This window comes from Micromonospora foliorum, from assembly GCF_022229015.1.
Lineage (GTDB): Bacteria > Actinomycetota > Actinomycetes > Mycobacteriales > Micromonosporaceae > Micromonospora > Micromonospora foliorum.
In genome coordinates this window covers 1-41,218 of the sequence record NZ_JAKKFF010000144.1, presented here as the reverse complement: position 1 = coordinate 41,218, position 41,218 = coordinate 1, and the positions used below count along the sequence as shown (strand labels likewise).

At 70.9% G+C, this 41,218-nt stretch carries 33 protein-coding genes and 1 pseudogene; 17 read left to right on the top strand and 17 right to left on the bottom strand.

Annotated features, from left to right (window positions below):
• Positions 1-157: 157 nt before the first annotated feature.
• Together PSH25_RS12825 and PSH25_RS12820 are read right to left on the bottom strand one after the other, a co-directional pair.
• The gene (locus tag PSH25_RS12825; RefSeq protein ID WP_238659312.1) at positions 158-454 is read right to left on the bottom strand and encodes a DUF1540 domain-containing protein; all 297 of its coding nucleotides are present in this window, start codon (positions 452-454) and stop codon (positions 158-160) included.
• Positions 455-626: 172 nt separating this feature from the next.
• Entirely contained in the window at positions 627-1,244 is a 618-nt protein-coding gene (locus PSH25_RS12820; protein ID WP_238659311.1) for a DUF4126 domain-containing protein, read from the bottom strand.
• A gap of 71 nt (positions 1,245-1,315) precedes the next feature.
• On the opposite strand from PSH25_RS12820, the gene nucS reads away from it, so the two are divergent.
• Positions 1,316-1,975: an endonuclease NucS gene (nucS, locus tag PSH25_RS12815; RefSeq protein WP_238659310.1), complete on the top strand. Its 660-nt coding sequence runs from the start codon at positions 1,316-1,318 to the stop codon at positions 1,973-1,975.
• Between the two features lie 8 nt (positions 1,976-1,983).
• On the opposite strand, the gene PSH25_RS12810 is transcribed toward nucS, so the two are convergent.
• The gene (locus PSH25_RS12810; RefSeq protein ID WP_238659309.1) at positions 1,984-2,640 is read right to left on the bottom strand and encodes an SAM-dependent methyltransferase; all 657 of its coding nucleotides are present in this window, start codon (positions 2,638-2,640) and stop codon (positions 1,984-1,986) included.
• A gap of 80 nt (positions 2,641-2,720) precedes the next feature.
• A complete protein-coding gene (locus PSH25_RS12805) occupies positions 2,721-4,217 on the bottom strand; it encodes an aldehyde dehydrogenase family protein (RefSeq protein WP_238659308.1) in 1,497 nt (498 codons plus the stop codon).
• Positions 4,218-4,474: 257 nt separating this feature from the next.
• Between PSH25_RS12805 and PSH25_RS12800 the strand changes: the two genes are divergently transcribed.
• The 7 genes from PSH25_RS12800 (at position 4,475) to PSH25_RS12770 (ending at position 11,044) form a co-directional block, all read left to right on the top strand.
• Entirely contained in the window at positions 4,475-4,891 is a 417-nt protein-coding gene (locus tag PSH25_RS12800; RefSeq protein ID WP_274527391.1) for an FHA domain-containing protein, read from the top strand.
• An 80-nt stretch (positions 4,892-4,971) separates the two neighbouring features.
• The gene (locus PSH25_RS12795; RefSeq protein WP_238659306.1) at positions 4,972-6,042 is read left to right on the top strand and encodes an alpha/beta hydrolase; all 1,071 of its coding nucleotides are present in this window, start codon (positions 4,972-4,974) and stop codon (positions 6,040-6,042) included.
• 126 nt (positions 6,043-6,168) lie between these two features.
• Positions 6,169-7,959 carry a 3-hydroxyacyl-CoA dehydrogenase family protein gene (locus tag PSH25_RS12790; protein WP_238659305.1) on the top strand — a complete coding sequence of 597 codons (1,791 nt, stop codon included), beginning with the start codon at positions 6,169-6,171 and terminating at the stop codon, positions 7,957-7,959.
• Between the two features lie 41 nt (positions 7,960-8,000).
• The gene (locus PSH25_RS12785) at positions 8,001-8,495 is read left to right on the top strand and encodes a SigE family RNA polymerase sigma factor (protein WP_238659304.1); all 495 of its coding nucleotides are present in this window, start codon (positions 8,001-8,003) and stop codon (positions 8,493-8,495) included.
• Complete coding sequence (locus PSH25_RS12780) at positions 8,492-9,646, top strand: hypothetical protein (RefSeq protein ID WP_238659303.1); 1,155 nt, start codon at positions 8,492-8,494, stop codon at positions 9,644-9,646. Before PSH25_RS12785 ends, PSH25_RS12780 begins: the two co-directional genes overlap by 4 nt.
• A 17-nt stretch (positions 9,647-9,663) precedes the next feature.
• The gene (locus PSH25_RS12775; RefSeq protein WP_502361347.1) at positions 9,664-9,987 is read left to right on the top strand and encodes an Rv1322 family protein; all 324 of its coding nucleotides are present in this window, start codon (positions 9,664-9,666) and stop codon (positions 9,985-9,987) included.
• A gap of 208 nt (positions 9,988-10,195) precedes the next feature.
• The gene (locus tag PSH25_RS12770; protein WP_238659301.1) at positions 10,196-11,044 is read left to right on the top strand and encodes an alpha/beta hydrolase; all 849 of its coding nucleotides are present in this window, start codon (positions 10,196-10,198) and stop codon (positions 11,042-11,044) included.
• A 3-nt stretch (positions 11,045-11,047) separates the two neighbouring features.
• On the opposite strand, the gene PSH25_RS12765 is transcribed toward PSH25_RS12770, so the two are convergent.
• The 3 genes from PSH25_RS12765 to PSH25_RS12755 all read right to left on the bottom strand — a co-directional run bounded on the left by PSH25_RS12765 (position 11,048) and on the right by PSH25_RS12755 (position 12,762).
• Positions 11,048-12,127, bottom strand: coding sequence for an AI-2E family transporter (locus tag PSH25_RS12765; RefSeq protein WP_372492784.1), 1,080 nt, complete (start codon positions 12,125-12,127; stop codon positions 11,048-11,050).
• A gap of 165 nt (positions 12,128-12,292) precedes the next feature.
• A complete protein-coding gene (locus PSH25_RS12760; protein ID WP_238659300.1) occupies positions 12,293-12,481 on the bottom strand; it encodes a DUF397 domain-containing protein in 189 nt (62 codons plus the stop codon).
• Entirely contained in the window at positions 12,472-12,762 is a 291-nt protein-coding gene (locus tag PSH25_RS12755) for a Scr1 family TA system antitoxin-like transcriptional regulator (RefSeq protein ID WP_372492783.1), read from the bottom strand. The genes PSH25_RS12760 and PSH25_RS12755 overlap by 10 nt, the downstream gene beginning before the upstream one ends.
• Positions 12,763-12,804: 42 nt before the next feature.
• Between PSH25_RS12755 and PSH25_RS12750 the strand changes: the two genes are divergently transcribed.
• Positions 12,805-13,779: a DUF559 domain-containing protein gene (locus PSH25_RS12750; RefSeq protein ID WP_238659299.1), complete on the top strand. Its 975-nt coding sequence runs from the start codon at positions 12,805-12,807 to the stop codon at positions 13,777-13,779.
• A gap of 72 nt (positions 13,780-13,851) precedes the next feature.
• Here PSH25_RS12750 and PSH25_RS12745 read toward each other — a convergent pair whose 3' ends face one another.
• The 4 genes from PSH25_RS12745 to mce form a co-directional block, all read right to left on the bottom strand.
• Positions 13,852-15,909, bottom strand: coding sequence for a coiled-coil domain-containing protein (locus PSH25_RS12745; protein ID WP_238659298.1), 2,058 nt, complete (start codon positions 15,907-15,909; stop codon positions 13,852-13,854).
• Positions 15,910-16,086: 177 nt separating this feature from the next.
• Complete coding sequence (locus tag PSH25_RS12740) at positions 16,087-17,349, bottom strand: DivIVA domain-containing protein (RefSeq protein ID WP_238659297.1); 1,263 nt, start codon at positions 17,347-17,349, stop codon at positions 16,087-16,089.
• A gap of 331 nt (positions 17,350-17,680) precedes the next feature.
• Positions 17,681-19,036, bottom strand: a complete 1,356-nt coding sequence (gene ccrA / locus PSH25_RS12735) for a crotonyl-CoA carboxylase/reductase (RefSeq protein WP_238659313.1) — start codon at positions 19,034-19,036, stop codon at positions 17,681-17,683.
• Between the two features lie 352 nt (positions 19,037-19,388).
• Positions 19,389-19,865 (bottom strand): methylmalonyl-CoA epimerase, encoded by a 477-nt coding sequence (mce, locus tag PSH25_RS12730; protein WP_238659296.1) that lies wholly within the window; start codon positions 19,863-19,865, stop codon positions 19,389-19,391.
• A 61-nt stretch (positions 19,866-19,926) separates the two neighbouring features.
• On the opposite strand from mce, the gene PSH25_RS12725 reads away from it, so the two are divergent.
• The 7 genes and pseudogenes from PSH25_RS12725 to PSH25_RS12695 all read left to right on the top strand — a co-directional run.
• Positions 19,927-21,126, top strand: a complete 1,200-nt coding sequence (locus PSH25_RS12725) for an acetyl-CoA C-acetyltransferase (protein WP_238659295.1) — start codon at positions 19,927-19,929, stop codon at positions 21,124-21,126.
• Positions 21,123-22,124: a methylmalonyl Co-A mutase-associated GTPase MeaB gene (gene meaB / locus PSH25_RS12720; protein ID WP_238659294.1), complete on the top strand. Its 1,002-nt coding sequence runs from the start codon at positions 21,123-21,125 to the stop codon at positions 22,122-22,124. Before PSH25_RS12725 ends, meaB begins: the two co-directional genes overlap by 4 nt.
• Positions 22,125-22,343: 219 nt before the next feature.
• Positions 22,344-22,763: an Asp23/Gls24 family envelope stress response protein gene (locus PSH25_RS12715; protein ID WP_238659293.1), complete on the top strand. Its 420-nt coding sequence runs from the start codon at positions 22,344-22,346 to the stop codon at positions 22,761-22,763.
• A gap of 157 nt (positions 22,764-22,920) precedes the next feature.
• Complete coding sequence (locus tag PSH25_RS12710) at positions 22,921-23,334, top strand: Asp23/Gls24 family envelope stress response protein (protein WP_238659292.1); 414 nt, start codon at positions 22,921-22,923, stop codon at positions 23,332-23,334.
• Between the two features lie 232 nt (positions 23,335-23,566).
• Complete coding sequence (gene icmA, locus PSH25_RS12705) at positions 23,567-25,255, top strand: coenzyme B12-dependent isobutyryl-CoA mutase large subunit (protein ID WP_238659291.1); 1,689 nt, start codon at positions 23,567-23,569, stop codon at positions 25,253-25,255.
• Positions 25,256-25,435: 180 nt separating this feature from the next.
• Positions 25,436-26,359 (top strand): tetratricopeptide repeat protein, encoded by a 924-nt coding sequence (locus PSH25_RS12700; RefSeq protein WP_238659290.1) that lies wholly within the window; start codon positions 25,436-25,438, stop codon positions 26,357-26,359.
• 66 nt (positions 26,360-26,425) lie between these two features.
• A pseudogene (locus PSH25_RS12695) lies at positions 26,426-27,394 on the top strand (arginase family protein); the annotation flags it as partial.
• A gap of 677 nt (positions 27,395-28,071) precedes the next feature.
• On the opposite strand, the gene PSH25_RS12690 reads toward PSH25_RS12695, so the two are convergent.
• The 4 genes from PSH25_RS12690 to PSH25_RS12675 form a co-directional block, all read right to left on the bottom strand.
• On the bottom strand, positions 28,072-28,959 hold the full coding sequence (locus tag PSH25_RS12690) for an adenosine deaminase family protein (RefSeq protein ID WP_238659289.1): 888 nt from the start codon (positions 28,957-28,959) through the stop codon (positions 28,072-28,074).
• 3 nt (positions 28,960-28,962) lie between these two features.
• On the bottom strand, positions 28,963-30,261 hold the full coding sequence (locus PSH25_RS12685) for a methyltransferase domain-containing protein (RefSeq protein ID WP_238659288.1): 1,299 nt from the start codon (positions 30,259-30,261) through the stop codon (positions 28,963-28,965).
• Positions 30,258-31,574 (bottom strand): prenyltransferase/squalene oxidase repeat-containing protein, encoded by a 1,317-nt coding sequence (locus PSH25_RS12680; protein ID WP_238659287.1) that lies wholly within the window; start codon positions 31,572-31,574, stop codon positions 30,258-30,260. The genes PSH25_RS12685 and PSH25_RS12680 overlap by 4 nt, the downstream gene beginning before the upstream one ends.
• 416 nt (positions 31,575-31,990) lie before the next feature.
• The gene (locus PSH25_RS12675; protein ID WP_238659286.1) at positions 31,991-33,955 is read right to left on the bottom strand and encodes a penicillin-binding transpeptidase domain-containing protein; all 1,965 of its coding nucleotides are present in this window, start codon (positions 33,953-33,955) and stop codon (positions 31,991-31,993) included.
• Positions 33,956-34,244: 289 nt separating this feature from the next.
• Here PSH25_RS12675 and PSH25_RS12670 point away from each other — a divergent pair, with 289 nt between their 5' ends.
• Positions 34,245-39,326: an NAD-glutamate dehydrogenase gene (locus PSH25_RS12670; protein ID WP_238659285.1), complete on the top strand. Its 5,082-nt coding sequence runs from the start codon at positions 34,245-34,247 to the stop codon at positions 39,324-39,326.
• 73 nt (positions 39,327-39,399) lie between these two features.
• On the opposite strand, the gene PSH25_RS12665 is transcribed toward PSH25_RS12670, so the two are convergent.
• Both PSH25_RS12665 and PSH25_RS12660 read right to left on the bottom strand, forming a co-directional pair.
• Complete coding sequence (locus PSH25_RS12665) at positions 39,400-40,089, bottom strand: class F sortase (RefSeq protein ID WP_238659284.1); 690 nt, start codon at positions 40,087-40,089, stop codon at positions 39,400-39,402.
• Between the two features lies 1 nt (position 40,090).
• Positions 40,091-41,218 (bottom strand): putative sodium/potassium/calcium exchanger (locus PSH25_RS12660; RefSeq protein ID WP_238659283.1); only part of this gene is annotated, 1,128 nt, incomplete at its 5' end.

Here is a 41,218-nt window from a genome sequence, read left to right as displayed (position 1 = left end):
CCGGCATCATCGACGACCTGGTGACGGTCATCCGTCACGCCAACGACCTGCCCTGATCGAACGCTGTCCCGGCAGGTCGGCCGCCGTCGTGGGTCAGCGGCCGGCAGGTCGTCGGCCGTCGTGGGTCAGCGGCCGGCAGGTCGTCGGCCGGCGTGGGTCAGCGGCCGGCGTAGGTCATGCAGTCGGCCATGTCGTTGTCCGGGCCGACCCGGATGGACGCGGCGTGGCACTCCAACTGCTCGTTGTGCCGGCAGTCGGCGCGCTGGCAGGCGCCCACCTGAGCGATCAGGCTCTCCGCGCCGCCCCGCACGGGCGACTCGACGAAGGTGTGGCAGTGGGCGTGATCCATGCTGCCGATGGTGATCGCGAAGGCGTGGCAGTCACCCGACCGGTTGTACGCGCACGCGGCGACCACACATTCCTGGACTCGGGGCATCTCCAACGCTGCGGTCATGCCGACCTCCTCTAGGCTCTTGCCCCGATCCTAGGCTTTTGTCGGCCCGGGGAACCCCGGTATGGCCGGCCGCCGATCGGCCGCCCAGCGTGATCGACTCGGGTTTCCGGAACGCGGGGTGTCCCGCTGCGGGGGGATGGCCCGGTTTCCAGGAACCCGAGTCGATCAGGCGTCAGACGCGGAAGCCGGCGGCGCGGGCGGCCTCTCGTTCGCGGCGTCGTTCGGCACGACGGCGGACGAACCAGAAGGTGAAGAAGACCAGGCCGACCAGGAAGACGAGCACCAGCACCGGCAGGATGATCGCCACCAGGGAGACCACCACGCTGGTGGCGTCCTCGGCGGTGCTGGCGACCGGTGCGCCGAACCCGGCGGTGGTCGCGTTGATCACCGGGCGGGCCGCGGACTTGAGCAGGTGCACGCCCAACGCCAGCAGTACGCCGGTGACCACCGGCACCCACTGGTGGGACGAGAAGAAGCTCCCCGGGTCGCTGACCGTCACCGTCTCCGACGAGGAGCCGGCGCCGAAGGCCAGGCCGCCGGCGGTGGGCCGGACCACGGTCTGCACCACGTCGTTGATGTGGTCGACCACGGGCACCTTGTCCGCCACCATCTCCACGGCGAGCAGGACGGCCATGATGGCGATGACCCAGCCGTTGCCGAGCCAGGTCCAGCCGCTGGGCAGGTCGATCAGATCGGTGTAACGGCCGAGCAGACCGAGGATGAGCAGGGGTATGTAGGCGTTCAGCCCCGCCGAGGCGGCGAGACCGGTGCCGGTGAGGACTTCGAACACGAGTTCAGCATCGCATCGACGCGCCAGTGCCGCTCGCTGGCGACCGGGGGGTGCTCGGCTACCCTCGTCGGGTGCGGTTGGTCATTGCGAAGTGCTCGGTGGACTACGTCGGACGGCTCTCGGCTCACCTGCCGCCGGCCACCCGGTTGCTGATGGTGAAGGCGGACGGGTCGGTGTCCATTCATGCCGACGACCGGGCGTACAAGCCGTTGAACTGGATGAGCCCGCCGTGTCGGCTGGAGGAGGCCCCCGGTGTGTGGCGGGTCGTCAACAAGGCTGGCGAGGAGCTGCGGATCACCCTGGAGGAGATCTTCCAGGACACCTCGTACGAGTTGGGTGTGGATCCGGGCCTGCGCAAGGACGGGGTGGAGGCGCACCTACAGGAGTTGCTGGCCGCCAACCCGGGTGCCCTGGGTGAGGGGTTCACGCTGGTCCGCCGCGAGTACATGACGGCGATCGGCCCGGTCGACCTGCTGTGCCGGGACGCCAACTCGGGCTCCGTCGCCGTCGAGGTCAAGCGGCGTGGCGACATCGACGGCGTGGAGCAGTTGACCCGCTATCTCGAGCTGATGAACCGTGACCCGCTGCTCAGCCCGGTCGTCGGGGTCTTCGCCGCCCAGGAGATCAAGCCGCAGGCCCGGGTGCTCGCCACCGACCGGGGCATCCGGTGTGTGGTGGTGGACTACGACAAGTTGCGCGGCATCGTGAAGGACGAGCTGACCCTCTTCTGACCTGCGCACTACCCGGTGCGCACCGCGATCAGTGACTTCGGCAGGCCGAACACCCGCTCCACCAGCATGGTCGAGTCGGGGAAGTAGTGCCGCATCTGCGAGCGGTCCAACAACTCGGTCCAGAGCACCTGGTGGATGGCGGCGTCGTGGCTGCGGGTCGGCTTGTGCCCCAACGGCCAGCGTCGGGCGAGCGCGGTGCGCAGTCGTACCGGCAGGAACTGCATTCCCGGGGCGATCCAGTGTGGCTCGATGGGGAAGTAGCGGTAGGGCGTCTGCACCCAGTGCCGGTCGGCCAGTGAGCGGGTGGCGGCAGCGAAGCGGATCCGGCGTTCGTGCCCGCCCACATGCTCCAGCACCGAGTTGGAGAAGACCAGGTCGTAACTGCCCTTGGTGAGGCGCGAGGGCAGGTCGCAGGCGTCGGCCTGCTCGACGTGGGCCCATTCCGGGACGACGGCGGGCGGCTGCTCCAGGTTGACGACGGTCACCCGGGCCGGCCGGACGGTGGCGCGGTGCCAGGTGCCGAGTCGACCCCCGAGGTCGACCACGTGCATGTCGCCGATGTCGGGGAAGGTGCGCGCCAGCCAGTCCGAGCGGTGCCGACGCCGCCGGGCGGCCCACGACTGCTCACTGTCGACAAGGCGGTAGCGCAATCGATTGGGGCCCATTTAACGCAATGTACCGCCGTGATGACTGCGTATAAACATGTGGATACGCCGATCTTTCTTGATGATCGGTTATCCGACACTCACCTTCCGTACATCGCCTTGATCGCCTTGACGAGCCTTGCCACGTCGGTGGGGGTGCGGTCGAAGGTCATCGACGGCAGCAGCGACCGGGCGCGACGTCGGGTGATCGCCTTGGACCGGCCGAACTCACGCAGGCCGTCCTCCCCGTGGATCCGACCGAAGCCGGAGTCGCCGACACCACCGAACGGCAGGGTGGACATGCCGGCGAAGGTCAGCGTGGAGTTGATCGAGGCCATCCCGGAACGCAGCCGCCGGGCGATGGCCACCGCGTGCCGCCGGCCGAAGACCGAACCCCCGAGGCCGTACGACAGGGCGTTGGCGCGGCTGACGGCCTCGTCGGCGTCGCGGACCCGGCTGATGGTCAGCGTGGGGCCGAACGTCTCCTCGCGGACCGCGGCGGACTCCTCCGGGACGTCCACCAGCACGGTGGGGTGAACGTACGGCGGCTGCACGGCGCTCGGGCCGCCGAGCACGGCGCGCCCGCCGGAGGTGATCGCGGCGTCGATGTGCCGGCGGATCACGTCGATCTGCTGGGGCATGGTGATCGGGCCGATGTCGGTGCCCTCCGGCCCGACCGTCAACCGGCCGGCGCGGGCCACCACCTTGTCGACGAAGGCGTCGAAGACGGCGTCGACGGCGTACACCCGCTCGATGCCGATGCAGGTCTGGCCCGCGTTGGTCATGCCGCCCCAGACGCACGCCTCGGCGGCCGCGTCCAGGTTGGCGTCGCTGTCGACGATCATGGCGTCCTTGCCGCCGCCCTCGATGAGCACCGGGGTCAACGTCTCGGCGCAGGCGGCCATCACCTTCCGGGCGGTGACGGTGGAGCCGGTGAAGGCCAGCTTGTCGACGCCGGAGCGGCACAGCGCCGCGCCCACGTCGCCCAGCCCGTGCACGGCGGTGAACACCGGCTGCTCGGGCACCACCTCGGCGAAGCTGTCCACCAGCCACTGGCCGACGGCGGGCGTGTATTCGCTCGGCTTGAGCACCACGGCGTTTCCGGCGGCGAGGGCGTACGCGGCGGAGCCGATCGGCGTGAAGACCGGGTAGTTCCACGGCCCGATCACGCCGACCACTCCGTACGGCTGGTATTCGAGGTGCGCGGAGAACTCGGCGAGGATGAGCCGGGAGCGCACCCGGCGTGGACCGAGCACGCGGCCGGCGTTGCGGGCGGCCCAGTCGATGTGCTCGATCGCGGTGACGATCTCGACGATGGCGTCGGCGACCGGCTTGCCGCCCTCGACGTGCACCAGTTCGGCCAACTGCTCGATCCGCTTGGCGAGCAGGGCACGCCAGCGCAGCATCCGCTGGCGGCGGCCGGTGAAGCCGAGACCGGCCCACCACTCGCCGGCGGCGCGGGCGCGGGCGACGGCCTGCCGCACGTCGGCGTCGGTGGCGACCGGGAGGCGACCGGCCTCAGCGCCGGTCGCCGGGCTGGTGGAAACCAACTGGCCCGCGTCGATGACCGGAACGCCCGGGATATGCACTGCCGTCATGGCGGAAGTCTAGACCCGAGGATTACTCACCGGTAGGGTCCCCGATTCGGGGCGGGGGGACCGGCGTCGCACCGACCCGACCGGTCGTTGATCTGTGCAGGTCAGGGCGTTGGTGACGGATGCGGCCCGCCCGAATCGTCGAACGGCAGGTGGCCGGGAGGTGACGAGAGGCTGACCGGCCGGTCGGTACTGACGACTACCGTCTGATGGCAGGCTGACGCGCGGAGTAACGGTGTGGGGTGGAGGGCTGACTGTCCATGGAGGAACATCCAGAACTGATGCCGCTGTTGACGGTCGCGGGTGGACCGATGCGCGGAGCGAGCTTTCGCATGCGAACCGAACCACAGGTGATCGGCCGTGCGCCGACCGGTCAGGTGGTCATCAACGACCCGCACCTGAGCCGTCGCCACGCCGAGGTGTGGCTGGCACCGGAGGGCCCCTCCCTGCGGGACCTGGGCTCCACCAACGGCACCTGGCTCAACGACCGGCGGATCGCCGAGGTGGAACGACTCTCCGACGGTGACGTGATCCGGCTGGGCCGTACCGAGCTGCGCCTCTTCGACCCCGGCTTGGCGCTCACCGATCCGGTGGGGCTCAGCTTCGGGCCGTCCCGGCGCGACGTCCGACCGACGCTGCCGCTGCCGTTGGCCGCGCCACCGGGCACGCGTCGCTGACCGCCTGGCGGTCGGCCACACCGGGCGGCACCACCGGATGGCGGTCCGACACCTGGACCGGCGGGGACACGCGTGGCACCATGCCGCGGATGGAGACCGAGCAGCGGATCGTGACGGCGAACGGCATCACCCAGGCGGTACGGGTCGCCGGCCCGCCGGACGGCACGCCGGTGCTGCTGATCCACGGCAACTGCTCGTCCGCGCTGTTCTGGGAGCCACTGGTCCGACGGCTGCCACCGACGCTGCGGGTGATCGCCCCCGACCTGCGGGGGTACGGCGACTCCGCGACCGCCCCGGTGGACGCCACCCGGGGCCTGCGGGACTTCGCCGACGACGTGGCCGCCCTCCTCGACGACCCGACGCTCTTCGACGCCGACGCGCGCCCGGTGGTGGTCGGGCACTCCCTCGGCGGCGGAGTGGCGATGCGCCTGCTTGTCGACCATCCCCACCGGGTGGGTGCGTTGCTGCTCGCCGCGCCGGTCTCCCCGTACGGCTTCGGTGGCACCCGCGACCTGACCGGCACGCCGACCACCCCCGACTTCGCCGGCACCGGCGCCGGCACGGCGAACCCGGGCTTCGTCGCCCGACTCGCGGCCGGCGACCGGAGCGCGGACGCGCCGACCAGCCCGCGCGCCGTGCTGCGAGCCACCTATGTGGCCGATCCCGCCTCGCTGGGCGCGGACGAGGACCTGCTGCTGGACACCGTGCTCTCCACCGCCACCGGGGACGACAACTACCCGGGCACGGCGGTGCCCTCGGAGAACTGGCCGGGCACCGCGCCGGGGGAGCGCGGGGTGCTCAACGCGCTCGCGCCGACCTGGTTCCGGCTCGCCGACGAGCTGGTGGCCGTCGCCGACAAGCCGCCGGTCACCTGGGTACGCGGGGACGTCGACGTCATCGTCTCGGACACCTCGCTGTTCGACCTGGCGTACCTGGGTTCGCTGGATCTCGTGCCCGGCTGGCCCGGCGCGGACGCCTGCCCACCACAGCCGATGGTCGGCCAGACCCGGGCGGTGCTCGACCGGTACGCGGCGGCCGGCGGCGCGTACCACGAGGTGGTGCTGCCCGGCTGCGGTCACAGCCCGCACCTGGAGCGCCCGGCGGAGTTCGTCGCGGAGTTGTTGGCCCTGACCAGCGTGTCGGCGGCATAGCGGCCCTGCTGCGCCGTGGGTGAAATATGCCACGGCGTCTCGACAACCCACCGTCACGTGGCAGACTCGCGCGCATAACCTTAGCGGCCGTTCAGTGGTCGTGCGGAGTCTCTGGGGAGGCCGGTCGTGGCGCGCGAGTTCAGCACCGTTGGTGTGGTGGGGCTGGGCACCATGGGTGCCGGCATCGTCGAGGTCTTCGCCCGCAACGGCATCGACGTGGTGGCCGTGGAGATCTCCGCGCCGGCGCTGGAGCGCGGCCGGGCCACCCTGAAGAGTTCCACCGACCGGGCGGTCGCCAAGGGCAAGCTCGCCGAGGCGGACCGCGACGCCCTGCACGAGCGGGTGCACTTCGCGGTCGGGCTGGACGCGCTGCACTCCGTCGACCTGGTCATCGAAGCGGTGCCCGAGCACCTGGACCTCAAGCAGCGGATCTTCGCGGAGCTGGACCGGGTCTGCCGACCGGAGACGATCCTCGCCACCAACACCTCCTCGTTGAGCGTCACCGAGATCTCGGTGGCCACCAGCCGACCCAACCAGGTGATCGGCATCCACTTCTTCAACCCGGCCCCGGTGATGAAGCTGGTCGAGGTGGTCCGCACGGTCGTCACCGCACCCGAGGTGGTCGCCGACGTCGAGGCGCTCTGCGCCCGGCTGGGCAAGGTCGACGTCACCATCAACGACCGGGCCGGCTTCATCGCCAACGCGCTGCTCTTCGGCTACCTCAACCACGCGGTCGGCATGTTCGAGGCGCACTACGCGACCCGGGAGGACATCGACGCCGCCATGAAGCTCGGCTGCGGCCTGCCGATGGGCCCACTGGCGTTGATGGACCTGATCGGCCTGGACACCGCGTACGAGATCCTGGACACCATGTACCGGCGCGGCGGGCGGGACCGCCGGCACGCCCCGGTGCCACTGCTCAAGCAGATGGTGACGGCGGGGCTGCTCGGCCGGAAGTCGGGCCGGGGCTTCTACACCTACGAGCGGCCCGGCTCTCCGGTGGTCGTACCGGATCAGGCGACGCCGCTGGCCACGGACGCCGCGGCCGCCGACGGCGCGCGCGCCATCACCAAGGTCGGCGTGGTCGGCTCCGGGACGATGGCCACCGGGATCATCGAGGTCTTCGCGAAGGCCGGCTACGAGGTCGTCTCGGTGACCCGCGGCATGGAGAAGTCCGCGAAGGTCTGCGAGGCGGTGAAGACCTCGCTGAACAAGGGCGTGGTCCGGGGCAAGCTCGCCGAGGCCGACCGGGACGCCGCCCTGGGCCGGATCAGCTGGTCCGCCACGCTGGACCACCTCGCCGACGTCGACCTGGTGGTCGAGGCGGTCGTCGAGGAGTTGAGCGTCAAGAAGGCCCTCTTCGCGAGCCTCGACGAGATCTGCAAGCCGGGCGTGGTGCTGGCCACCACCACCTCGTCGCTGCCGGTGATCGACGTGGCGATGGCCACCCAGCGGCCGGCCGACGTGGTGGGGCTGCACTTCTTCAACCCGGCGCCGGTCATGCCGCTGGTCGAGGTCGTCCGCACCATCCGCACCTCCCCGGAGGCCACCGCCACGGCCCGCGCCGTCTGCGCCGCGCTCGGCAAGACCGGTGTGGTCTGCGGCGACCGGTCCGGCTTCATCGTCAACGCGCTGCTCTTCCCGTACCTGAACGACGCGGTGAAGATGCTGGAGGCCAGCTACTCGACGGCCGACGACATCGACCACGCCATGAAGCTGGGCTGCGGCTACCCGATGGGCCCGTTCGAGCTGCTCGACGTCGTCGGGTTGGACGTCTCGCTGGCCATCCAGCGCGAGCTGTACCTGGAACTGCGCGAGCCGGGCTTCGCGCCCGCGCCGCTGCTGGAGCACCTGGTCACCGCCGGCTACCTGGGCCGCAAGACCCGCCGCGGCTTCCGCGACCACTCGCACCGCTGACCGGTGTCAACAGTGGGCGCCGGCGACGGCGTCTGAGTGGTGTGACCTTCGAGGAGTACGTCAGCAGTCGCGGGCCGGCGCTCGTCCGGCTGGCCCGGCTGCTGACCGGTGACGAACACCGGGCCGAGGACCTCACCCAGGACGTGTTGGCACGCGCCTACGTGCATTGGCGGAAGATCGCCCGTGCCGACCACCCGGACGTCTACGTGCGCCGGATGATGGTCAACGCCAACACCTCCTGGTGGCGCCGCCGATCCAGCAGGGAGTTGGTTACGGCCGAGTTTGCCGACCGGCCGGGGCGCGGGGATCTGGGCGGCGACGCGGCCGACCGGGACGAGATGTGGCGGCTGATCCTCGGGCTGCCCGGCCGGCAGCGCGCGGTGCTCGTGCTGCGCTACTACGAGGACCTCGACGACCCGACCATCGCCCAGATCCTCGGTTGTTCCCCGGTCACCGTCCGCACCCATGCGATGCGGGCGCTCAGCCAGCTGCGGGAGCGCCACGGCGTTCCCACGACGAACGGGAGCCGGCCGTGACCAACCTCGACGAGCGGATCGCACGGGCACTCCGGGAGCAGGCCGACGGGCCCGTGGACACCGACCGCCTGCTGACGGCGGCGGTGAACGGGGGACGGGCCCGTCGGCGGCGGCGACGTGCCGTCCTCGGGGCAGCGCTCGGCGTCGCGGTGCTGCTCGGGGCCGGTGTGGCCCTGCGTACGCCGTCGGCCGCGCCGCCACAGCCGGCCGTCACGCCCAGCCCGGTCGTGGTCACGCCGCCCCGGGCACCCGGGGTTGCGGGGGCAGCGCAGCGCCCCGCCTCGATCGGCACGGACCCACAGTTGCTGCATTTCGGGGTCGATCCGTCAGCGGCGAAGCCGGTCGCCTGGCGCTCCGCGGGCCAGGTCGAGAGCATGCGACTGGACCTGGGTGGCGGCGTGCAGGCGATGGTGATCGTTGCCGCTGACCCACGGACGGTCGAGACCGGTGACCTGAGCCAGCTTCGTGACATCGGCCCCGACAAGGCGGGCACCGCCTCCGGCGACAAGGATCTCGCCTCGCCCGGCCCGGACGTCGACGCCCCATCGCGGTACAACGGGGTGATACGTCAGCTCGACAGGGTCACGAAGGGCTGGGTGCTGCGCTGGCAGCCCGTCCCGGGCCTGTACGTCCGGGTCGCGGCTCTCGGGGAGACCAGCGCCGAGGTCCGCCGGGCGGCGGAGGCGCTTCGATTCGACGAAGCCCGGCGCTGTGTCGCGCCGGTCCAACTGACCGCCTTGCCCCCGGGTGCCCGGATCAGCGCGTGCGAGGTGGCGGTGCGGCAGCTGTTCTGGCCGCGCATCGTGAATGTGGCGGGAACCACGACGCCGACGCAGATGCCCGTTGCGGCTTCGGACCACACCGAAGCGGCGTTGACGGTCGCCCTGAAGGGCGCGGCCACCTTGCCGGTGCGGCTCTACTACTCACCCCGTCCATCCTCGCCCGACCGGACGAACGCCAACCGCACGATCGCCGGCAGGCCGGTGTTCGACACGGGCGACTTCTGGCAGGTTCGCGGCATTCCGAAGACACTGCTCTCCATGGGGCACGAGAACCGCTGGGAACGGTCGCCCACGGACGCGGAGGTCAGCACGGTTATCGGCGGGCTCCGGGTCGCCGACGACCTTGGCGAGCCGACCGGCTGGCAGTGACCGTAACCTTGGTGACTGTGAGCCCCCGTCGCAATCGCCCTCGCCGGGACGAGAACGCCAACCTGGACGCGGACCGCGTCCGGCAGGGTGTCGCCTCCGTGCAGCAGTGGACCGACGGCGCCTGGCAGGTGCGCGGCATCGGGGCGGGCGCGTCGGTCAAGACGTACCGTTGCCCCGGCTGTGACCAGGAGATCCCACCAGGGGTGGCGCACCTGGTGGCCTGGCCGGCAGACGGCCTGGGTGACCTCACCGACCGGCGGCACTGGCACAGCGGCTGCTGGCGTGCCCGGGACCGGCGCGGCCCGGCGGTGCAGCGCGGCCGGGGCACCCCCCGCTACTGAGTGGCGGGCCCGGCGCGCCGCCGCGTCAGGGCTGAGCGACCCGGGGCGGGACGGCTCGTGCTCCCGGCCTGAGCGACCGGGGCGGGGCGGCTCGTGTTCCCGGCCTGAGCGACCGGGGCGGGGCGATGCGCGCCACCGGTTAGCGACCTGGGTCACCCTGTTCGTGCCTGGGCGGGCGACGACGACGACTTCGCGACAGACTTGGGCGGTGAGCACAGCGATCCGCGCGTCGTCGATCCTGCCCGGCCGCCGGGAGGACATCGAGCTGCACACCGCCGACGGTCTGCGGCTGGTCGGTGAGCTGGCCCTGCCGGCCGACCGACCGCCGGTGGCCACCCTGGTCTGCCTGCACCCGCTGCCCACCCACGGCGGAATGATGGACAGCCACGTGTTCCGCAAGGCGGCCTGGCGGCTCCCCGCGCTGGCCGACCTGGCGGTGCTGCGGTTCAACACCCGGGGCACCAGCAGCGTGCGTGGCACCAGCGAGGGAGCGTTCGACGGCGCGGTGGGCGAGCGGTACGACGTGGCCGCCGCCATCGAGTACGCGGAGTTCGCCGAGCTGCCCAACATCTGGCTCGTCGGCTGGTCGTTCGGCACCGACCTGGCGCTGAAGTACGGCTGCGACCCGACGATCGCCGGGGCGATCCTGCTCTCCCCACCGCTGCGCTTCTCCGCCCCCGAGGACCTGGCCACCTGGGCCACCTCGGGGCGGCCGCTGGTGGCGCTGGTGCCGGAGTTCGACGACTACCTGCGCCCTACCGAGGCGCGGGAGCGGTTCGCCGCCGTGCCGCAGGCCGAGGTGGTCGGGGTGCCGGGCGCCAAGCACCTCTGGGTGGGCGACGCGGAGACGGTGCTCGACGAGATCGTCCGACGGGTCAACCCGGCCGTCGAGGTGCCGCTGCCGACGACCTGGGACGGCCCGATGGAGGCCGGCGACGTCAGCGCGTACGCCGACCGCACCGTGGCCGCCTTCGCCGACACGCCCGTCCCCGGCCGGCCGCCACCAAGGCGGACTGACCCGCCCGGCCCCGGCCTGACCGCTGGTCAGGCCGGCTGACGCTCAGCGGCGCTCCTGGCGGGGCAGCACCACCTCGCGCAGGATCAGTTGCAGCGCGGCCACCGTGGGGATGGCGATCAGCGCGCCCACCACCCCCAGCAGCGCCACCCCGAGCAGCGCGGCCAGCAGCGCGGCCACCTCGTTGACCTCCACCGAGCGGCGCATCACCTTCGGGTAGACGAGGTAGTTCTCCACCTGCTGGTAGATGAGGAAGAAGACCGCGCAGGCGATGCCGGTGGGCAGGTCGGCGGCGAAACCGACCAGGCTCACGATCACCGCGCCCAGCGTCGCGCCGATCTGCGGGATCAGGTCGGTCACCGCGACCACCACGGCCAGCGCGAACGGGTACGGCAGGTCGACGATCAACGCGAACACGAATGTGGTCGCGCCGGCCAGTACCGCGATGCTCAGCGCACCGACCATATAGGCGCCAACCTTGGCCAGAATCTCATCACCGATCAGCTGCACCCGCTGCCGCCGCGACCGGGGCACCAACGAGTAGCCCAGCGAGCGCAGCCGGTCGAAGTAGGCCAGGAAGTAGATCGTCAGCACCAGCACGGTCAGCGTCCGGAACACCGTGCCGAAGATCAGTTGTGCGCCGCCCAGCACCCCGCCGAGCGCCCGTCCTACCGTTTCCGCATTGGCCGCGCCCTGCACCCGCTCCACCACGTCGTACCGCTCCACCAGGTCATTGACCGTCGGGTTGCGGCGCAACTCGTCGAGCAGGCTCGGGATCTGGTCGATGAACTGCCCCGACTGGGTGACGATCGGCGGGACCAGCGCCACGATGCCGCCGCAGAGCAGCAGCACCACCGTCAACGCGACCGCCGCCACCGCCAGGCCGTGCGGCACACCCCAGCGGCCCAGTCGGACCACCGCCGGGTTGAGGCCGACCGCGAGGAAGAGCGCGATCACCACCAGCACGAGGATGCCGCCGGCATTGCGAATCCCCAGATAGAGGGTGTACGCCAGCAGCACGCCCAGCGCACCGGTGAAGCCGATCAGGAAGCTGCTGCGGCGCAGTGGCCGCCCCGGTGTGCCGAACTTTCCGGACGGGACCGCCGGCGGCTCGTCCGGGTCGATCCCCGGAGCGGGAACCGGCACCGGCGGTGGCGTCTCCACCGACGGTGGGGTTTCCGTCGGCTGTGGCGTGTTCGCCGACGGTGGGGTTTCCGCTGGCGGGGGACCGGGGGTCACGTCCGGCTCGTCGCCGGACGGGTCGTGCTGTGGCACCAGGGACCTCCCGGCTCAGGCGGTGGGACGACGGGCGACGGCCACGAACGCCCGCCACGCGGCCGGCGCGAACACCAGCACCGGACCGGCCGGGTCCTTACTGTCCCGCACCCCCACGACGTCGGGCAGGTTGTCCGCCACCTCGACACACTCTCCGTTGCCGCTACGGCTGGACGTGCGCCAGAGCGCGCCGGTCAGGTCCATGAGGTCACAACTTCCTTCATCAGGTCGATCGACTGGCGGCGGGACAACGCGCCGTTTCTGATCATCTCCCAGCGCGCCAGCAGCGTAGCCACCTCATGCTCGCCATCGACCACGAGACCGTCAATCTGATGCTCCATCTGCCCCACCCAACCACCGTCGGCGCCCCGGGCCAGGTTGAACAGGGACCATTCCGCCGCCCGATCATCGACCCACCCCCGGACGTCGGCTAGAACCCGCAGATCTTGGACAGTTTCCGTTACGCCGTAACGGAAACTGTCCAAGATCTGGTGGTGAGGCCGCGGGCAACGGCGGAAGCTGTCGGGATGCTGCCCGCCGATGACGCCGACGCACTCGACTGGCTCGCCTTCGAGCAGGCGGGCGTGCTGACGACCGCGCAGGTTGCCGGGCTGCTCAGCGAGGGGACGGTGCGGGGCCGGATTCGCTCCGGTCGGTGGCGGGCGATCTGCCGAGGCCTTCTGCTGACCGGTAACGGTCGACTCACCCGCGACCAACAGCTCTGGGTGGCGGTGCTGGCAGCCGGGCCGGGGGCGGTGCTGGCCGGGGTGTCCGCCGCCGCCGAAGCCGGGGTACGGGGACTGCGGCGCGAGCCGCTGCACGTACTGGTGCCGGCAGCTCGCCGTGCCCCGCGGACCATCCTGCGGCGACTTCCGATCGACATGCCCGCCGTCCAGGTCCACCGCACCACGGTCCTACCCGAGGCTCATCTCCAACGTGCCCGCCCGCCGCGTACCACGACGGCGCGGGCCCTGGTGGACGCGGCGGGCTGGGCGGCCGGCGTGGACGAGGCGCAGGCGGTGCTCGCCGCCGGTTGCCAGCAACGCCGGGTGCTGCCCGAGGAGTTACAGGCGGTGCTCGACGTCCTTCCTCGGGCCCCCCGCCGGGGGTTGATCGGGCGGACCATCAGCGACATCGCCGGTGGCGCGCAGGCGCTCTCCGAGATCGACTTTGTGCGGCTGTGCCGCCGGCACCGGCTGCCCGCCCCCGACCTGCAGGAACACCGCGTCGACGCGGCCGGCCGCAACCGCTGGCTGGACGCGTACTGGCGGGAGTGGCGGGTTCAGGTGGAGATCGACGGCGCGCACCACATGGACGCCAAGCAGTGGGCCGCGGACATGCGTCGCCAGAACGACATCTGGACCAGCGGCGACCGCGTTCTGCGCTTCCCGGCCTGGCTGGTCCGCGCCCGTCCCGACGAGGTCGCCGAGACCGTCCGCCGCGCCCTCATCGCAGCCGGCTGGGCCCCCACCCCACCCCTGCGCCATCTTCCGCGTAAATGAATCTTGGACACTTTCCGTCAGCAGCTGACGGAAAGTGTCCAAGATTTCGAGGCACGGGCGGGCGGATGCCCGTCACTCCTTCTCGATGGTGACCTTGCTGGGCTTGGCGCTGCGCTCGTCGGTGGTCGGCTTGGTGGGACGCTTGCCGTTCTCGCCGGTGCTAGTGATCTTGGTGGGCTTGGCACCCCGGCCACCCTCGCCCGGAACGGCGGCCACGGTCGGCTCCCCGTCCACCCCGGCGCTCGCCGTCCCGCCGTCCACGGTGGTCACCGGCTCAGCCACCGGCCGCGTCGTGGACTGCCCGGACTCGTCCCCACCCGCGTTCACCGGCTGCCTGGTGTCGGCGGGCTCCGTCTTCAGCCCGGTGCCCGTCCCCGACCCGGAGGCCGCGCCGGCGGAAACGCTCACGCCGTCGTCCCCAGCACCGGGCACATCCCCGCTCGCGCCGTCCGCCGCGGCCGGCGCAGTCGGGCCGTCGATCGGGCCGGCGACACTCTGCAACCGCAGCTCGGACATCTGACGCTGGAGCTCGTCGAACTCCTGCCGGGCCTTCCAGGTCTCCTGCCGCAGATCCGCGAGCTGCTGCTGGGCCTGGGCGATCTCCAGCATCACCTGGGCCAACTGCTGCCGGCCCGCCGCCGACTCCTGCTGGGTCGCCGCCAGGTGCTGCTGGGTGGTGGCCAGGTGCTGCTGCGTGGTGGCCGCGTACTCCTCGAACTGCCGCCGGGACGCCGCGACATGCTCGTCGGCCTTGCGGCGCTTGTCGCCGGCCTCGGTCTCGGCCCGGCGCAACAGCTCGGCGGCCTCCGCCTCGGACCGCTGGCGCAGCGCCGCCGCGTCCTGCTCGGCGGCCTGAAGGATGCCGGCCGCGCCCTGCTCGATCTCGTTCTTGCGAGCGGTGTACTCGGTTTCCAGCTCGTTCTTCCGGGTGGAGTACTCGGCTTCCAGCTCGTCCCGACGGGCCGTGAACCCGCTCTCCAGCTCCTGCTGGCGCGCCGTGTGCTGCTTGTCCAGCTCGTCGCGGCGCTTGGCGAACTCCTGCTCGGCCGTGGACCGTCGCTGCGCCAACTCCCGGTCGGCCGCCTCCCGACGGGAGTTGACCTCCTGCTCCACCCCGGCCCGCCACGCGCCCAGCTCCTGCTGGGTCTGCGCCCGGGTGTGCTGCACGTACGCCTCGGTCTCGGTGCGCATCCGCTGCACGTACGCCTCGGTCTCGGCGCGGCTGCGCTTTGCCGACTCGCTGGCCTGCGTCGTCAGCCGCTCGGCCTCCTGCTGCGCCTTGGCGCGGGTGGCCCGGCCGGCCATCGACGCGTCGTCGATGATCTGCTTGGCCTCCTGCTGCGCCTTGGCGTGGGTGGCCCGCCCGGCCTCGGTCGCGGTGTCGGTGAGCCGCTTGGCCTCCTGGAGGGCCTTGGCATGCACCTCCTTGGCGGCGTCGCGCAGATCGCTGGCCTCCTGCCGGGCGTTGACCAACGTCTCGCGGGCCGTCTCGCGCAGCTTGGTGGCCTCCTGCTGGGCCCGGTTGTGAATCTCCTTGGCGGAGTCCCGCAGCTGGGTGGCCTCCTGCTGGGCCTTCGCCAGCGCGTCCTGCGCCGCCTTGCGCAACTGCGCCGACTCGTCCTTGGCCGACCGCAGGGTCGCGTCCGCCTCGGCCCGCTGGGCGGCGCTGTGCCGCTCCTCCTCGGCGCGTCGGGCGGCGAGGGCGATCTCGAAGTCCTTCAGAGCCCGCGCGGCCTGCTCGCGGGCCTCCTCGATGATGTGCTCGGCCGCGGCACGACGGGCCTCGATCTCCCCGTTCGCGTCGGCGAGGATCTGCTCGGCCTGCTCCTCAGCCAGGGTGAGGATCGACTCGACCCGCGGGCCGAGATGCCGGAACGACGCCCGGTCGACCACGTTCATCTGCTTGCGCACCTGGGTCAGGTCGCGCTGGAGAACCTCGACCTGGCCGGCGAGCTTGTGGATCTGTGTGTACGCCTGTTCCCGTTCCGAAGCGAGGGTCGCGATCTCGTGCTCAGCACGCGCGACATATCGGTCGACCTGTTTCTTCTCGTACCCCCGCAGAGCGGACTCGAAGCTGGGCTCCGTCGTCACGTCCCCGCCGAGCGCGAACAGTTCCTCGCCGTGCGACATGCCCCCATCCTCACACGCAACGGGCCCTGCTGGGGCGATACGGACGGGCCTTGTGGGAGCTACTTCACTCCGTTGCGGCCGGCGGAGACCACGGGCTGGGAAACGCACACGGCGCGAGGTGGCACCGGTTACCCGGTGTCACCTCGCGCCGTCGATGCCCCGACCTGACGCCTCGCGTCAGCCGGCGGTCTCCGCGGGCACCCGCTCCTGACCGCCATCGGTCTTCTTGGCGTCCGGCTTGGCAGCCGGAGCGGCCTGCGCCGGCATTCCCGGGACGATGCCGGCGAGCCCGGAGAGCATCTGACCCAGCTGCGAGGTGACCGCGTCCTTCTGCCGGGTGAGGTCCTCGACCTCGCGGCGGGCGGCCTGCGTGGTCAGCTCCGCCTCGGTGCGAGCCTCGGTGAGCAGGCGCTGCGACTCGGCCTTCGCCTCGTTGAGGGTCTTCTCCGAGTGCGCCTTGGCCTTGTCGACCGTCTCGGCGGCGTTGCGCTCGGACTCGACCCGCCGCGCCTCGGCGCGCTGCTCGATCTCCTTGGCCCGCTCCTGCGCGGCCCGGGCACGCTGCTCGGCCTCGCTTACCATCTTCTGGGTCTGCGCGACCTGGGCGGCGTGGCGCTCGGACTCCTCGCGCTCGGCCTTCTCCCGCCGCTCGGCCAACTGGAGCTCCAGGGCCTGCAGGTCCTTGTCGCGCTTGTCCCGCGCATCGGTGAGCAGCTTGGTCGCCTCGGCGCGCTTCTCCTCAGCCTCGCGGGCGGCCTTCGCCCGCTGCTGGGTGATCTCCCGCTCGGCGGTTGCCCGCAGGGTGGCGACCTCCCGCTCCACGGTCGACTTGAGCTCGGCCACCTCGTGCGCGGTGACCGTACGCAGCTGCTTGGTCTCCCGGTCGGCGTCGGCGCGCAGCGTGTCAGCCTCGCGGCGGGCCTGCACCCGGACCTCGGCGGCCTCGCGCTCGGCGGCCGTACGCAGGTTGCCCGCCTCGCGCTCGGCGCTCGCCTTCATGGCCGCGGCCTCGGCGCGGGCCTTGTCGGTGATCTCGCGGGCCTCGAGGCGGGCGGCGGAGAGGATGCCCTCCGACTCGCGCTTGGCCTCGTTGCGGTGGTCGTTGGCCTGCTCCTCGGCGAGCCGGAGGATCTGCTCAACGCGGGTGCCGAGCCCGGAGAGGGTGGGCCGGCTGTTCTCTTCGAGCTGCTTGTTCGTGTCGGTGAGCTTCTGCTCCAGCGCACTCATGCGCTGCTCGGCCTGGCGGAGACGACGCTGGGCGTCGTTCATCCGCTGCTCAGCCTCGGCACGGGCCTGCTCGGACTGGGTCAGCGCGGCGGTCATCCGGCCGAGGAAGTCGTCGACCTGATGGGTGTTGTATCCGCGCAGGCCAACGGTGAAATCTGGCTGCGAGTTCGCGTTATCGAAGAACGCGAGAGGGGAGGACTGCTGCTGGGGCATTGGGACATACTGGCAGACGCCCCAGGGTGCTTCGCAAGAGCGGTGCGAAGCTTTCGTGCCCTCTTTACATGGTCAACTTCCGCGATCGGCGTGGTTGGACCAATCGGCGATCTTGGCAGGTCTTGGCCGGTCGGACGCCACGCAGCGTGACGCGGAAAAGGGCCCCGGGGTTACCCCGAGGCCCTTTGTTCGATCCGGGTGGGTTATCCGCTAATGGGGGCGGAAGAACAATGAGCGATCGGCGCAATGGTCATCCCGCGTTCCACCGTCCGGTCGGGACCCTGCAACCGGCGGGTGCCAGTCAGGGACACCCGGGGACCGGCGGTGCCGGTCAGTGACCCCGGAAGCGGTTGATCGCGTCCTCGTGCCGGGCCCGCAACTCTCCGTCGCGTACGCCCAGCCCGTCGGTGGGCGCGAGGCAGCGTACGCCGACCTTGCCCTGGTGGGCGTTGCGGTGCACCTCGTACGCGGCCTGGCCGGTCTGCTCCAACGGATAGGTGCGGGACACCGTCGGGTGCACCTTGCCGAGCGCGACCAGGCGGTTGGCCTGCCACGCCTCGTGGTAGTTGGCGAAGTGGCTGCCGACGATCCGCTTGAGGTGCATCCACAGGTAGCGGTTGTCGTACTGGTGCTGGAAACCGCTGGTGGAGGCGCAGGTGACGATGGTGCCACCGCGCCGGGCCACGTAGACGCTGGCACCGAACGTCTCCCGACCCGGGTGCTCGAACACGATGTCCGGGTCCTCGCCGCTGGTCAGCTCGCGGATGCGCTCACCGAAGCGCCGCCACTCGTCCGGGTCCTGGGTCTCCTCGTCCTTCCAGAAGCGGAAGCCCTCCGCGGCCCGGTCGATGACCAGCTCCGCGCCCATCCGGCGGCACAGCTCGGCCTTCTCCGGTGAGGACACCACGCAGACCGGGATCGCGCCGCCGTTGAGCGCCATCTGCGTGGCGTACCCGCCGAGGCCGCCGGATGCGCCCCAGATCAGCACCACGTCGCCCTGCTTCATGTTGGCGCCGTGGTGCGAGACGAGCTGCCGGTACGCGGTGGAGTTGACCAGCCCGGGGCTGGCCGCCTCCTCCCAGCTCAGGTGCCGCGGCTTGGGCATCAGCTGGTTGGCCTTGACCACCGCCAGCTCGGCCAGCCCGCCGAAGTTGGTCTCGAAGCCCCAGATCCGCTGCTGCGGGTCGAGCATGGTGTCGTCGTGACCGGCCGCGTCCTCCAACTCGACCGAGAGGCAGTGCGCCACCACCTCGTCGCCGGGCGCCCAGCGGGTCACCCCGGGGCCGGTGCGCAGCACCACGCCCGCCGCGTCCGAGCCGACCACGTGGTACGGCAGGTCGTGCCGGCGGGTCAGCTCGGAGACCCGGCCGTAGCGCTCCAGGAACTTGAAGGTGGGCAGCGGCTCGAAGATGCTGGTCCACACCGTGTTGTAGTTGATCGCGCTGGCCATCACCGCCACCAGCGCCTCGCCCGGCGCCAGCTCCGGCGTCGGCACCTCCTGCACGTGCAGCGCCTTGCGCGGGTCCTTGTCCCGGGTGGCCATGCCGTCGAACATCCGGGCCTCCTCGGCGCGGACCACCACGCCCCGGTAGCTCTCCGGTACGGGCAGCCCGGCGAGGCCGGCGAGTTCGCGGTCCGGATCGTTCGATTCCTCCGCCGCCATGATCGCTTCGAGGATGTCCTGCACGGTGACCTCCGGTTCATCCGCACCCGCACGGGCCCGGGTGCTGCCATCGTCGGCGCCGGTGGGCACGACCGCCATGTCGGCATTCGACACATCCGGCACCTGTCGCGCTCCGGTGGGGCCGGACGTTACTGAACGGTAGCTAGGCCGGGAAGTCCTCTGTGAAAAACTGCATCCGCCGATGCGTGAAGGTGTCCGACCATCCCGCCAACCGCGCACTGACGTGCGCGCACCCGGCCTGGTGGCTCGCCACCCCCTCGTTGATCAAGAGCTTTCGGTCATCCGCGAGGCGCAGGCTGACGCAAACCTCTTGATCAACAGGGGTGGGGGTGGGGGGCAGGGGGCGGGGGCGGGGTCAGTGGGGGGTGGGGGCGGGTTGGACCAGTTCGACGAGGACGCCGCCGGCGTCCTTGGGGTGGACGAAGTTGATCCGGCTGTCCGCGGTGCCGCGCCTCGGCGCGTCGTAGAGGAGGCGCATGCCGCGCTCGCGTAGCGCCGCGCAGGCCGCGTCGATGTCCACCACGGTGTACGCGACCTGCTGCACGCCCGGCCCGTTGCGGTCCAGGAACTTCGCGATCGTCGACTCCGGGGTGAGCGGGGCGAGCAGTTGCACGCAGCCGCCCTCGGTGGTCGGCCCGACGGCCAGCATCGCTTCCCGAATGCCCTGCTCGGTGTTGGTCTCCACGTGTACGCAGCGCATCCCGAACGTCCGCTGGTAGAAGTCGATCGCGGCGTCCAGGTCGGCCACGGCGATCCCGACGTGGTCAATCTTGCGAAGCCCGATGTCTGTGACGTAGTCCGCACCGGGCTCGACGGGGGAGTTCTCTGCCATGGCGCTAGTCTGGCCGAACAATCGTTAAGGCGTACAGCTCGGCACCCCTTCGGAGGCAGGCATGGCTTCGGTGATCGTCAGCGGCGCGCGGACCCCGATGGGCCGGCTGCTGGGCAACCTCAAGGACCTCCCGGCCACGAAGCTCGGCGGGATCGCCATCAAGGCGGCGCTGGAGCGTGCGGGCGTCAGCCCCGACCAGGTCCAGTACGTGATCATGGGACAGGTGTTGCAGGCCGGCGCCGGTCAGATCCCGGCTCGGCAGGCGGCGGTCGAGGCCGGCGTACCGATGTCCGTGCCGGCGCTGACCATCAACAAGGTCTGCCTCTCCGGCCTGGACGCGATCGCCCTGGCCGACCAGCTCATCCGCGCCGGCGAGTTCGACATCGTGGTGGCCGGCGGCATGGAGTCGATGACCAACGCCCCGCACCTGCTGATGGGCCAGCGCGCCGGCTACAAGTACGGCGACGTGGTGGTCAAGGACCACATGGCACACGACGGGCTCAGTGACGCCTGGGACTGCTGCTCGATGGGTGAGTCGACCGAGCGGCTCGGCGCCAGGCACGGCATCTCCCGCGTGGAGCAGGACGCCTTCGCCGCCGCCAGCCACCAGCGGGCCGCCGCCGCACAGAAGAACGGCCACTTCGCCGACGAGATCGCCCCGGTGGTCATCCCACAGCGCAAGGGTGACCCGCTGGTGATCAGCGAGGACGAGGGCATCCGCCCGGACACCACCGTCGAGTCGCTGGCCAAGCTGCGCCCCGCCTTCGCCAAGGACGGCACCATCACCGCCGGCAGCTCGTCGCCGATCTCCGACGGCGCCGCCGCGGTGCTCGTGATGAGCAAGGCCAAGGCGAAGGAGCTGGGGCTGACCTGGCTGGCCGAGATCGGTGCGCACGGCAACGTGGCGGGCCCGGACAACTCCCTGCACTCGCAGCCGTCCAACGCGATCAACCACGCCCTGAAGAAGGGCGGCCTGAGCGTGGCCGACCTGGACCTCATCGAGATCAACGAGGCGTTCGCGCAGGTCGGTGTCCAGTCCACCCGGGACCTCGGGATCAGCCCGGACAAGGTCAACGTCAACGGCGGCGCGATCGCGCTGGGCCACCCGATCGGCATGTCCGGCGCGCGTCTCGTCCTCACCCTCGCCCTGGAGCTGAAGCGGCGCGGCGGTGGCACCGGTGCGGCGGCGCTCTGTGGCGGCGGTGGCCAGGGCGATGCGCTGATCATCCACGTGCCGGGCAAGGCCCCGGCCGGCCAGTGAGCGAGGCTGAGCACGTTCCGGCAGCGGGCACCACGTCGGTGCGCCGCAGCCGAGACGTACCGCTGCTGGTCGAGCGGGCCCGCGCGGGCGACCCCCGCGCGGTGGCCCGCCTGATCACGTTGGTGGAGAACGGTGACGCGCTGTTGCCGGCGATCGCTGCGGCGCTGGCGCCGTACGCCGGGCAGGCCCAGGTGGTCGGGCTGACCGGCTCACCCGGGGTGGGCAAGTCGACCACCACGAACGAGCTGGTCCGCGCGCTGCGGGCGCGCGGGCACCGGGTGGGCGTGCTGGCGGTCGACCCGTCCAGCCCGTTCACCGGCGGAGCGATCCTCGGTGACCGGGTGCGGATGCAGGACCACGCCACCGATCCGGGCGTCTACATCCGGTCCATGTCCAGCCGGGGGCACCTCGGCGGGCTGGCCGCGGCCACGCCGCAGGCGGTCCGGGTGCTGGAGGGCGCCGGCTGCGACGTGGTGCTGGTGGAGACGGTCGGCGTCGGGCAGGCCGAGGTGGAGGTCGCCTCGCTCGCCGACACGACGCTGGTGCTGCTCGCGCCCGGGATGGGCGACGCGATCCAGGCGGTAAAGGCCGGCATCCTGGAGATCGCCGACGTGTTCGTGGTCAACAAGGCGGACCGGGACGGCGTCGACGCCACCGTCCGTGACATCCAGGGCATGATCGCGCTTGGCGAGCGCGGGCCGGGGCAGTGGCGGCCTCAGGTGGTCCGGTCGGTTGCCGCGCGCGGCGAGGGCATCGACGACATCGCCGCCGCCATCGACAAGCACCGGGGCTGGCTGGTCGAGCACGGCGAGCTGCGCCGCCGCCAGGAGAAGCGGGCCGCCGCCGAGATCGAGGCGATCGCGCTCGGCACCCTGCGCGCCCGGATCGGCTCACTGCGCGACGGTACGGAGTTGGCGACGCTCGCCACCAAGGTCGCCGAGGGTGCGGTCGACCCGTACACGGCGGCGGACGAGTTGCTCGCCCAGCTCGCCCGCTGACCCGGCGTTTCGCCGGCCGGCGCGTCCACGATGGACGTACCGGATCGGCACGGTCCGACGTCGTCGCTTGTGCGCCGGTCCGAGCGCGCCTCCCGCCCGCAAGCGAAGGTCACTCCGGTTTTAGTAGGCTCGCGGCGCGCGGCCGGCAGCGAGGCTGCCGTGAAGCGGGCTGACGAACCGGTCGGTCCACAGTGCACCGGGACCAGGGGAGATGTGATCATGACGGACGCGGTGGAGAACGCCGGCGCAGTGCAGCCCGCGACGGGCGCGGCCCGGGGTGCCACGTCGGTTTCCGACGAGGTCGTGGAGAAGATCGCCGGGGCGGCCGCTCGTTCGGTGCCCGGTGTGGCCGATCTCGGCGGTGACGTGGCCCGGTTCTTCAACAGCGTGCTGGACAAGGTCGGCCTGGACGCGGTGGGCGACGCTCGCCGGGGTGTCTCGGCCGACGTGAAGGGCAGCTCGGCCGTCGTCAACGTGGTCCTGGTGATCGACGCCGGGCACGTCGTGGCCGACGTGACCGAGGCGGTGCGGGCCGCGGTGATCGAGGCGGTGGAGAAGTACGGCCTCACGGTCACCCAGGTCAACGTCACGGTGGACGACATCGAGCTGAACCAGCCGGGCGCGGCAGCCGGCGCCTGAGGCGTAGCTGCCCGACGGCCTGAGGCTGCCGGACCGCCCGTTGACCATCCACCGGGGGACATCCCGGGACCACATCGTCCGAGTAAGCTCGCACCGCCCACCTTCGCTGAGGGTCGGACGTGCCCAGACCCGGTGGTGCAAGGAGCAGGGAGCGACTGTGGACCTGGAAGCAACGCAGGAGCTGACCAGGGCGTCGGTGCCGGCGGGTGGGACCACGCAGGTCGCCGACGAGGTGATCGAAAAGATCGCCGTCGCGGCGGCGCGCGCGGTGCCCGGCGTGGCCGACCTGGGCGGGGACGTCGCCCGGTTCTTCAACGCGGTTCTCGACCGGGTCGGGCTGGACCAGGTGGGTGACGCCCGGCGGGGTTGTTCGGCCCACGTGACCGGGGACGCCGCCGTGGTCAACCTGGTGTTGGTGATTGAGGCCGGTCGACAGGTGGCAGAGGTCAGCGGTCAGGTGCGCGCTCGAGTGACCGAGGCGGTCGAGACATTCGGGCTGCGGGTCGACGAGGTCAACATCCGGGTCGACGACCTGGCGATCAGCGAATCCCCCACCACACCCCCAGCCTGACCGTTCCTAGTCCACCCCCCGCCCGCCCTCCTCCCTCCCTCCCCCCTCCCTCTGTCGATCATGCAGTTGTGGTGGCCATTTTGGCCCCGGCTGCGGGACTTGTGCACCACCACAACTCCATGATCGACGCGGGCGCTCGCCGTTACTCGCCGGTACGGCGTGACTTAGCGATCGTTCAGGTGGGGGCCTTACACTCGACGTGCAGTCGAGGACCCGAGGAGGAGCCCTGCTCATGGACGCCGACGAGATCGACGCCGGACGGGCGCGCTGGCAGGCCCGGTACGACGCCGCGCGCAAGAGGGACGCGGACTTCACCACGCTCTCCGGGATGCCGGTGGAGCCGGTGTACGGGCCGCCGGAGGGCGCCACCTATCCAGGCTTCGAACGGATCGGCTGGCCGGGCGAGTATCCGTACACCCGGGGTTTGTATCCGACCGGCTACCGCGGGCGGACCTGGACGATCCGGCAGTTCGCCGGCTTCGGCAACGCCCAGCAGACCAACGAGCGCTACAAGATGATCCTCGGCGCCGGCGGCGGCGGCCTCTCGGTGGCGTTCGACATGCCGACGCTGATGGGCCGCGACTCGGACGACCCGCAGGCGCTCGGCGAGGTCGGCCACTGCGGCGTGGCCATCGACACCGCCACCGACATGCAGGCGCTCTTCGACGGCATCGACCTGGCCGGCGTCACCACCTCGATGACCATCTCCGGCCCGGCCGTGCCGGTGTTCTGCATGTACCTGGTCGCCGCCGAGCGGCAGGGCGCCGACCTGTCCAAGCTGGACGGCACCCTGCAGACGGACATCTTCAAGGAGTACATCGCGCAGAAGGAGTGGCTCTTCGACCCGGAGCCGCACCTGCGCCTGATCGGCGACCTGATGGAGTACTGCGCCCGGGAGATCCCGCGCTACAAGCCCCTGTCGGTCTCCGGCTACCACATCCGGGAGGCCGGCTCGACCGCGGCGCAGGAGCTGGCGTACACCCTGGCGGACGGTTTCGGCTACGTCGAGCTGGGTCTCTCGCGTGGGCTGGATGTGAACGTCTTCGCGCCCGGGCTGAGCTTCTTCTTCGACTCGCACCTCGACTTCTTCGAGGAGATTGCCAAGTTCCGTGCCGCCCGCCGGATCTGGGCCCGTTGGCTGCGCGACGTCTACGGCGCAACCAGCGAGAAGGCCCTGTGGCTGCGGTTCCACACCCAGACCGCCGGGGTGTCGCTGACCGCGCAGCAGCCGGTCAACAACGTCGTCCGCACCGCCGTCGAGGCTCTCGCGGCGGTGCTCGGCGGCACGAACTCGCTGCACACCAACGCGCTGGACGAGACCCTGGCGCTGCCTACCGACGAGTCGGCCGAGATCGCCCTGCGTACCCAGCAGGTGCTGATGGAGGAGACCGGTGTGGTCAACGTGGCCGACCCGCTTGGCGGCTCCTGGTACGTCGAGGCGCTGACCGACAAGATCGAGGCCGAGGCGGAGGAGATCTTCGCCCGGATCCGACAGCTCGGCGGGGACGGGCCGCACCAGATCGGCCCGATGACCTCGGGCATCCTGCGCGGTATCGAGGACGGCTGGTTCACCGGGCACATCGCCGAGTCGGCCTTCGTCTACCAGCAGGCCCTCGAGAAGGGCGACAAGAAGATCGTCGGGGTCAACTGCCACACCGGCACGGTCGCCAAGGAGCTGGAGATCCTGCGCATCTCGCACGAGGTGGAGCTGGAGCAGCGCCGGGTGCTCGCCGAGCGTAAGAGCGCGCGGGACGAGTCGGCGGTGCGCGCGGCGGTGGCCCGGATGATCGAGGCGAGCCGTACCGACGAGAACATGATCCCGGCCATGCTCGACGCGGTCCGGGCCGAGGCGACCCTGGGCGAGATCTGCGACGCCCTACGCGCCGAGTGGGGCACCTACCGGGAGCCAGCCCGCTTCTGACCCCTGCCGTCACCCCACCCCCGTCGATCTTGCGGTTTGTGCGCCGACATAAGGCATGAATGCGGCGTACCGGCGACAGAATATGCAAGATCGCGGGGGGTGGGGGCGGGGCGTGAGAGTTGCAACGTCGGGGTTGCGGGTGAGCTGAGATCGGGGGCTCACGTGCGAGACTAGGTAACCATGAGCGACCCACGGATCACCTCGTCGATCTTCACCCGCGGCGCGGTCGACCTCAGCACGCTGCGTGGCCCCGCACCAGCAAGTACCCGCCCCGGCACGCCCCCGCAGGGCGGCCCGTCCAACGGCGCCCCCGGCGCGCCCACCGCCGGCGGTGACACCGCCATCGTGGACGTCACCGAGGCGACAATCCAGTCCGACGTGCTCGAACGCTCGATGGCCACGCCCGTCGTCGTGTTCTTCGGCGCGGCCGGCTTCCCGGAGAGCGACGAGTTCGCCCCGGTCCTGGAGCGGCTGAACGCCGAGGGCGGCGGCACCTGGGTGCTGGCCCGGGTCGACGTGCAGGAAAACCCCCGAATCGCCCAGATGTTCCGGGTGCAGGGCATCCCCATGGTCTACGCGGTCGTCGGCGGCCAGCCGGTCGACGCCTTCTCCGGCGTGGTGCCCGAGGCGCAGCTGCGGCAGTGGATCCAGGCCGTACTCAAGGCCGGCGGCGTGACCGTCGCCGAGCCGGAGGACCCCCGCCTCGACGAGGCTGACGACGCGCTGATGAGCGGCGATCTGGACGCCGCCGAGCAGGCGTACCGGAAGATCCTCGCCGACGCCCCGGCGGACGCCGCGGCCACGGCGGGGCTGGTCCAGGTCGGGGTGGCCCGCCGGGTGGCCGGCGCCGACCCGTCCACCGCGCTGGCCGCCGCCGAGAGCGCTCCCGACGACGTCAACGCCCAACTGCTGGCCGCCGACATCGAGGTGCTCAGCGGCCTGGCTGAGCAGGCGTACGCGCGGCTCGTCGGTCTGGTCCGGCGCACCGCCGGTGAGGACCGCGAGACGGTCCGCCAGCACCTGGTCTCGCTCTTCTCCATCGCCGGTCCGGACGACCCGGCGGTCGCCTCGGCGCGTCGGGCCCTGGCCAGCGCCCTGTTCTGAGTTCGTAGCACGCCAGCGCGGGCCGGCGTTCCGGCCGGCCCGCCCGACCACCGAGGACGGGAGCTCATGATGCGCCGGATCGCCGTCCTCGACGCGCCGACAAATCTCGGTCTACGGCCGCCGACACCCACGTCGGTCCCGGGCTGCGCCAAGGCACCCGGGGCGCTGCGCGACCACGACCTGCTGGCCCGGCTCCGCGCCCGCGACGCCGGCTGCGTCACCCCCGCCCGGTACGACCCGGGCGACTGGCGGCCCGGCGACGGGGTGTGCCACGCCCGGGAGATCGCCGACTACTCGCTGGCCCTCGCCGAACGCATCGGCTCGATCATCGACCGCGGCGAGTTTCCGGTCGTTCTGGGTGGCGACTGTTCCGTGCTCCTCGGCTCGGCCCTGGCCATGCACCGCCTCGGTGAGGCCGTCGGCGGGCGGATCGGGCTGGTCTTCGTCGACGGGCACTCCGACTTCCGCCACCCCGGCAACGCCTCCTACGTCGGCGCGGCCGCCGGTGAGGACCTGGCCCTGGTCACCGGGCGAGGGCAGGCCGACCTGGCCGCCCTGGAGGGTCGCCGGCCCTACTTCCGCGACATCGACGTGGTGGTGCTCGGCATCCGCGCCCAGGACGAGTACCGGCTCGACCTCCAGGCCGCCGGGATCACCACCCGACCGGTGCCGGCGCTGCGCGCCGAAGGCGCCGCCCGGACCGCCCAGTGGGCGCACGAGCAACTCGCCGACTGCGCGGGCTACTGGGTGCACATCGACGTGGACGTGCTCGACCCCGCGGTGATGCCCGCCGTGGACGCCCCCGACCCGGGTGGAATCGCCTTCGCCGAGCTGGAGATCCTGCTCGCCGGCCTGGTCGACACCCCGCACTGCCTCGGCGTGGAGCTGACCGTCTTCGACCCCGACTACGACCCGGACGGCTCGTACGCGGCCGAGATCGTCAACACCGTGGTCGCCGGTCTGGCGCCGGTGACCGCCCCGGAAGCCGTACCGCCCCGACTGCTGTCGGCCCGGCCGACGCCCTCCCCGCGGCGCGGCAACGGCCGGGCCTCGACCGCCACCACCGATCGCTCCGACCGTGCCGACCGCGCCGAGCGTCTCGACCGTGCCGAGCGCCCCGACCGTGCCGAGCGGCTCGACGGGCTGGTTGGGCTTGACGGGCTCGACCGTGTTGAGCGGGCTGCGCGGCTTGAATTTCCCGCCGCCGTCGACCCTGCTGACATCGACGCCCCCGGTGTCGGGCCTGCTGCGCTCGGGTCTGCCGATGTCGGGCCTGCCGGCGTCGGTGTCCCCGGCGTCGGTTCGTCGGTGAGCGCGGTGCCGTACGACATCCCGGCCGAGGGGGAGTCACCCGGCACGGGCGGAGGGGCCTACTCCGAGTCATCGGGCGTCGCGGCCGGTGTCGCGCCCCTGGTCGAGCGCGAACCGGTCGGCCCGCCGGCGTCGGCCGGCCCAGGTCTCCTCCGACGCACCGCCCCGTCGGTCCCGGACCAGACCGAAATACATAAAGCCGACACCGCCTGACCCGGCCCTCGGCCACCTGGCCGTGATCGAGTCGGTTTCAGTGAATCCGGGGTGTCCGGGTGGCTCGGACACCGCAGCTTCAGCGGAATCGAGTGGATCAAGGCCGGACGTCGGCGGAAATTTCGACCGCCCCAGAACCGGCATCGCCAAACCCCGGCCGCCGATCGGGGATCAGTGGCCCGAACCGGTTACCTGAGGTCCGAGCGGAAGGCGAAGACCGCAGCCTTCTGCTGGATCGCTGTCAGCTCGGCCGTCGTCACCTCCAGGGCGGTGGCGGCGAGCGCCAGTTCCTGCTGCAGCGTCGATCTACTCTCCAGCGGGATGTCGGTGTTGAAGCAGATGGGCACACCCGCCTCCAAAAACGCGCGCGCCGGATGCGGCGCTGTCTCGGTGACCGCACCCAGTGCGCGGTTGGAGGAGATCGAGAGTTCGACCATCACGTGATCGTCGCTGAGCCGCTTGAGCAGCGAACGACTCTGCGCCGCTGCGAGCCCGTGGCCGATCCGCTGCGCACCGAGTTCGTCCAGGGCCCGCCAGGTACTCGCGAGGTCACCGAATTCGCCCGCATGCACGGTGATTCCCAGGCCCACATCACGGGCGGTGGAAAAGAGGGCACGAAACCGCGTGGTGTCCCCGTGGTGACTCTCGTCGCCGGCCAGATCGATGCCGACGAAGGTGGCCGGCAGGTCCGCGAGCATCGCCGCGCAGCGGGCCACGACGTCCGGCGTGCTGTCCCGATTGACGAGGAGAACTCCCCTGACAATGGGTCGGCGCAGGGGTTGCATGGCAGCGGCGGCGATATGGACGAACTCGTGGGTCGGGAGGCCGTCGAGCAGGAAGCGGCGCGGAGACAGCCGCAGTTCGACGTAGTCCACACCCTCCCGGCGTTGCTCCGCGTGCACCTGGACGATGAAATCTCGGAGATCCTGGCCGGTCACCGGCAGCCGGGCCCCGTTGCCCACGTCGTGGGCCGCGAAGAACGCCCTCTTGTCGCGGGAGGGTTCGCTGGCGGCCAGCCCCATCTGGATCCGTTTGCGCCGCTCGGGCTCCAGGTGGAGGTGTAGGTGCGCCAGCATGGTCTAACCGGGCTTCCGGGTCACGATCTTGGCCCAGTTCTGGAGGGTCCTGGCCGATCCGTCCTCATCCTCGGTCCATGTCCTGACGACCTCCAGCCCTGCCGCAACGGCCATCGCGCAGAGTTGGTCCGCGTCGTACAGGAAGAAGTGCCGCAGGGTGCCGGAGTCGGCCAATGGTTCGGTGCGCATGCCCCGCCCTCTTTTCACGGAGATCTGCATGAGGCCGCCCGGGCGCAGGACCCGCGCCAGGTCCCGCAGCGCATGCCGGACGTCGCGTTGGCCGAGGTGGAGGAGCACCGCGGAGCACCAGATGGCGCCCACCGACGAGTCAGCCAGCGGGATCCGGCGTACGTCGCCGACAACCCGACCGAAGGCGTGGTCCCACTCCAGTTCGGTGAGCAGCGTGCCAGAGGCGTCCAGCGCGATGACGGTCCGTCCGGTCGCCGCCATGTACTCGGCATCACGCCCGGCTCCGGCGCCCGCGTCCAGGACCGGCCCAGTCGTGGCTTTCAGCAGGGCGTCCATCTGGCCGGGCAGGGTGGAATTGACGGCGAACTTCTCGGTGTCGGCCGCGTAGCGGGCGGCGTTGCCCGTGTAGGTGGCGATGGTCTCGTCGACGATCGCGGCACTCAGTCTTTCGCTCATGTGCGCCTCGCTCGGTCGCAGACTCTCCACCGTGATGCGGCAGTTATCAATATAGGGGAAAAGCGCCCAATCCCATTGGTCCGGCTGGCCGAGGCTATGCGCCCAGATGCGCCGGGCGTGCTGCGACGACAGCTGAGGGTTCGTCGAGAAGTGACCGCCTGAGGCAAACCATGAGCAGTAGTAGTAGTTCTCTCGACGGCTGGCGGCGGTGACCAAAGGGCTGAGGTCGTCGATGCGGTGGCTTTCCCGCGGGACGAGGATCTCCGGATCCACATCCCTCGCCAGGGGTAGGAGATGGAGATGGCAGTGGGTGATGCACCCTCCGCCTGATCGACCCGACGCCTTACCTGAGGACCCGTGCTCGACCAACGCCACCCGGCACCCGAAGACCTTCTCGATCTCCTGGCCCACCACCCGTGCCGTCGCGTGCAGCACGGCCCGCTCGTGCGGCTCCAGATCCCCGCTGCTGGGAACATGGCGGTGCGGTACGAGCAACGTGTAGCCGGGCGCGAGGGATCCGAGCCCGGCCATCACGTCGATGCCGTCGGTGCGGAGGATCAGCCGGGGCATGCTCTCGCCCACCTCGACCGGCCGGCCGGCGGCGGCCCGGCCGTTCAGCTCAACCTCCAGACACATTTCGCAGTGCTCGACGCTCACGTTGATCGCCCCGTGCGCAGGCGGGACCGCGCTCCCCAGATCAGCTGGAACAACAGCAACAGCGCCGGGAGAATGAGGCCCACGGCCAGCTCCACCTTGTCGAGCGCCCGGGTCAGGAACAGCACCAGCGCCGTGACGGAGTAGGCGATCCCGAGGCACCAAAGCCCGAGAGCCACGCGGCGGCGACTCATCCAACTGAACGCGAAGTTGCGCATCAGGAGCGCGCTGGTCAGTTTCCTCGCGTTCGTCTCCGTCTGGACGAGCGCGCAGCCGGGGTAGAGAAGCTGCGCTTCACCATTGGGTACGGGAAAGAGTGCCGCCCGCATCCGGGACAGGGCAGAGACGAAGGGCCAGACCGCCCAGATGGAGTCCCTTGACGGGCTCCTCGGTAATTCCCAGGTGCCGGTGTTGCCCTGTGCCTGGAGGATGTGCGAGACCGCCTTGAAGAGCTTCGGCTGAAGTGGGTCGACTCCCGCCGCCAGCAGCGCGGTCACGGCTACCGGGCCGGCGAAGTGCGGCAGGGCGTTCTGGAAGACGAGCGGCCGGTCGCCGTCCATGTAGGGGACGTCAAACTCCTCGACGGTGGAGGACCGCTCGACATGTTCCCCGGGCACGAGATTGTCCAGGATCCATTCGGTTGTCTTCTCGATCGTGTTGATGCTGAGCGCACCGTCGAGATTGGCGAGGGCGAGCAGGGCGTAGCTGGTGTGTAACAGGGTCGGTGCCGCACCGGGTAGCGGTCCCCAAGCGGGCGCATCCGGGCTCTGTGCTCCAATGAGCCACTTCTTGGCGTTGTCGATGACCTGGGTGGGGCCGCCGCACTCCTGCAAGGCCAGCATGCACAGCGCGGTGTGGAACACGCGGGAGGGTTGACCGGCGTAGGAGCCCCATCCGAAATCAGTGTTCTGGTTGTCCTCCAGGAATCGCGCGCCGTCCTGAAGGGCGGCAACGGCGGCGAGCCGCCCCGCGCCGGGCGGGCTCAGAGCCCGTACGACCCACGCGGTCGCCTCAATGATGGGGAACCCGTTGGTCGTGCGCACCGCCCACCCGGCGCCCTTGCCGTCTGGTCCGCGAACCTGCTGGTCGATGAGGTAGCGGATCACCTCGTCGGCGCGTTCGAAATTCTGGCCGGCGAGTCGGAAGGTGAACAGACCCACTGCGGACGCGGTGATCCCGGGCGACGGATCGTCCAGGAAGTGGTACCAACCGGCCTCACCCTCACCGGATCGGAAATTGATCCGCAGGCAGTCGAGAGCCCGGCCGAGGGCATACGAAATTGCTTTTCCGGAGAGAGTGGCTTCTGGTTGCGGCAAGTCGGCTCCACAACGGGCGGGGACGGGGGAATCGCCGCACCGAGGGCTGTCAGTGCTCCAAGGAAGGCGCCACTAGCCGACCCTCAGTACGCCTTGTCCTATCGAGCTCCTTGATTTCCTATGATTCCGGCACCGTACCGGGCGGATTGGCGGGCTACCACCCCTGCACCGGTGGGCCCCGGCAGGCGGACGAGCCGTAGCGGGTGACGGCCGTGGAGAAGGAGCACGCGCTTCACACCGTTTGCCAGGTGGTGCCCGGTGTTCGGTGGCGGATCAGGGCATTGCGATCACCATGGCAAGGGATTGGCCGACATCCGACAGGTGGGGCACGCGGGCCCTGCGTCGGCGACTTTCGTCGGCCGTTGCCGTCCGTCCGCCTGCCGCGCGCGTCGCACGAACGAGTAGCGGACCGCCGGTCAGCGGGCCGGGAGGGCGCGGAGAAAGCGCTCGGCGATCGGGACGGCCGAGGCGGTGCTGGCCCCGCCCTTCTCCACGAAGACGGCGAACGCCACGTCTCCCCGCCAGCCGACGAACCAGGCGTGGGTGTGGGCCGGGTTGTCGTCGTACTCGGCGGTGCCGGTCTTGCCGTACACCTCGCCCGGCACATCCTTGAGCGCGCTGCCGGTGCCGGCGGTGACCACTTCGCGCATCATCGTGCGCAGCGCCGCGACGGATTCTGGCTTGAGTTGCTCGCCGGCCGGGGCCGGCTTGGCCGGCGCCGGGTCGATCAGCAGCTTCGGCTGTTCGAAGCGGCCGCGGGCGACGGCGGCGGTGGCGCCGGCCATGGCGAGCGGACTGACCAGCGTGGTGCCCTGCCCGAACGACGCGGCGGCCTGCTCGGTCGGGCTGCCGCCCGTCGAGACCTTGCCGGTGAAGGCGTCCGTGCCGAGGTCCCACTGACCCTCCAGGCCCAGCGAGCGGCCGGCGGCGGCCAGCCCGTCACCGCCGAGCTTCGGGGCCAGGGAGGCGAACGCCGTGTTGCAGGACTTGGCGAAGTCGGTGCGGAACGGCACCGAGCCGAGTTCGAAGTTGTCCGAGTTCTTGAAGGACCGGCCGTCCACGGTGAAGGTCTTCTTGCAGTCGACCGGCCCGTCCAGGGTGACCGCGCCCCGATCCAGCAGACCCAGCGTGCTGACCATCTTGAACGTGGAGCCCGGAGGCACCTGGGCGTCGAAGGCCAGATTCTCCCCGGCCGGGCCGGGGCCGTTCGCGGCGGCGAGCACCGCGCCGTCGCTGATCCGGAGCGCCACCAGGGCGGAGCGGCGCGACTCGGCGCGCAGTGCCCCGTCGGCCGCGTTCTGGACGGCGACGTCCAGCGTGGTCTTCAGCGCCTGCCCGGGCTGCGGCTCCCGACGGAACAACTCGGCGCCGGTGGGTTCGAGTTTGCCGCCCTCGGCCGGACGCTCGACCACCACGGTCAGCCCGGGGCCGCCGCGCAGCCGTTCGTCGTAACGGCCCTGTAGGCCGCCGTGCCCGACGAGGTCGCCGACGACGTACCGGTCGGGGTGTGCGGCGAGGTCGTCGGCCTGCGCCGGGTCGACCGTGCCCAACAGCGCACGGGCGAACTCACGGGTGGGCGCCAGGTCGATCTTGTCGGAGACGAACTTGGTGCCGGGCAGGTCGTAGATCCGGGGCTTGATCTGCCGGTACGCCTCCTCGCGGAGCGACACCACCTCGACGAAGGCACCCGGCTCGGCCTTGGCCACCCGGTCGGGCAGGTCGGCCAGGTCGACGCCGGGGACCAGCGCCGGGCGGATGGCCTTGAACGCCGCGTCGAGATCCTTGACGAGCTTCTTGAGGTCGGCGACCCCGTTGGGCTGCACACCCACCCGGACCACCGGGCGCGGGGTCACGATCGGCTTCCCGGCGTTGTCCAGCACTGCGGCGCGGGCACCGGGGTCGCGGCGCAGCGCCAACCGGTCACCCTTGGTGAGCTGCTCGTGCACCACCTTCGGCTCCCAGATCACCTGCCACTGGTCGTCGTCGCCGTGGGCGAGCCGCACCTCCCGGTCGTACGCCCAGCGGGTCTGACCGGGCAGGGTCCACTCCACCTGGACGGTCGTGGTCGCGATGTCCTTCGTGATCTTCGGCTCGCCGCGACGCGTCAGCGTGGGCGGGGTGGCCGCCAGCTCACCGGAGAGGTCCTTGATCTCGCGCGCCACGTCCGCCGACGGCAGTTTCGAGCCGAGCGGGTCGATCAGACCGACCGCCTGGAGGTCACCGCTGCGCCAGCCCGCGAGGAAGGCGTCGACGGTGCGCTGCGGCCCGTCGTCACCCGAGCAACCGACCAGGACACCCGCCGCGAGAAGCGCCGTGGTGACGGCGGCGGCCAGCCGGCGGGCGGGGTTCGGCCGATGGGGCCGGGGGTACGACAAGGGCATGAAGCTGGTCCTTCCGATCTCGGACTGCCCTCGCACGGTAGTACGCGAACGGCGTCCCCAACGTCCCCCACGTGCTCGGCCGCGCTCAAAGACGGGCCGCGCCCGTGTGATGAACATCGCGTGGCGGGGTATCCCGCAGCCAGCCAACCTCGGACCCGCAACGGGTGAAAGGACAAAGTCCCGATCCGGACGTCTGGCCAGTGGTCCGCCGACGAAGGCGCACAACGGCAGGGCCTAGGCTGGGCGGCAGAGTGACCCACAACGCGGTGGGTCGAGGGGAGTGGCACCGATGGACCGGCGTCCGGCGATCAAACCGGAACCCGACCTCCGGCAGGATGACTCCGGCCGGGACGACGACAGCTTCGATTCGGCGACCGACGGGGACGGCTACGGCCGACTCGACACGGGAGTCACCGGGCTGACCGGGTCGAGCATCGACACCATCTACGATCTGGGTCTGCCAGCCGAGGCGTTGGCCGACGACGTGGAGGACGCCGAGCTCGACGAACCCGTCCCCAACGCGGAGCGCCTGGTGGCCCAGGCCGTCGCGCTCGCGGGGGACGACCACGACGCGGCGACACTTGTCGGCCGTTTCTGGCGGTTCGCCCCGGACGAGGAGCTGGTCGGCTTCACGGCGGAGGAGATGCTCGACGCGGCCCGGGCACACCGGGATCTCGCCCAGCAACGGGTCCCGGGCGAGTTGAAGCTGCGGATCCACGAACCGCACGCGGACCAGCACCACACGGTCGTCGAGATCGTCACGGACGACATGCCGTTCCTGGTCGACTCGGTGACGGCGCTGCTCAACTCGTACCACCTCGACGTGCACCTGCTGGTGCACCCGCTGGTGGTGGTGCGGCGTGAGCCGCTGGGCCGGCTCACCGAGGTCTCCGCGGATGTGGAGCCGGACGACGCGATCTCCGGCGACATCATCGAGAGCTGGATGCGGATCGAGATCGACCCGGTCCGGGACGCGGCCGAGCGGGACCGGCTGCGCCGCGAGTTGCAGCGGGTGCTCACCGACGTGCGGGAGGCGGTGGAGGACTGGCCCAAGATGCGTCAGCGTGCCCTCGCGCTCGCCGACGAGCTGGCCTCGGCCCGTACGTCCGACAACCGCCCACCGGTGCCGGAGAAGGACATCACCGACTCGGTGGAGCTGCTGCGCTGGCTCGCCCAGGACCACTTCACCTTCCTCGGCTACCGCGAGTACCGGTTGGTGGACGCCGACGGCGGCGACGCCACCGACCGGGTCGACGGCAAGGCGTTGGAGGCGGTGCTCGGCACCGGTCTGGGCATCCTGCGTTCGGATTCGCCGGACGCGCGGTCGCTGGCGTCGATGACGCCGGAGGCCCACGAAAAGGTGCTGGAGAAGCGCCTGCTCATCATCACCAAGGCCAACTCGCGTGCCACCGTGCACCGCTCGGCGTACCTGGACTACATCGGCTTCAAGATCTTCAACTCCGACGGTGACGTGATCGGTGAGCGGCGCTTCCTGGGCCTGTTCTCGACGGCCGCCTACCGGACCAGCGTCCGCGAGTTGCCGGTGGTACGCCGCAAGGTGGCCGAGGTGCTGGACCGCTCCGGCCTGAGCCAGCGCAGCCACTCCGGCAAGGATCTGATCCAGATCCTGGAGACGTACCCGCGCGACGAGCTGTTCCAGATCAAGACCGACGACCTGTACCACGCGGTGGTCGGTGTGCTGCGGATGGCCGGCCGTCGGCAGCTGCGTGTCTTCCTGCGTCGGGACGCGTACGGGCGGTTCATCTCCTGCCTGATCTACCTGCCCCGGGACCGGTTCACCACGCAGAACCGGCTGCGCATGCAGGACATCCTGCTGCGTGAGCTGAACGGCGTCGGGGTGGACTACACCACCCGGGTCACCGAGTCGATGCTGGCTCGCGTGCACTTCATCGTCCGTACCGACCCGACGCGGCCGCCCGGCGACATCGACGCCGACCTGCTGGCCGAGGAGTTGGCCGACGCCACCCGGCTCTGGGACGACGACTACCGGTTGGTGCTGGAGCGCAAGCTCGGCGACGAGCAGGCCAAGCACCTGTTCACCCGGTACGCCGACGCGTTCCCGGAGGGCTACAAGGACGGGCACACGCCGTACGAGGCGATGAAGGACCTGGCGAAGCTGGAGCTGCTGGAGGAGCCCGGCCAGCTGGAGATGCACCTGTTCCGCAAGCAGTTGGCGCCCCGGCCGGGCACCCGGGTGCCGGGTGCGGACCTGGCCGAGGCGATGGACGTCCGGTTCAAGGTCTACCGGTACGGCGAGCCGATGATGCTCTCCGCCGTGCTGCCGGTGCTGCACTCGCTCGGCGTACGGGTGGTCGACGAGCACCCGTACGAGGTGGACCGGATCGACGGTCGGGTCTACCTGTACGACTTCGGCCTCATGCTGCCCGAGGGGCATCACGAGCTGGCCGAGGTGCGCCCGCACGTGGAGAACGCCTTCGCGGCGGCCTGGCGCGGCGAGGCCGAGGTGGACCGGTTCAACGAGCTGGTGCTGCGCGGCGGGTTGACCTGGCGGCAGGTGGTGGTGCTGCGGGCGTACGCGAAGTACCTGCGGCAGGCCGGCACGGTCTTCTCACAGGACTACATGGAGCAGACCTTCATCGCGTACCCAAAGCTCGCCTCGTTGCTGGTGGAGCTCTTCGAGACCCGGTTCGCGCCGGGCGAGTTGAGCACGGAGCAGCGGCAGCAGCGCAGCGGTGAGCTGGTGGAGACGATCCGGGGCGCGCTGGACGACGTGGCGAGCCTCGACCAGGACCGGATCCTGCGCTCGTACCTGACGCTGATCGAGGCGACCCTGCGGACCAGCTTCTACCAGAAGCGCGCCGACGGGCGGCCCAAGGCGTACGTCGCGTTCAAGCTCGACCCGCAGGCCATTCCGGACCTGCCCGCGCCGCGACCGAAGTTCGAGATCTTCGTCTACTCGCCCCGGTTCGAGGGTGTGCACCTGCGGTTCGGGCCGGTGGCCCGGGGCGGGTTGCGCTGGTCCGACCGTCGGGAGGACTTCCGCACCGAGGTGCTGGGTCTGGTCAAGGCGCAGATGGTGAAGAACACCGTGATCGTGCCGGTCGGCGCCAAGGGCGGCTTCGTGTTGAAGCAGAAGCCGGGCGACCGGGACGAGGCGGTCGCCTGCTACCAGGAGTTCGTCGGCGCGATGCTGGACGTCACCGACAACATCGTCAGCGGGCAGATCGTGCCGCCCGAGGACGTGGTCCGGCACGACGGCGACGACCCGTACCTGGTGGTGGCGGCCGACAAGGGCACCGCGACGTTCTCCGACATCGCCAACGAGATCTCCAAGGCCCACAACTTCTGGATGGGTGACGCGTTCGCGTCCGGCGGATCCGCCGGCTACGACCACAAGAAGATGGGCATCACCGCCCGGGGCGCCTGGGAGTCGGTCAAGCGGCACTTCCGGGAGTTGGGCCTGGACACCCAGACCCAGGACTTCACGGTGGTCGGCGTCGGTGACATGTCCGGCGACGTGTTCGGCAACGGGATGCTGCTCTCCGAGCACATCCGGCTGGTGGCCGCCTTCGACCACCGGCACATCTTCCTCGATCCGGAGCCGGACGCCGCCACCTCGTACGCCGAGCGTCGGCGGCTGTTCGACCTGCCCCGTTCCTCCTGGGAGGACTACAACCGGGAGCTGATCTCGGCTGGTGGCGGCATCTTCCCGCGTACCGCGAAATCCATCCCGATCACGCCGCAGGTCCGGGCGGCGATCGGCCTGGACGACGACGTCACGCAGATGTCCCCGCAGGACCTGATGAAGGCGATCGTCACGGCCCCGGTGGACCTGTTCTGGAACGGTGGCATCGGCACCTACGTCAAGGCCTCCACCCAGACCAACGCCGAGGTGGGCGACAAGTCCAACGACGCGATCCGGGTGGACGGGCGCGACCTGCGCTGCCGGGTCGCGGGCGAGGGCGGCAACCTGGGCTGGACCCAGCTCGGCCGGATCGAGTACGCGTTGACCGGTGGCCGGATCTACACGGACTTCATCGACAACGCGGCCGGGGTGGACACCTCCGACCACGAGGTGAACATCAAGATCCTGCTCAACACGGCGGTGGCCGACGGGGAGCTGACCACGGCCGATCGGGACGAACTGCTGGCCGGAATGACCGACGAGGTCGCCGAGCTGGTGCTGCGGGACAACTACGACCAGGCCCGGGCGATCAACAATGCCCAGGCCCAGGCCGCCTCGCTGCTCCCGGTGCACCGCCGGATGATCAACGAGCTGGAGCGTTCGGGTGGCCTGGACCGGGCGTTGGAGGCGCTGCCGCCGGACGAGGAGCTGGCGGTCCGCAGCGAATCCGGCCTGACCGCGCCCGAGTTCGCGGTGCTGCTCGCGTACGTGAAGATCGTCCTGGAGCGGGAGATCCTCACCGAGGGGTTGGCCGACGAGGAGTGGACGACCGAGGTCCTGGTCAACTACTTCCCGACGCCGATGCGCGAGCGGTTCGCCGACCGGATGGGCCGGCACCGGCTGCGCCGCGACATCGTCACCACCGTGCTGGTCAACGAGGCGATCAACCGGGGTGGCATCTCGTTCATCTTCCGGGTGGTCGAGGAGACGGCGGCCAGCGCGGCAGACGTGATCCGGGCGTACGTGGTGGTCAGCGAGGTGTTCGGCCTGCGCGACCTGTGGGACGCGGTCGAGGCGCTGGACAACAAGGTGGCGCCCGAGCTGCAGACCAGCGTCTACCTGGACACCCGCCGGCTGCTCGACCGGGCGGTGCGGTGGCTGGTCTCCAACCGGCGCTCGCCGATCGACGTGCCGGCCGAGATCGCCCGGCTGCGGGACGGCGTCACCCGGCTGCTGCCGGGGCTCGAGGAGCTGTTCTACGGCAACGAGCGCCAGGGCATCGCCGCGCACATGGACTCGATGACCGAGCGTGGACTGCCCCGCGAGCTGGCGGAGCGGGCGACCCGGCTGATGTACAGCTTCGGCCTGATGGACGTGGTGGAGACCGCGAACGCCAGCGGGCGGGACGTCAGCGAGGTGGCCTCGGTCTACTTCGTGCTGTCCGACCTGTTCCGGGTGGACTCGCTGCTGTCGAAGATCTCCCTGCTGCCGCGGGAGGACCGTTGGCAGACGCTGGCCCGGATGGCGCTGCGGTACGACCTGTACGCCGCGCTTGCCGCGCTCACCGCGGAGGTACTCGACTCCACCCCGGGCGACCTGCCGCCGCACGAGCGGGTGCAGCAGTGGGAGCAGTCGAACGCCACCTCCATCCACCGCGCCCGGCGGGCGATGGGGGAGTTCGACGAGTCGCGGGCGGATCTCGCCGCGCTCTCGGTGCTGCTGCGCCAGATCCGCACCCTGGTGCGGACCTCCGCAGCCGCCTGAGTCAGGTACGCCGGACGCGGTCCGGCCGGTCGGGGTGACCCGCCCGGCCGGACCGCGTTTCGCTCGTCGCGGGTCACGCCGCCAGGGTGGCGAAGACGACGATGTTGTCCGGGTAGCTCTTCGCGGCCGCGTCGAACTGACCGCCGCAGGTGACCACCCGCAGGCTGGGCCGGTCGCTCGGTCCGTACACCAGCTCGGTGGGAAAGGCCGTCTTCGGGTACGACTTCACCGAGTCGACCGTGAAGGTGGCCGGCACCCCGTCGGCGCGGCGCACGGTGACGGTGTCGCCAGGGGTGAGAGCGCCGAGGTCGAAGAAGACGGCCGGGCCGAGCACCGCCGAGTCGACGTGCCCGACGATGACCGCGTTACCCGTCTCGCCGGGGCTCGCCCCGGGCTCGTACCACCCGGCCTGGTCGGCCTTGTCCAGCGGAGGGACCTGGACAGTGCCGTCCGGGTTGGTGCCCAACGACATGATCGTCGCGTCGACACCGATCCGGGGGATCTCGATGCTGGTCGGTGCCGAGCGGGCCAACCCGGCCGGAGCATCACCCTGACCGGCCGGCTGCCCGTCGTCGGCGGTGCTCGCCGGCCCGGTCGCCTCGGGGCCGGCCTGGGCCAGCGGCTGCGGCGGTCGAGGACTGGGCGTGGTCTTCAGAGAGGCGCCGATCATGCCGGCGCCGATCATGGCCATGGTGACGACGACGGCCGTGCCGGCGGCACGCCACGGTCTCCCGTGGCGGCCGCCGGCCGGTGTCGTCGTCACGTCAGACGAGCGAACCATCGGTCCGCCGACGACGCATCAGCACGATCCCGCCCAGCGCGGCAGCGCCGAGCAGGCCCGCCCCGCCGGTGGCGAGACCCCGGTCGGTGCCGGTGCTCACGCCACCGTCACCACCGTCGACACCGCCGTGCGGCAGCACGACGAGCTCGCCCTCGCCGCAGGAGCCCTTGAGCTCGTAGCGGCCCGGCTTGGCGTCCTTGTCGACCTTGGCCTCGCCGTAGTAGACGAACTCGCGGTCGTCCCGGTCACGGTCGTCCCGGTCACGGTCGTTCCGGTCACGGTCGTCCCGGTCACGGTCGTTCCGGTCACGGTGGTCCCGGTCACGGTCGTCCCGGTCCCGGTCGTCCCGGTCACGGTCGTTCCGGTCACGGTGGTCCCGGTCACGGTCGTCCCGGTCACGCTCGTCCTTGCCGTAGCCGCCGCGCTCGTCCGAGCCGTACTCGGAGCCGTGCTCGTCCTTGCCGTAGCCGCCGCGCTCGTCCGAGCCGTACTCGGAGCCGTGCTCGTCCTTGCCGTAGCCGCCGCGCTCGTCCGAGCCGTACTCGGAGCCGTGCTCGTCCTTGTTCTCCCAGCCCTTGTCGGAGCCGTTGTCCGAGCCGTGCTCGTCCTTGCCGTAGCCGCCGCGCTCGTCCGAGCCGTACTCGGAGCCGTGCTCGTCCTTGGACTCCCAGCCGTTGTCCCGGCCGTTGTCGGAGCCGTGCTCGTCCTTGGACTCCCAGCCGTTGTCCCGGCCGTTGTCCGAGCCGTGCTCGTCCTTGGAGTCCCAGTTGTTCTTGTCACGGCCTTCTTCGGCGTCCTGGCCGTGCTCCTCGCCCTTCCAGTCCTTGCTGTCCTCGTCGCCGTAGGCGTCGGCGGCAGCGCCGCCACCCTGGCCGCCCTTGCCGTTGTCGTCCTTGCCGTTCTCGTCCTTGCCGTTGTCGTCCTTGCCGTTCTCGTCCTTGCCTTCGTGGTCCTTGCCGTTGTCGTCCTTGCCGTTCTCGTCCTTGCCTTCGTGGTCCTTGCCGTTGTCGTCCTTGCCGTTCTCGTCCTTGCCCTCGTGGTCCTTGCCGTTCTCGTCCTTGCCCTCGTGGCCGTTCTTGTAGACGTGCTGGCTGGTGTAGTCGTCGGTGTG

Coding starts and splice junctions, on each gene's coding strand:
- PSH25_RS12825 (WP_238659312.1), bottom strand. CDS start 454: ATGACCGCAGCGTTGGAGATGCCCCGAGTCCAGGAATGTGTGGTCGCC.
- PSH25_RS12810 (WP_238659309.1), bottom strand. CDS start 2,640: ATGGGCCCCAATCGATTGCGCTACCGCCTTGTCGACAGTGAGCAGTCG.
- PSH25_RS12805 (WP_238659308.1), bottom strand. CDS start 4,217: ATGACGGCAGTGCATATCCCGGGCGTTCCGGTCATCGACGCGGGCCAG.
- PSH25_RS12800 (WP_274527391.1), top strand. CDS start 4,475: ATGGAGGAACATCCAGAACTGATGCCGCTGTTGACGGTCGCGGGTGGA.
- PSH25_RS12795 (WP_238659306.1), top strand. CDS start 4,972: ATGCCGCGGATGGAGACCGAGCAGCGGATCGTGACGGCGAACGGCATC.
- PSH25_RS12760 (WP_238659300.1), bottom strand. CDS start 12,481: ATGGACCTGACCGGCGCGCTCTGGCGCACGTCCAGCCGTAGCGGCAAC.
- PSH25_RS12750 (WP_238659299.1), top strand. CDS start 12,805: ATGCTGCCCGCCGATGACGCCGACGCACTCGACTGGCTCGCCTTCGAG.
- PSH25_RS12745 (WP_238659298.1), bottom strand. CDS start 15,909: ATGTCGCACGGCGAGGAACTGTTCGCGCTCGGCGGGGACGTGACGACG.
- PSH25_RS12740 (WP_238659297.1), bottom strand. CDS start 17,349: ATGCCCCAGCAGCAGTCCTCCCCTCTCGCGTTCTTCGATAACGCGAAC.
- mce (WP_238659296.1), bottom strand. CDS start 19,865: ATGGCAGAGAACTCCCCCGTCGAGCCCGGTGCGGACTACGTCACAGAC.
- PSH25_RS12725 (WP_238659295.1), top strand. CDS start 19,927: ATGGCTTCGGTGATCGTCAGCGGCGCGCGGACCCCGATGGGCCGGCTG.
- PSH25_RS12715 (WP_238659293.1), top strand. CDS start 22,344: ATGACGGACGCGGTGGAGAACGCCGGCGCAGTGCAGCCCGCGACGGGC.
- icmA (WP_238659291.1), top strand. CDS start 23,567: ATGGACGCCGACGAGATCGACGCCGGACGGGCGCGCTGGCAGGCCCGG.
- PSH25_RS12700 (WP_238659290.1), top strand. CDS start 25,436: ATGAGCGACCCACGGATCACCTCGTCGATCTTCACCCGCGGCGCGGTC.
- PSH25_RS12690 (WP_238659289.1), bottom strand. CDS start 28,959: ATGCTGGCGCACCTACACCTCCACCTGGAGCCCGAGCGGCGCAAACGG.
- PSH25_RS12675 (WP_238659286.1), bottom strand. CDS start 33,955: ATGCCCTTGTCGTACCCCCGGCCCCATCGGCCGAACCCCGCCCGCCGG.
- PSH25_RS12670 (WP_238659285.1), top strand. CDS start 34,245: ATGGACCGGCGTCCGGCGATCAAACCGGAACCCGACCTCCGGCAGGAT.